Source organism: Dyella sp. SYSU CM1112, assembly GCF_058216415.1.
The window spans coordinates 56,340-112,217 of sequence record NZ_JBZEGI010000003.1; the positions used below are offsets into that span (position 1 = coordinate 56,340).

Below are 55,878 nucleotides of genomic sequence, written 5' to 3' on the forward strand. Positions count from 1 at the left end.
AACCTGCGCCACGCACGGATTCAATGCGCGGCGACTGTGCCGATGCCTCCGCGAGCTTGTGGCGAAGCCGGCTGACATGCACGTCGATGCTGCGATCGAAACGCTCCAGTTCGCGCCCCAGTGCGACGCGTGTCAACGACACTTTATCGAGCACTTCGCCAGCACGCTGCACCAGCATCAGCAGCAAGGCGAATTCGGCTCCGGTGAGATTGAGCTCTTGTTCGCCGGCGTAGGCCTTGCGTTCTCCAGGCAGCAAGCGAAGTACGCCAGTGGTCAACACGCCGGCTCCTTCCACGGTATGCCGGCGCAGCTGCGCACGCACACGGGCAAGCAATTCACGCGGCAGGCAAGGCTTGGAGAGATAGTCGTCCGCGCCAAGTTCCAGGCCGATGACGCGATCCACGGGCTCGCCGCGGCCGGACAACATGATGACTGGCAATCGATGCTGCGCGCGCAATTCACGCAAGGTATCCAGGCCGCTGCGACCCGGCAGCATCACGTCGAGAATCAGCAGGTCCGGCCTGCTGGACGGATCGCGCAAGTAAGTGAGCACCGCGTCGCCATCATGCACGACGTCCACCTGCAGGCCTTCCCTACGCAAGTATTCGGCAAGCAGCGCGCACAATTCACGATCGTCATCACCAATCAGTATCCGAGACATGCGGCGGGAACAGGCAGGCAAAAAAGCTGTATCTACTATCGCACGCTCCACCGTCATGCGCCTTGCGTGAAGCGCCGACGCGCCAGCTTTACCCTTCTTTACATGCCGGCAAAGATCTTAAACGTGCCCTTGCTTTCCAATAGTCACCAACACCCCCTCACCAAGCAGGAGCCTGCTATGCGCAAGACCATGACCCTTTCGATCATCCTGGCCGCGGCCCTCGGCTGCTCTGCCCTGGCGCTGGCTGCCCCGGGCGGACAGGCCGGTGGCCCTGGATTCGGAGGCGGCTGGCAGCACCACGGCCACTTCGACCGCGGAATGTTCGCGCTCCATGGATTGAATCTCACTGACGCCCAGAAGGCATCGATCAAGCAAATCGTTCAGCAGAGCTTTGCCCAGCTGAAGCCGCAGATGCAGGCGGTACGCCAGCAGCGTCAGGCATTCGAAGCGCTCTCGCCGAGCTCGTCCGACTATCAGTCGGCGGCAGCCAGCCTCGCCCAGGCCGAAGCTAACCTGACCAGCGCCCGCATTACCGCCCGCGCCGCGGTGACCGCCCAGATCTATAACACCGTGCTGACCAGCAGCCAGCAGAGCCAGCTGGCCAGCCGCAAGGCTGCCTTCGAGGCACGCAAGGCACAGTGGCAGCAGTTCAAGGCGCAGCACCCCGTGCAACCGGGCACCGCAGGCTCCGCCCAGTAAGCCAAGCCATAAAAAATCGGGTCGGTCGGATCTAAGCGGACGTTCCGACCCGGACAAAGCTGAGCGATCGCTGCTGCATCGGCGATCGCTTTTTTATGGCGCAGGCATGCCCGCTCAGCCGCGAACGAACATCGTCGCCCCTCCAGCGCAACAGCCAGCAAACATCGCATTCGCGATATCGCCACGTCACTGAACGAATGCAGCATCGTGCAAGATTTTCCAACGTTGCTTTCACGCGCTGCCTGTTGCCATGTAGCTGCGGATCGATCGTGATGCGCCTGCCTGTGCGATAGCTGTCGTCGACACGCACGCAGTCAATAGCTCAAGGAGATTGCCATGCGTCGTACCCCCTTTCTACGCAAATCCCTGATCGTCGCCGGTGTCATGGCAGCCTTTGCTGCCGTGCCCTGTTCGTTGATGGCACAGGGTGCGTCTTTGTCCGGCATGCAGCCAGTGCAAAGTTCCATGCCATCGAACAGTGCCTCGGACAACGAAACGGTACCAGGTAAAGTGGATGATTCCTGGATCACCACCAAGGTGAAATCCAAGTTCGCTGCTGCGAAGGGCGTCAAGGCATCTGACATTTCAGTCAGTACGACGGATGGCGCAGTCACGCTGACCGGCACCGCCACGTCCACTGCAGAAAAAAATCGCGCTATTCACATCGCCAAAAGGGTAAAAGGCGTAAAAAGCGTCGATGCATCAGGGCTGACAGTGAATTCGTCAGGCTCCATGCCTTCCTCCAACGGGAAGTAATGATTCAGCAGGCCAGCCGGGTCGGATGATTTATTCAGGGTGTCCGACCCGGCGACAAGGGTTAGTCGGCTTTTTCTTGAGCCGCCAGTAAATCGAGCGCTTCCCGCAGATAGGCGTGCGCCTTCGCGCGTACCGATTCGTCCGCGTAGTCTGGCGTGGTGGCGACTGTCACGCCATCCAGTTCCAGCGTAAGTGCATGCGACATCTCACGCAATTCGGCCGCACTGCCGCCCAGCAATTTCAGCCGCTTTTGCACCATGCCGGCTTCTTTCGGGTCCTTGAACGCTTTGGACAGCAATAGCTCTGCCCCGTCGGATGAAAACAAGCGGAAACGGAAGCTGCCATCGGCATCACGAAAACTGGCAAGACGCGGCGGACGTGCCGCCTTCGTCGACGACTGCATATCGCCGCCCCCCTCAACGAGAGACAACATCGAGCGCAAACCGATTGCATCGCGTACCGCTGCCACCTTGGGTGACGCGATACTGCGCGCCTTGCGTGCGCCGTCCTGCAAAATGTCCTCGATAACGGCAGGGCGTGCGATCAGTTCTTCGTAGCGTTCCCGCATGGGAGCGATGTCGGTTTCGATGCGCTCGAACAACACCTGCTTGGCCTCACCCCAGCTCATGCCCTCTTCCAAGGCACGACGGAAAGCATCGCTTTCGGCTTCGCTGGCAAAAGCACGGAAGGTGGTAAAAAGAGAGGAGCTATCCGCATCCTTCGGTTCCCCGGGCAGGCGCGAGTCGGTGACAATACGCATGATCGTTTCGCGCAGCTGCTTTGCACCACCGGCAAACAGCGGAATGGTGTTGTCGTAGCTCTTGGACATCTTGCGGCCGTCCAGCCCCGGCAAGGTGGCGACTTGCTCCTCGATCGCTGCCTCAGGCAATACAAAAAACTCGTGCCCATACGTGTGATTGAATCGCTGGGCGATATCGCGCGCCATCTCGATGTGCTGGATCTGATCACGCCCGACCGGTACCTGCTGCGCATCGAAAGCAAGAATGTCGGCCGCCATCAACACGGGATACATGTACAAGCCGGCGGTAACTCCCGCATCCGGATCCTCGCCGGCCTCTACATTCTTATCGACCGAAGCCTTGTAGGCGTGCGCGCGATTGAGCAGTCCCTTGGCTGTCATACAGGTCAGGAACCAGGTCAGCTCGGGGATCTCGGGAATATCGGACTGCCGATAGAACGTGACGCGCTCCGGATCCAATCCCGAAGCTAGCCACGTGGCCGCAATTTCCAGACGCGAGCGTGCGATACGCGCCGGATCCTGGCTCTTGATCAGTGCGTGATAGTCCGCCAGGAAAAAGAACGCATCGACATCATGACGCCGGCTGGCTGCGATGGCGGGACGAATCGCACCGACGTAGTTGCCCAGATGCGGCGTACCCGTGGTGGTAATGCCTGTAAGAACGCGAGTTTGCATGCGATGAAATCGAAGTCAGAAAGGTGCAAAAAGAAAAGACGGTGGACCGTCCTGCCCGGAACGGAGATCTTCCATCCGCGACGCAGTCTACGGACTCAATCCGGCTCACGCATCAAGGTCGATTTGCCGAACAGCGACTCCACCAGCTCCACCGCCAGCCTGGCCGTGCGATTACGCTTGTCGTAAGCAGGATTCAATTCAACGATGTCCAACGATGCCATGCGGCCGGTATCGGCGATCATCTCCATGCACAGCTGCGCCTCGCGATAGGTCGGGCCGCCGCGCACCGTCGTGCCGACACCCGGCGCAATCGATGGATCGAGAAAATCCACGTCGAAGCTCACGTGCAGGTGTGTGTTCGCATCGATGCCATCGAGTGCTTCTTCCATCGTGCGCTTCATGCCGACCTCGTCGATATGGCGCATGTCATAGATATCCATCTTCGCTTCGCGCACCAACCGTTTTTCGCCTTCGTCGACCGACCGAATGCCGATCTGGCGGAACACATCCGGCGTAACGGCAGGCGTATGCGAGCCGATATCGATCAGCTCGCGTGGACCGTTGCCGCACAGGCACGCTACCGGCATCCCGTGAATATTGCCCGAGGGCGTCACATGCGAGGTGTTGAAGTCAGCATGCGCGTCGAGCCAAAGCACACGCAGCTTACGTTCCTGCTCCCGGCAATGACGCGCTACCGCGCTGATCGAACCGATGGCGAGGCTATGATCGCCGCCTAGCATGATCGGCACACGACCAGCCTGCAGTTCTTGATGAATCGCCGCGTGCACAGCGACGTTCCAGGCAACCACTTCAGGTAAATGGCGATAACCATTCTCCGGCGGCTGCCAGGGGTTCATTGGACCGTGAAGATTACCGCGATCAATGACATCCACGCCGCGACGCCGCAACTTCTCGGCAAGCTGCGCCACGCGCAGAGCCTCGGGCCCCATCGAGGCGCCACGATGCCCGGCCCCGATATCAGTCGGCACGCCGATCAATGCAACCATCTGCTTTTTCATACCGCTTTTGCTCATGACGATACGTCCTTCATCGCACAAGTGTAGCCGCTTGCTTCTTTCCGGGCGCAATGAGGTCCATCAGGCACGGCAAGGAAAAGCGCGCGCCGATGAATTACACAACAGCGAATAGGCCCTTGGCTTCATCGAGCGCGAAAGAAGGCGGACGTGGTGAATAACGCACGTGCCGACAGCAGGACGTGCGGAACTGCCGATAGCATGATGCAAAGGCCACGCCTTCGCCGACGTCGACCTGGCAGGGCTATCCGCCCTGAGCCGAGGCGATGAAACTGGTGCCGACAGTCTGACTCGAACAGACGACCTACCGCTTACAAGGCGGTTGCTCTACCAACTGAGCTATGCCGGCGAGAAGAGATAGATTCTAGCAGGCCGGCGCGCGGATATGCCCAGTCTCAGAAACAGGCCGTGCTGTGCGAGCCGATGGCCGGGTCGCGGATACGGCTGCGCCAATCGAAGTGGTGACTGTCGATTGGGATCAGGTCCAGCCAGTATTCCGGCACGGTCTCGGTGCGCTCGCTCAGCTGCGCGGGAAAGCCCGCCGCAACGATTTCATCGCGACGCTTATGTGCGTTGGCCGGATCCTTGAACAGGCCCAGGGACACGGTGTTCTGGTTGTCGCCGGCGCTGATGACAAAGAAGTCCTGGATATTGTGCGCACTAAGCTGACGCGCCTGCGCCAGAGCCGCCGCGTGATTCGAGCTGGGCGGCAGATGTACCCACCATCCACGCATCTCCGTGGTCTGCTCCTGCCTTGCGCGCGTACGTTGCACTTGCGAGCTAAGCGCATTGCGCGCGATCCGCAAATCCTCCTGCGTCGCAAAGGGCCCCAGCGCCATGCAGGCATAACTGAGCGCGCTGGCACTGGGTGCCGTAATCGCTGGCGCGTCCGAACTCGCGCGCGCCGGTGCTGGTGCCGGAGAGGACGTTGCGGATGACGGCACAATCGGCGCCGCATGCGCCGTGGTCGTGGCGGGCGGCAATTCCGATAGCAGCCTGAGCTTGGGTATGCCCGGATCGGTGGCGAAGCTGCCATGTGCATCGTTCTGGCCCAAGAGCAGCCAGGCACCTACGGCGATATTCAGGGCAATCAGGAGGACAAAGAGCAAGCGCAGGAACATGGGCATCCAGCGTTGAGGGCACCGATTATTTTAGGAGGAGAAACACTGTGGATACGCGCGTGCCCATACAAGCAGGCCACGCAGCACGCTATCCGGGGCGAGTTCGGCGGAAATACCAAGCAGCTGCAGCATGGCATCGGCATCACCCCCATCCAGCAACAGATTCCATTCGACGTCCTCGGCCTGCTCGCTGACGTTTGCCGCAAAACGCTCGATCAAAGCCGCTGCAGCTTGCCAGCATCCCGAGGTCACGGCATCCGCCGTGTTGTCCGCCATATTGCGTATGGCACCGGATCGATCCGGCCGGATGCGCGCGGTTGCGCCAAACAGCGAGTGCTCCATCAGCAGCGGACCCGGCGCAATCAAGCCGCCAAGGTGTTGCCCATCTTCCGTCAATGCATCGAGAGTCAGCGCCGTACCGATACCTGCAAGCACGCACGGCGTCTGCCCGGCCGCGCGTGCCGCGACCATGGCCAGAAACCGATCTACGCCTAATCGTTGCGGTTCAGCGTACGCATTGCGCACGCCGCATGCCTCGGCCGGCGTGCGCACCCATTCGATCTTTTTCGCGAACACTTCGCCGACCAGATGCTCAAGGTCCCGCTCACGCGTCTCATCCACCACCGAAGCACCCAGCACGCGGCGTGGCGGCTCCAGGTTCTGCCATGCCTGCGCCAGTGCATGACGCACGTCTTCCCCCCACATGACGGCACCCCGTGCAACCCACACGTCGGCCAGTGAAAAGGCCCACTTCAATCGTGTATTGCCGAGATCGAGCAGCAGTGTCATACCCGTCGCACCGTGACGTCAGCACTTTCGATACTTTGCACGCCCGCCTCCGTCTGTAAGCGCAGGGCGCCGCGTGCGTCGATGCCAGCGCCCACCCCATCGCATTCACCCGCCGCGCTACTGATCCGAAGCGACGCTCCCTTCAAGGCGTCGTGCTTGGCGTATTCATCCACAAACGCGCCGAAGCCATCGCGCTCGAATTGGGTCAAGCCTTCGATCAGGCTGGCGATCAAAGCGCCGGCAGCGCGATTGCGATCGGGCGGCATACCATGGGCAAGGGTCGCCAGATCGCAAATAGGCTGGCCAGCTTGCTCACGCAGCGCCTCGGTCAGGCGCAGGTTTAGCCCAATACCGATGACTGCCGCGCAGGGCCCCTGATATTCGCCGCTCAGCTCGACCAGGATGCCCGCCAGCTTGCCCCCTTCTGCCATTACGTCATTGGGCCACTTCAGACGGGCTCCGGCAATATCCAGGGCATGCAGGGCTCGCAGCACGATGACGCCAATCGACAACGATAGTCCGGACAGCGACGCGAACCCGGCGTCGAAACGCTTGAGGCACGACACATAAAGGTTCAACCCCGGCGGGGAAAGCCAGGTCCTGCCCCGCCTTCCTCGCCCGGCCGTCTGCGTTTCGGCCATCACGATGCTCAGATCGGGAGCGGCGTGGCCACGACGCTGGAGTTCGCTGGAGGTGGAATCCAGCTCCCAGTAGACATCCAGGCCGCCAAGACGCCGGGCGATAACAGGCGACAAAGCCGCCCGGATGACTTGCTCGTCCAGCATCTGGATGGGCCAGGGCAGCCGGTAGCCGGCGGCACCGACAGCTTCGATTGGTACGCCGCGATGACGCAGGGCTTCGATCTGTTTCCAGATGGCGGCGCGAGTCACGCCTGTCCCGGTAGCCAGCCGGGCACCGGAAAGCGGCTCCCCCGGGGCCAGGGCGGCCAGAAGCTGCTGTGGCTGCATGATCTCAGCAGTCCGAAAGATGGCCGTGGAAGCGCGGCCAGATAAGGGCGATGGCAGGAGGAAGAAGCATCCCGCAATTCTACCGGTTGCCGGTCGCGGACGAGGGCACTGGTATCTCGGCGGCCTTTCTGGGACTATCCATAAGATAGGCATTATGCCTTGGGGGCTTTATCGCCATGCGTGCAACGCCATTACTGCTCGGATACATGCTGAGTCTCGGGGCCATCGCCAATGCGGCGGCCGCGGGCAGCGTGGCGGGCGGCGGTAGCGCCAACGTGGGCTCCAGCTACAGTTCTACCAGCACCCACCCTGCCGACCACAACAGCAGCCGCGATACGTCTTCCTCGAGCGGAGACGTGCTGAACGTTCCGCATAGCGGCAACGCCTCGTCCTCCTCATCCAGCGACCATAGCGGCAATTCCAGCGGCGGGGACGAGAGCGCCGTCCATTTCGGCGGTGGCAGTGTAGATTCCACACCCGATGGTTCGTCCCACGGCGCTTCCGGGCTCAGCTGGCAATCGCTGCTCCCTGGCTCGATCCAGTAATCCGGGCCTTATCCTTTTCAGGTCGAAGGCAGCGCCACACTGAAGCGCGCGCCGCCGAATTCCGGTGATCGGTCGACGGTGAGCTCACCGTTGTAGGCACGCACGATGTCTTGCACGATGGACAAGCCGATGCCGTGGCCTTTGACGCGCTCATCGCCACGTACTCCGCGCTGGAGGATTTTCTCGACCTTGTCCTCTTCAATGCCGGGACCGTCGTCTTCCACGCTCAACAGCAATCCGGGTCGTTGCCGTCCCGGCTGCGACTTCGTCTGCACCACCAGCAAGACATGGTGGCCTGCCCACTTGAAGGCGTTTTCGAGCAGATTACCCATCAGTTCAAGCAAATCTCCCTGCTCGCCATAGAACGCCGCTCCGTCTTCGATATCAAACTCGCATAGCACGTTTTTCGCCGCGTAGACCTTTTCCAGACTCTGCACAAGATCCTCGGCGTACCCGGCGATGGGCACCGCGCTGGCAAACGTCTGGCGCCCCGTGGTGGCAGCGCGAGCCAGTTGATAGGCCACCAGCTCATCCATGCGCCGCACCTGATCCAGCAAGGGCGTGCGTACATCAGTGGGCACGTCCCTGGATTCCACCTGCGAACGGATCACCGCCAGCGGCGTCTTGAGGCTATGGGCCAGGTCGGCAAGCGTGTTGCGATAACGCGTACGCTGCTCGCGCTCACTGTCGATAAATGCGTTGATGCGTTCCGTCAGGCCGGTGAGCTCGACCGGATACTGGCTATTGAGATGGTCGCTATCGCCACGCTCGACCCGGCTCATATCGCTTGCCACTTTACGTAGCGGTGTCAGGCTCCAGCGCAACAGCACCAATTGCAGCACGATCAGCATGACACCGAGCGTCGCCAGCCAGCCCACCAGGCTGCGGCGGTATACGGTGGTGTTGCTCTCCAGCTCGTCTTCGGTTTGCGCCACGGTGAAGGTCAGATGCACCGGAGCCCGTTCGGGCATGTCCAATGCCACGCCGAAGCTGTAGTAGTAGAGCCGCCCCAGCTCGGTATCCACAGGGCCGATGAATTGCGCTTGTCCCGGCTGCAGCGGGTGCAGGAAACTGAAATCGCGCCCCAGGGCAGATGAGGATTCCCAATGAAACCCGTTATCGCCCAGCACTACCGCATACAAGCCGGAACCCGGGCGCGAGAACATCGGATCGGGCGGTGTGTCCGGCATCAACGGTGTTCCGTCGCGTCGCACGTCCGTACCGGTGATGTAGGAGATCACATTGTCATGCAGACGATCTTGCAGCTTGTTGAGTTCGCTGGCGGCATAGGTGCGCGACAGGGTCCACCCGATGGCGCCGAGGAACGCCGCCAGCACCAGGCCAGTCGTAAGCGCTGCACGCGCCGCCAGTGAAAACGGGCGGCGCTCCGCGGCATCATTCGTCTTCGCTGCGAGGGATGGCAAAGCGGTACCCGCGTCCACGCACCGTCTCGATCGGCTTCAAACTGCTTTCCGGATCCAGCTTCCTGCGCAGGCGACCGATAAACACCTCGAGCACATTCGAATCGCGATCGAAATCCTGCTGATAAATATGCTCCGTAAGATCGGCTTTGGATACGAGCTCGCCAGCATGCAGCATCAGGTATTCCAGCACTTTATATTCATAGCTGGTCAGGTCGACCGGCTTGCTTTCTACCGACACGGTTTGCGCGGTGGTATCCAGCTTGATGGGACCACAGGCCAACACCGGCTTCGACCAGCCGCTGGCACGACGCACCAGTGCATTGATGCGCGCGAGCAGTTCTTCGACATGGAAGGGCTTGACCAGATAATCGTCGGCACCGTGCTTGAGCCCTTCCACCTTGTCCTGCCAGCTGCCGCGGGCAGTGAGGATCAGGATGGGATAACGCTGGCCCGCTTCACGCAAGGCCTTGACCAGATCCATGCCCGACATTTTGGGTAGGCCCAGATCGATGATGGCCAAGTCGAATGGCACTTCACGGCCCAGGTAGATGCCCTCTTCGCCATCCTGAGCGGCGTCTACGGCAAACCCATCGCGTTTGAGTCGAGCCGCCAGCGTTTCCCGCAGCGGCGCTTCGTCTTCGACCAGGAGGATGCGCATCAGTGTTTCTCCTTCTTGCTCCCGCCATTGGGGGATTTCTTGGTGGATTGTGCCGCAGGCGCCATACGCGTGGCATCCGATGGAACAATAATCACGCGCACGTGTCCCTCGGGCGTGAGGACCTTGATCCGGTACTCCACCCTGCGCCCGATATGACGCGGCTCAGCCGACAGGACCTTCCCGCCGACCCGTTGCTGTACTTGCATGACGGCCTGATCCAGGGTCAGGCCGGTCGCTGATGACGACGATTGAGCCATGGCCATGCCGGTCGCCATCAACCCGGCCGCGGCCATCCAGACAAGCGGTTTAGAAACCATAGTTCCATGCTTGAGCGCCGGGGGAGGAACCGGCTGACGCGTCATACTGCGGAATTGGGGCTGAATAATGACCGGACGGCCCGGCTGCCGGGGGACAAGTACTCATGCTGCAGCCTGCACCGGGGCCACCGCCTGCTCGATCAATGACCATCCCGCTCCTGGCAGGTGCGCCCCCTCGCTCAAGATACGCCGGAAACGTCGCGCGCCCGGCTCACCCTGATACAGGCCCAGCATGTGCCGGCAAATGTGCTTGAGCGCGGTGCCACGCGCCAGCTCCGCCTCGACATATGGCCGCATATGCTGCAAAACGCTTTCGCGGGCCGGCAGTGGCGTGCCGTACATGGCTTGTTCGATCTGCGCGAGCACAAAGGGATCGTGATAAGCCGCGCGTCCCAGCATCACCCCATCGACGTGCCTCAGGTGCTCACGCACCGCCTCCACCGTGGTGATGCCGCCATTGATCACTACGACCAGCTGGGAGAACTCGCGCTTGAGGCGATAGACGCGCGCGTAGTCCAAAGGAGGAATTTCGCGATTTTCCTTGGGTGAAAGCCCTTGCAACCATGCCTTGCGCGCATGCACGACCAAAACTTCCACGCCGGCCTCAAGCATAGTCTCGGTGAAATGCTGCAGATCGGCGTATTCGTCTTGATCATCCACGCCGATGCGGCACTTCACCGTTACCGGCACGGATACCGCATCGCGCATCGCCTTGACGCAATCACCTACCAAAAGCGGCTCACGCATCAGGCACGCACCGAAACGACCCGATTGCACGCGATCGGACGGACAACCCACATTGAGGTTGATCTCGTCATAACAGGCCTGTGCGCCATGCCGCGCTGCCTCGGCCAGCTCTTGCGGATCACTGCCTCCCAACTGCAAAGCTACGGGATGCTCTTGCTGGCTATGTTCAAGCAAGCGCACCTGTTTGCCGCGCACCAGCGCCGCACTGGTCACCATTTCGGTATACAGGCGAGCGTGCGGCGATAGCAGCCGGTGGAAATAACGGCAATGCCGGTCCGTCCAGTCCATCATGGGGGCGACGGACAAGCGCCAATCATGCTTGTGAAGGTCAGCGGGCGAAAGTACATGGGAGGTCATGTCCCTATTCTAAAGGCGGATGCCTTGTACGCCACGCCAAGCCCCCATATAAAAGGCGGGCTAACACAGGCAAGCCTAGGATCACGTAATCTATAGGCTTATCGCCCGTGGCAAGCACGGCGCTCGCAAGGCAACGGCACGGCCCCTCCCCGCGAGTAACCCGCTGTCCAGTACAGCGCACTCACCTATTGCACAATTCGAGAAGACGATACCCATGGTGGCTTTGGCGACCGAACAAGTAATTGACGTCCATCACTGGAACGAGAGCCTTTTCAGTTTTCGTACCACACGCGATCCGGGCTTCCGCTTCGACAGCGGCCAGTTCGTGATGATCGGCCTGGAAGTGGAGGGCCGCCCGCTGATGCGGGCCTATTCGATTGCCAGCGCGGCATGGGAAGAGCACCTGGAGTTCTTTTCCATCAAAGTGGAAAACGGCCCTCTGACTTCGCGTTTGCAACACTTGAAGCGTGGCGACACCCTTACGGTGAGCCGCAAGCCGACCGGCACGCTGGTCTTGACCGATCTCAAGCCCGGCAAACATCTGTACCTGCTCGGCACCGGTACCGGGCTCGCGCCTTTTATGAGCATCATCCGCGATCCGGAAACCTACGAGCGCTACGAGAAGATCGTGCTGGCCCATGGCGTACGCAACATCAGCGATCTCGCGTATTCGCACTATCTGCAAGACGAACTGCCGCAGCACGAATATCTCGGCGCGCTGGTGCGCGAGAAGCTGATCTACTACCCCACCGTCACGCGCGAGCCGTTCCGCCATCGAGGCCGCATCACCGACAACATCGTCGATGGTGCGATGAGCCAGGCGACCGGTCTGCCGCCGCTCAATTCAGAAACCGATCGCATCATGTTGTGCGGCAGCCCTGCCATGCTCGACGATCTCTGCGCCCTGCTTGATGCCCGCGGCTTTCAGGCCTCGCCACGCACACGCGAACCCGGCGACTATGTCATCGAACGTGCCTTTGTCGAAAAGTAAGCCAATTTTACTCTCTTCTTGTCTTGGCAATGTTCCGCTCCCTCTGATCCGTCGTCCCGGCAAAAGCCGGGACCCAGCGCCTTTGAGCCGTTGCAAACCCGCTCGGGCGACGATTTATTCAGAACATCTTTGGAAGAGAGCCGGAAAGCTGCGCTAGCGCACGCGCCCTTGACCTTCGTTGTCCCAGTAACCGAACACCCGCCTTGCGATCAGCTTGTAGAGCCGTTTGCCTGTCGCGCGCCACAAACGCGAATGCGGCGCGGGCGTGTTCAACATCACGCGCTGACGCGTACTCAATGCGTGCGCGCAATACGTGCGCTTGTGTTTCAGCAGATGACGCAAGTCTTCGCGCGCCAGCAAGCGAAACAGGCGCCCGCGCTTTCCGCGCGTCCATGCAATCTGAAAATCGACCAGCGCAGGACGGCCGTCCGTACGCACCAGCCAGTTAGGCTCTTTCGCCAGGTCGTTATGCACGATGCCACGTCGATGCAGTTGCACCAATAGACGCAAGGCGTCGCGGTAATAAGCCGGATCGTGCGGTTGCGCCTGCTGCATCGGCCTGCCATCGATATAGCCGCGCAGCAATTCGTCGCCATTCCAGCCATGCAATGCCGGCACGCCATCGATGCCTTCCAGCTTTGCCAGCGCGCGCGCCTCGCGCGCCGCAGCACGGCGCGCAAAAGCCCTTGCCCACCAGTGAGCCGCACGGATATTGCGTCGGATCAGACGCACGCCTCCGCGCTCGATCAGCTCGACATGGCCAAGTTCATCGGCCTTCAGCAGGTTGGGTTCCATCTGTCGTACCGCGCTACCGTGACGTATGCCTGCTGCTTGCCCATCGCAGCATGGCGGCAGACTATTGTCACCGATTCCTCGTGTCACCGCCCAAGGACCATGCATGCTCTTCATGGATATCGTGCTGTATCTACTCGCCATTATCCTGATCGTGGGTGGCCTGATCGGAGCGGTGTTGCCCACCTTGCCCGGCATTCCCATGATTTTCGGCGGCATCTGGCTCGCCGCCGCACTGGATGATTACCAGCATCTGGGCACTACATGGCTGATCATTCTCGGCGTGCTGGCGGCCTTTGGCGTAGCGATGGATTTCATCGCCGCATCGCTCGGCGCCAAGCGTGTAGGGGCAAGTTCACTGGCCATATGGGGCGCGTCCATCGGAACCTTCATGGGCATGTTCTTTGGCATACCCGGCCTGATCCTCGGCCCCTTCGTGGGAGCCCTGAGCGGCGAACTGATCTCCAGCAAAAGCGTGCTGCGCTCCACCCACGTAGGCATCGGCACATGGTTTGGATTGTTGTTCGGCGCGCTGGTGAAACTCGTGCTGTCGCTGATCATGGTGGCACTGGCGGCAGGCGTCTGGCTGTTCAATCTCTGATGCCGATCCATGGCCCTCTGCCGCAGCGCTCGGTGCATGCTGCACAGACCGCTCCATCCATTTCGTGAAGATCGTCATCACACAGTCTCCACGCTTCCCCAAGCTATCGAAGCACAAGATACCTGTCACGGATATCGCCTCCCCGATATCCGTTAATCCTGCAACCCCGCGCAATTCGCGGGGTTTTTTTTGACAAGAAAAAGCTCCCTGCCGCTGCGCGGCAGAGAGCTTGCCAGCAGTCGGCGCCTGCGGCTCAATAAGCTAGCGTGACGCTGCTTGCCGTCGTGGAAACGTTATAGCTGCACTGTGGCGAACTCGATCCAACCGGATAATCGGCACCCCATGGCGGGTTCGATAGCTGACTGAAGCCGGTGTCATAGACCGCGATGCTGGAATAAGTAAGCGGCGAACTGGCGGGCAACTGATTGCAGTTACTCACGCCATAGACCTCCATCACGCCGCCGAACACCCACAGCAGATTGCCGTAGGGATCGGTGCTCAGCGTAGTGCTTTGTCCAGTCGTCACATCCTTGGACGTGATATTCCACGTGCCGCAATTGTTCGCGGCCTGGCATGCCGTCGTGCCCAGGATCGTATCGCCCACGTTGACGTTGATCGGTCCGCTGTAATACGTCGTGCCACTGACGCAGCAGTTCCAGCTGGACAAGGTCCACACGGTGCCGCTGAACGCGTCATAGCCGAGCACCGGCTGCAGAATGGACTGCGGATTGACGTCGTTCTGTTCCAATCCTGGGAAGAAATAATCCGTCTGCCCCGATTGCCTCGTCGGTGTGCTTGGCACCTTCCAGGTCGCCACAATCTTGCCGATATTCACCGAGCTTTCGTAATTCGCATCTTCCACCCAACCATTGATGGCGGGTCTGGCGCGCGCTTGAATAGGCGGCAAGAAAAAACTGCCATCAGGCTCCACGCGCGTACCGTCGAAACGGTAATGCGGCTGCGTGCAGGCTGCCGGCTTGCGCACGCTTCCATCGGGCGCCTCGATACTGCCATCCGCATGCAACTTCTCGCCTTGATGCAACGGCTGCACGCATGCCGGCGGGAAAAAGCCATTGGGCGTGACGACATAATCGGCAGGCACGCCCGCTGGCCGTGCATTAGCTGCAAATTCGCTGATGGTCTTTGGCGTAAACGTCTTGACGACGTTATCCGCTGCCTGGACGCCGCCACATACACCGGCAACGGCCAGGATCACGAGCGCGCATGCGCTCTTCCACATAACTCGCCTTTGCGTCATGGGTTTCATGGTTCGCGTATCCCTCTTCAATGTGAGTGAACGCGCTCCTTCGCTCACGAAGGGTTTTTCACCTCTCGAGGTGAAGCACGAAACAACAATCATCCCCGAAGGGGCAATCCCCGCTCGACATCCTGTCTGGTGCCCCGCTAGCCAGCGGCTCCGGCACTGTTGCGGCGAGAGCGTGCATCGCCGGTGAAAAAGACGCTGTTTTTTCACACGATTTGGACGTCTATTGCACAAACTGGAGCATCGGGCATAGCCTGGAACGGCACAGCCACGATCCCTCCGTGTCCCCACACGGCGTGCCTGCGCTCACAACCCATCACATCGTCGTCAGGAGGTCGCTCATGTCGTCCGCAAGCCTGGCTGTCGTTCGTCGCTCGCACCCGGATGCGGTGCGTATCGCCGCACTCAGTGCGGCCATCACTCTCAACCTCGCCGCACTGGTTTTTGCACTGCATCCGCTGGCGCCGCAGATTGCGCAGGTTTTCCAAGCCGCCGCACCCACCACGATCCGTCTGATCGAGCCACCTCCATTACCGCCTCCACCGCCGGACATCGTGCTCAAACCAATGTCGAAAACCATGCCCGTCGTCATGCCCGTGCAAGCGCCGGTCATGCATGTCGAGCACTCGCCTCCACGGACAACGGCGACACCGCTGGTCACAGAGCCTTCACAAAACAGCCAGCCCGCCACTCCACCCTCTGTCGCGCCACCACTCACCATGGCACCCGGCGTGGTATCACTGGCTTATCGCTCTTCGCCGTTGCGGTTTCCTACGCAAGCCTTGCGCTTGCACATGCAGGGAACGGTGATATTGCGCGTTCTGGTCAATGAAAACGGCGAGCCGGTCGACGTCGTGGTCGAGCGCAGCAGCGGCTACCCACTGCTGGACAAAAGCGCACGCGAACAAGTGCTGGCGAGTTGGCGGTTCCAGCCTGCTGTGATCGACGGTCATGCTGTCAAGGCCTGGGCGCGCGTGCCGGTGCAGTTTGCACTGCAAGAGATGTAGCGGCGCAACAAAAACCCAGTCGCGTCACACGACTGGGTTTTTCTTTGGCACAGCAAAAAAGACAGAATGAATTAGCGCGACACCGGCGTTGATGCCGGCCGGCGTGCAAGATGCACGATTGCCCAGATCACGCCAAACACCAGCAAGGCCGGCAAAACTACCGGCAGCAATGACAGCGCGATCAGCGGCAACACCAGCAGCATCACGATGCCGCCGATAAAAAGTCCCAGCGCACCGGCAAGCAGACTGAACAACCCGCCGACCAAGCCGAAGACCAGCTTGAAGATCAAGCCGATCACCGATCCGATTACCCAAAGCATCCCTACCACCAGAAACAACGCCATCAGCTCGATCATCGCCCGTTCCTCCCATAACAGTCGCCAATGCCCTTCATGGCATTGAGATGCGCGCGGCCCGATAAAGGTTTAAGAAATCGTCCGCGCGGCCTGCACAGCCGAAACCATGACTTGACCAAAGCATAGGCCGGCGCCGAAAAATCGTCATGCTGCGGAAGTCATGCTTGATCGCCGCGGCCTTACGACCATTTAACGGCGGACATGCTCCACTGCCAGCCACCTAACGGTTTGCTTGTCACCGCTATGCGTACATACCGCCACAGTCTCAAAGCACTGCGTGATATTGCGCTTGCACACACCCTCGAAAAAAACCCGGACCTCGCCTCGCTCTCACGCGAACTTGGCGCCGTCATTCACCGCGATGCACAAACGCTGGCCGATGGCTTGCGCGAGTTGCGCAACCGCCGTCGCGGCTTCGATCGCTGGCTGCTGGCACGACGCAGTCGTCCGGGCGTAAGTGTGCTGGTGATGGCATGGCCGCCGGGCTACAGCCTGCCCTCGCATGATCATGGCGGCTTGTGGGGTATCGAAATGAGTTTGTACGGTGCCATCGAAGTGGAGTCGTGGTCGCGTACGTCCACCTCCGAGGCTTGGCATCTGCGTGGGCATGACTGGCTAGGCCCCGGCGACGCGACATGGTTCGACGCCGAGCTGCCCCACATGCATCGCTGCCGCAATCTTTCACGACAAGAGACTGCATTGACCTTGCACGTGTACGGCGGCGACCTCGAGGACTACACCTCGTACGAACGGGTCGAATCCGGATCGTTCTGGCAGAGTCTGCCGCAGCGTGCGCGGATCGTCGGTCCTCTTCGCGTTTAATGCTCGTATCCAGCCGGTTTCAACCCCACTCGATCAGGGAGTGACATGTTTCGACGCGTCGCCATCATCGGCGGCGGCGCCGCGGGAGCCACGCTGCTTAGCGAATTGCTGGAGCGCCCCGTGTCGCAGCCGCTGCATCTGGATTGGTATACCGGCAGCGGCACGCCAGGCCGCGGCATCGCCTATGGCACGCGCTCGGAACGGCATCTGCTGAATGTGCGTGCGGCGTCGATGGGCATGTTCGCCAACCGCCCGAATGGCTTCCTGGAATTCATACAAAAGCGTGACCCCGCCATCACCGGTACGGCCTTTCTGCCGCGATGCTGGTATGGCGATTACCTGGAAGCCGAAACCGCCAGTGCGCTGGCGCGTGCCAAGGACAAAGGGCACGACGTGCGCATCGTGCCTTACGATGTCGATGCCATGGTGCCCGAGAACGACTGCGTCACCTTGTTCCAGGGCGAAACCACGACGCGTGTCGAAGCAGCCGTGCTTGCACTCGGCGCCCTCTCTCCTCGTCCGCTGCCTCAGGTCGACGATGCCGCGCTTGCCAGCGGCCGCTACGTCACCATGCCATGGTCCTTGCTGGCCGATGCCAAAGCGGATGATCAGGCGCACAACGTGCTGGTCGTCGGGCTCGGCCTTACCGCCGTCGACGTGATCGTCGAACTCGCGGCACTGTGGCCAAACGCACGCTTCACAGCGATATCGCGTCATGGCGTGCTGCCGGAAGTACACCAGGCCAACGCCTCGCTACCGTTCGAAGACAGCGACGAGTTGGTCGAAACCATGCGCGACGCGCCAGACATCCGTACCTGGATGCACCTGGTGCGTGAAGCCGTAGGGCACACGAATGACTGGCGCCGCGTGATCGATAGCCTGCGGCCACACACCCCAGGATTGTGGAAGCTGCTGCCGCTTGCCGACCGCGCACGCTTCCTGCGCCATGTCAGATGGGCATGGGAACGCGCGCGTCATCGACTCCCGCCGCAAGTTGCGCAAGCTGTTCGTGCGCTGGAACGAGAGGGGCGCTTGCAACGCCTGCGCGGCCATGTACATGCCGTCACGCAAACCACACGCGGCCTGCAGCTTACGTATTTACCCAAAGGTGCGGCGGACGAACGCACACTGGAAGCCGACCTGGTCGTTCAAAGCGTCGGCCTCGAAACCGACGTGCGACGCACCCAGCACCCTTTGCTGCAGCAGTTGATGACCAACGGGCATATTCGCCCGGATCCCTTCGGCCTTGGCGTCGACGCCACGCCAGGCGGAAGCCTGCTGCACGATGGCCACGCGTGGCCTCGCCTGTTCGCCATCGGCAGTCTGCTGCGCGGCACCTTATGGGAATCCACGGCCATGCCGGAAATCCGCCAGCAAGCCCGCCATCTTGCCGATCAACTGCTGTCGGACTGAAACAAATCCCATGCGGCATGCTGTATGGGACCGACCCGTTTGGCCATAACGAGATGTTCGCCAAAAGATAGCCAGCAAGGGTTATCGGGAAAACAGCGGCGTTCGATTCCCGCGGGGAAATTCTTTGGAAAGCATCCAGGCAAGACGATGCAGGAAAAGTGGCAAGAGCATGCCTGCTTCCCGCACACTCCGCGCAGGACCGGTTCCTTCGCGCAGCCCTGATGAGTCTTTCACAGCTTCTTCCCTTGCTTGCCCTCCTGCTGCATCTGGCGGGCGTCGTGGCCGCCATGCATGCCGTCATGCATACCCGCACACCGCAAGGTGCATTCGCCTGGGCGTTGGGTTTATCACTGCTGCCCTACGTCACGCTCATACCCTATCTCTACCTGGGACGCAGTCATTTCCACGGCTACGTAAGCCTGCATCGCGAACATCGCCGGCGGCTCACCCAAGCATCCCGCCGCGGGCCATCCCATGACATTCCAGACTCATGCACGCGATACGGCGCGCTGACGCATCTCGTCCACGGTGCGTTTCACTCAGGGCAGGAACTCAAGCTGCTGATCGATGGCGAAGCCACCTTCAACGTCATCCTCGATGCCATCGCCCAGGCCAAGCAGTGCATCCTGGTGCAGTTTTTCATTTTTCATGACGACCGGCTCGGCCAGCGCATGCGCGATGCACTGCTGGAACGCGCTGCCGCAGGAGTACGCATATGCGTCCTGTTCGACGGCATCGGCAGCCACGCATTGCCCGGGCAATATGTCGAGAGCCTGCGCAACGGCGGCGTGGCTGTTTACCCGTTTGCTACACAACGCCATAGCAACCGCTTCCAGCTCAACTTTCGCAATCACCGCAAAATCGTCGTGGTGGACGGCTGGCTTGGCTTTCTCGGCGGCCTCAACGTCGGCGATGAATACCTCGGGCTGAAACCGCCGCTCGCACCCTGGCGCGATACGCACCTGCAGCTGGCCGGCCCGGCGGTGTCCGATCTGCAATACAGCTTCGCGGTGGATTGGCACTGGGTCACCGGCGAATTGCCGCCCATGCTGCCGCCTCGCGCCGCGCACGGCCATGCCCACACACTGATCGTTGCCAGCGGTCCGGCCGATCCGCAGGAAACCTGCTCGCTGTTCTTTACCGTGACCATCAATGCTGCGCACAAGCGTCTTTGGCTCGCCACGCCCTACTTCGTACCCGACCAGGCTGTCATGTCGGCGCTTCGCCTGGCGGTCATGCGCGGCGTGGACGTCCGCATCCTGATTCCGTCGCGGCCCGATCACCACACGGTTTTTCTCTCGTCCACGCTGCACGCTTCCGATGCCATCGAAGCAGGCATTCGCATCTATCGCTACCAACCGGGCTTCATGCATCAAAAAGTCATCCTCATCGATGACGACACCGCCAGCGTGGGCAGCATGAACCTCGACAACCGCTCATTCCGGCTCAACTTCGAAATCGGCGCATTGAACGTGGATCAGGCTTTTGCCAGCCAGGTGGAACACATGCTGATGGAAGATTTCAGTCGTGCCGTGCAGATCACCCGGGACGAATACCGCCGCGCACCTTACCGGCGACGCCTCGCGATGCACGTCGCACGGTTATTCGACCCCGTGCTGTAGCGAGAGAACAGCGCCGTCCAAACAGCAGGCCGTCAATCGCCGCGCAGCGCCCGCCGCCAGTCCCCGCCGCGCGCAATCCATCCGATACCCGCACCGACCAGCGCACCGACCAGTTCCCAGAACACACGCAAGCCGATGTTGTCGGGATCATGGATCGCCGCCAGCTTGACTTTCAGTAGCTGGATCGACTGCACGTTGCCGTAATTGAAGTAAAACAGATCCCAGATATCGCCACTGGCCGTCAGCGCCAGGGACAGCAGGAACGCAATCGCGATCTGACGAAGCGGACTCCAGCTATGACGTTTGCCGATCGAATGAATCACCAGATACAGCAACAGAGCCGCGACCGCGCTGATACCGCCCGCTTCGAGCCCGCCTATCAATCCATAGCCCATCCACGACTGGTCGTAATGCATGTACCGTATCCCGAATACCTGGTGCGAATCGCTTGCATTATGCCGGTGATCCGCAGTGGAATCTTGCGAATTCTCTTGCGGCTTGTTGCATGCAAAACCACGCGGCCCTGATCCTCGTCGATGTGCAACCGGATTTCATGCCCGGCGGCGCGCTCGCATGTCACGAAGGCGATGCCATCGTTCCGGGCATCGCCCAGCTCTTGCAGCGCCGCCTTTTCCGACAAACGGTCGCCACGCAAGACTGGCACCCGCGCGGGCACGTCTCCTTCGCCAGCATGCATGCCGGCAAAACGGCGTTTCAACCCATCCCGTTATATGGCCACCCCCAAACCTTATGGCCGGATCACTGCGTGCAGAACACCCCCGGTGCCGCGCTGCATCCGGCCGTCGATTGGTCGCCGGTAGATCTGATTCTGCGCAAGGGCAACCGGCCGGACGTGGATTCCTACAGCGCCTTTCGCGAAAACCATGGCCCGGGCGGCCAGCGTCCCAGCACCGGTTTGGCCGGATGGTTGCGGGAACGCGGCGTCACTGACGTGTACGTAGCCGGATTAGCGCGCGACGTGTGCGTGCTATGGACCGCGCAAGATGCGGTGTCGCTCGGTTTGCGCGCAAACCTTATCTGGGACCTCACCCGGCCAGTGGGGCCGGCAAGCGATGAGGCCACGCGCGCGAAGCTGGAAGAGCTGAGGATCGGCATCGTGGCATCCGGCCAACTGGATTGATCGCGTTGCCGCTCAGCCATTCCCCTTGCCGCTGCGGGGAAGGCCGCCGCTGGCGCCTCATCAGGCCTCGTCCTCACTCCTGACATTCACCTGCACGTCTTCATCGGCATCCAGCCAGACCTCGATGCCAATCGGACGGCAGCACACCTGACAATCCTCGATATAACGCTGCTCACCCGCCGATGCATCGACCTGGATATCGATGCGCTCGCCGCAATAGGGACATTGAATACTATGCAAAGTAAGCATGGCTACCTCACCTTCCGGCGCGTTCCGCCAGTTGCGCAATAGCCGCTGGAATGGCGGCTGGTTCGTCCACCGTGAGCATGTGCGGCGCATCGGCGTCACCCAGCCCATGTTCCAGCTCATGCTCCCACGTCACGTGATAAGGCATGTGCACAGCCCACCCACCCAGGCGAATCACCGGTTCGATATCCGAACGCAGCGAATTGCCCACCATCGCGAATTCCGCGGGTGTCAGATCGAACTCGCCCAGCACGCGCCGATAGGTGGCTGCATCTTTTTCCGAGACGATTTCGATGCGATGGAACAGCTCGGCCATACCCGACTGCGCCACCTTCTTTTCCTGATGAAACAGGTCGCCCTTGGTGATCAGCACGATCGCATGCCGCTCGGCAATTGCCGTCACCGCGTCGCGCATGCCCGGCAACAACTCTACCGGATGTTGCAGCACCGTCTTGCCAACCTCCACGAGCTGATGGATATCCGCCGCTGAAATACGGCCATCGGTAATCGCGATGGCCGTCTCCACCATCGACAAGGTCATGCCTTTCGCACCGTAGCCAAACAACTTCAGGTTGCGGCGTTCAGTCGCCAGCATGCTGGCCTGCACATGGGCATCGCCCACATCCACATAGCGACCCACAATCCCGGTAAACCGCGCGCTGGCTTCACGGTAATAGCCCTCGCTGTGCCATAGCGTGTCGTCACCGTCAAAACCGACGAGTTTGAGCATGAAACAATGCCTCGCGTGGGGTTGGAAAGCTTACCGCGCCGGTCGCCCGGATGTATGACCGGAACGCCTCACGCCGGCGCTACAATTCCATGACTGCATTGAGGACATGGCGTCTTATGGCGAACGGCAAACATGGAACATTCTGGCGGCGCTCGCGTGTCGTGCAGGTCGGCGGGCGCCCGTTCGTTTCCGAAGGGCTGAAAGAACGCCTCTGGGATGACTTCTACCATCGCGCCCTCACCATCAGCTGGCCGGCATTCTTCGGCGTAGCCGTCAGCGTGTTCCTGATGTTCAACGCCGTGTTCGCGATGATCTACCAGGTCGATCCGAACGGTATCGCCAATCAATATCCCAAAGGACTGGCGGGCGCTTTTTTCTTCAGCGTGGAAACGCTTGCCACCGTGGGCTATGGCGACATGCATCCGCAGTCGGTCTATACCCACGTTGTAGCGACGGTGGAAATCATCATCGGCATGGGCAACATCGCCGTATTCACCGGGCTGATCTTTGCCCGCTTCTCCCGCCCCCGCGCCAAGATCTTGTTCGGCAAACATCCGATCGTGCGTACCATCGATGGCCAGCAGACCTTGATGATGCGCGCCGCCAATATGCGCATGAACCTGATCGCGCAGGCGTCCGCACAACTGCATCTGCTGCGCCTGCACACCTCGTCGGAAGGGTTTCAGATCCGGCGCATCGAAGACCTGAAACTGGTCCGCGATGAGCACCCCATCTTCATGCTCAGCTGGAGCCTGATGCACGTCATCGACGAAAGCAGCCCGCTGCATAACGTCACCCCCGAAACGCTGGAAGCCGGCGAGGCTGCCTTGCTGCTGACCATCGAAGGCATCGACGAAACCACGTCGCAATCGATGATGGCGCGCCATCAATGGAACATCAAAGACGTGCGCTGGAACCATCGCTACATGGATCTCGTCCACCGTGACGAAGACGGTGTGAACGTGATCGACTACAGCATCTTTGATGAAGTGCTGCCGCTGGAGGAAGAGGAAAAGCAGCTCGACTGACACGTGCTGCACTCCTTCTCCCTTCAGGGAGAGGAGCCCATCGCCTCATGAATCATCAGCTCGCACGCCCCTCTGCTTAGCAGGTTCTACCGGGCCGCCGAATACGGTCGGGTACGACCCTCAGCCCTCAACACGTCGCCGTTCGGCATCGATGTCCTTCACCGGGCGCACCTCGATGCAACCGGTCGCCGCCCACGGAAAGGATTGTGCGATCCGCACCGCCTCGTCGATATCGGCCGCCTCGATCAGATTGAAGCCGCCCAGGTATTCCCGCGCCTCCGCGAAAGGACCATCGACCACCGTCGTACGCTGGTTGCGAACGCGCACCGTCTTGGTCTCCGTCGGGGGCTCCAGCTGCATGGAATCGAGCAGGTGGCCCTCCGCACGCAGTTCATCGGCGTGCTTGAAGCAGCTGTTCATCATCCGGTCGAACTGCCCGGGGGGCAGCGCATCCAGCAAGGTGTCGTCGTTGTAGATCATGACCAGGAATTTCATGGCGTTCTCGCAAAATCGTGGAGGCGTCAACAACCGGCGCAGCCTAGGCCAAGCCGGCAGGGAGGTCCATAGGCGCATGGCACGGGCCATTCCAGCTGTACCAACGCTCACCGTTCGAGACGCGCCCCGCACGCCTGTCATATAGTTCGCGTATTCAGCCGGGAAATCTTGCGGAATCGTCCGCGCCCCGGATCTTTCGAGTGAGCTGAATGGGAATGTTAAACAACGCCTGGCTGGTGCTGGGCTTGGTCGGCCAGACGGTCTTTTCGGGCCGGTTTCTTCTGCAGTGGATCTACAGCGAGTACAAACGGCGCAGCGTGATGCCCATGGCGTTCTGGTATGCCAGTGTCATCGGCGCGGTGCTACTGCTGTGCTATGCCTGCTACAAAAAGGATCCGGTCTTCATTGTGGGCCAGGCTGGCGGCCTGCTCATCTACGTGCGCAATCTGCAAATGCGCTGGCGTGGCAAAAAAAATGCCGCGACCGATTCTTCCGGCCTCACCTCATGACGTTCCCCATGCCGATAACAAGCCTGCCGCGTAACGCCTGGAGAACCCTATGTCGCTGAACCATCAAATCCTGTGGATAGGCGCAGGCATGATCGGACAAGTCATTTTCGGTGCACGTTTCCTGGTGCAATGGCTGTATAGCGAAGCGCGCGGGCAGAGCCTTATCCCCCCGGCATTCTGGTATCTCAGCGTAGCCGGCGGCGTGATCCTGCTCAGCTACGCCATCCACCAGCGCGAGGCCGTTTTCATCATCGGCGAATCGGTCACCTTGCTCATTTTCTTGCGCAATCTGGTGATGCTGCGGAAAGAACCCGATCCGGATTGAAGCATGGCCTGCGACAGGGCGGCACCATCGGGAGCGAATAATGCCAGGCATCCGTGCGCAGGACCGACATACCTTTACCTTCGCCGCCTGACGCGGTTCGCTCCGCCTTGTCACGCGCTCCAAGCCCTGCAGCCAGGTGTCTCTGCGATGTTCAAACGCTTTCTTTTGCTCTGTTTCGTGATCGCGTTGCCCGCCACAGCACCCGATGCCCGCGCCAGCCGGGCGCCTGCTTTCGATACGCATCCCGAACAAGCTGTTATCGGGCGCCTGCTGCCGCTTCAAGCGCACCAGTTTGAATTGGCCACCCTGCCCCCTGAGCAAGGGCGCGAACGCTTTCGCATTTCGAGCGCCCATGGTCATATCAAGGTCGAGGGCAGTACACCTAGCGCATTGCTGTTCGGCGTGAACTGGTATCTGAAATACGTCGCACACGTGCAGATTTCGCCCAACGGCGATCGCGTCGGCAGCGCACCGTTCCCGCTGCCCACAAGCGTCATCGAAAAAGACACGCCCTACGCCTACCGCTACGCACTCAACGAAAACGTCGACGGCTACACCGCACCCTATTGGGATTGGCCGCGCTGGCAGCGCGAGATCGACGTGCTGGCCCTTTCCGGCATCAATGCCATGCTGATCGAACGCGGCATGGATACGGTGCTCTATCAAACCTTCCGCGACGTGGGTTATTCCGACAGCGAGATGCGCGCCTGGATTACCCAGCCGGCCCATCAAAACTGGCAGCTGATGGGCAACCTCTGCTGCTTCAATGGACCGATCAGCACGGCGCTGATGCAAAAACGCGTGGCCTCCGCGCAAAAGATCGTCGCCCGCTTGCGCGCGTTGGGTATCACGCCGGTATTGCCCGGTTTCTACGGCATCGTGCCCGCCGATTTCCAACGCCGCTTTCCGAAAGCACATGTGATCCCGCAAGGCGAGTGGGCAGGCTTCACGCGGCCGGGCTGGCTCGACCCGCGCGATCCGATGTTCGCCAAGCTGGCCGCTTTGTTCTATCGCCATCAGCGCGAGCTGTTTGGCGACAGCAGCATCTACGATATGGAAGTGTTCCAGGAAGGCGGCGATGCGGGCGACGTACCTGTCCCGGCAGCCGCCCGCGACGTGCAAAACGCACTGCTTTCCGCGCATCCCGGCGCGCGCTGGATGATGCTCGCCTGGCAAGGCAATCCACGCCAGGATCTGCTCGCCGGCGTCGACCGCCGGCATTTGCTGATCATCGACATCGATCACGACCGTGTTCCGCGTGACAACCGCCAGAAAGATTTCCAGGACGCTCCGTTCCTGTTCGGCGGCATCTGGGAGTTCGGCGGCCGCACCACGCTTGGCGCGAATACCTACAACATCACTACGCGCCTGCAACGCCTCGCCCACATCAATAACAACATGGCCGGCACGGCGATTTTCACCGAAGGCATGGACACCAATCCCTTCGCTTTCGACCTGTTTTCCGAAATGGCCTGGCGCAGCAAGCCGGTCGATTTGGCGCAATGGACAGCCGATTATGTACAGCGCCGCTATGGCGCCGCCGACACTCACGCCCTGGCCGCCTGGAACGTGCTGTTGCATACCGCCTACGACATCCGCATTGACCAGGTGGTCTTCAACAGCGAGCGCGATGCCGCGCAGGAATCGTTGTTCGACGCCCAGCCGAGCCTCACCGTCAATCGCGCCTCGAACTGGTCCCCGGAAGCCATGCGTTACAGCGCGACAGCGTTTGAGCAGGCCCTGCCGCAGATGTTGCAGGTTGCGCCGGCGCTACGTCACAGCGAAACCTATCAATACGACCTGGTCGATATTGCACGCCAGACACTGGCCAACGAAAGCCGCCTGCTATTACCGCAGATCAAGACTGCTTACGACAGCAAAGACCGCGCACGCTTCGACGCGCTTACGCAATACTGGCTGCACCTGATGGACCTGCAAGACCAACTGCTGGCAACCAACCGTTTCTTTCTCGTCGGCAGCTGGCTCGCGCATGTTCAACCCTGGGCCTCCACACCTGAGGAACGCGCCCGGCTCGACTACGACGCCCGTTCCATCCTCACCACCTGGGGTGACCGCCACGCCAGTGAAGACGCACACCTGCACGACTACGGCAACAAGGACTGGGCGGGACTCACCCGCGACTATTACCGCCTGCGCTGGCAGACCTATTTCCACAGCTTGGACGAGGCGCTGCGTACCGGCACATCGCCCAAGCCCATCGACTGGTTCGCGATGGGCGATGCCTGGAATCACGGTACCCAGCACTACGCCGACCAGCCGTCCGGCGATGCATATAGCGTAGCCGTACGCGTAGCACGCACCCTGCAGCAAGTGCCGCATTGAAGAAACATTCAACACGCCAGGGCTGGTTCGACAAGCATTGCAGCGCGGCCTAAGTGATCGGATATTTTTATTTGCACTCACGGCCGTTGGCACGCGATGCCATACGCCGCCGTGAAAGGGCCGTGGCGTGCATGCTCAACTCAGCGCCCATTCCGCTGCGGCACGCGCATGAATGGCAGTGGTGTCGAACAACGGCACAGATGCATCCGCCGGTCCCACCAGCATGCTGATTTCCGTGCAGCCGAGAATGATGGCTTCGGCGCCTCGCGCAACGAGCTCCGCCATGATGCGGCGGTACGCCTCATGCGAGCTGTCGATGATCTTGCCCAGGCAGAGTTCTTCGTAGACCACGCGATGCACAAGGTCACGGTCGTCCTTCTCCGGGATCAGCGTCTGCAAACCGTGGCGGGCCAGATGCTCCGCATAGAACGGCTGCTCCATCGTGAAGCGCGTACCGAGCAAACCGACCCGCTGAAAGCCTGCCGCGCGAATGTCCTTGGCGACGGCATCCACTACATGCAGCAGCGGCAAGCGCACCGCTGCCTGGATCGCGGGCGCCACCTTGTGCATGGTGTTGGCGCAGATCACCAGCGCCTGTGCGCCGGCGCTCTCCAACCGTCGGGCGGCATCGGCCAGCATCTGGCCGGCGGCTTCCCAGTCGCCGGCATGCTGGAGCTGGGCGATCTCTTCAAAATCGACGCTATACAGCACGATCTTCGCCGAATGCAGACCGCCCAGCCGCTGCTTGATCGTTTCATTGATGAGCCGGTAATACGGAAGGGTGGATTCCCAGCTCATTCCCCCGATAAGACCGATGATTTTCATACGTCACCCGTGGTTGCCCTGATCCCATCAGCATCGCCATAGCATGCCCTGCGCATCGGCTCGGATGCGAGCGGTCGTCGGTCCAAGCCGGCCCGTTGCCGGCGCGTCGGCTGATTGATACAGATCAAGGCCGCTGCTCATCCCGATGCCTAGCCTGTCACGCAGGTGGAACGTATCAGCGCGCAAAAGGCCACGGCTATGTATGCAACCCTGATGGTGAGCCTGGAACTGGGCCGCGACAATGGGCGCCTGCTAGGCATAGCCGGCGATCTTGCCGAGCGATTCGGCGCGGAGGTAATGGGCGTCGGCGCCTGCGAGCCGCTGAAGGTCGTCTACAGCTCAGGCAATCTTCCTGGCGGCATCGTGGACATGGACGATGCGGAAATCAAGCAGCACGCCGATGAAGCCGAGCGCCAACTACGTACATTGCTCGGGCGGCGTGCACGCACGGTCACATGGCGGGCCAGCATGACCGACTGGCCTTCTCAATTCGCTGTCCGGCAAGCACGTTGCGCCGATTTGGTTATCGTCAATCAAGGATTGAACGGCGACGCACTCGACCGGCTTCGTTACGTCAACACCAGCGACCTGGTAATGGAGGCCGGGCGCCCCGTCCTCATTGTGCCGCCGTTTGCGGATGACATCGCTGCCCGTCGCATCATGGTGGGCTGGAAAGACACGCGCGAAGCACGTCGCGCCGTTGTCGATGCGCTGCCCTTCCTGCGACGCGCGGCCCAGGTCACGGTGGTCGAAATCGCCAGCCACGATGCGCTGCAAGAGGCTCAATTCGACGTGGACGACGTGGCTTACTGGCTCCGGCGTCACGGCGTCCCGGCACGTGGGCAGGCAGTGCCGGCCATCGGCAAGGAGCCCGGACAGCTGCGCGAGGTGGCCCGGCAAGAATTAGCCGATCTCATCGTCGCAGGCGGCTACGGTCACAGCCGTTTCCGCGAATGGGCGTTAGGCGGCGTCACCAGGGATCTGTTGCTGCACGCAACGATTCCCGTCCTGGTCTCCCATTAGGACCTGTTTACACGACTGGCCCTGGCACCCAGGCGAGGCGACTGAAGTTTTCCCGCACAGCGCCGATACACGCCTACAGGCACCTGCAAAACGCTTGGCGCTCAGCGAAGGCCTGGCCACTGCACGCCCAGGGAGACCGCATGATCAGCACTCGACCTAATCTTGCTTACCTCAAAGCCGCGTGGGCCGCTCACGCCAGCATCAGCGCCGAGAATTGCCGGCAAAGCTATGTCGACGCAGGCATATCGTTCGAGCGCATCAATCATTCATGGGTCGTGCGCAAGAACGACACACAGGTTTCCACCATGCCATTGCGCTACACGCGCCATGAGCTGCGCTTGGGATTCCTAGGCCGGATCGAAATGGAAGCGCGCAAGGCGGCCATGGAAATTGAAAACGTGCTGCTACGCGATCTGCATCTGCCCGAAGAGCACACCTTGCTCATCGAGCTGGAAGAGTCGATGCGTCACCTGCGGCGCAAAGGCAGCCGCGTGCTATCCATCTTTGTCGTGCCCACGCCGGCAGCCGATGCCTCCCACCGCATTTGCGTGGAAATCCAGGCATTTCTCGATGCACCAAGGGCCTGTCTGTTTGCTCACCGGATCACCCCGCAAGGTTATGTGGGCACCGACCTGCTGACTGGCTTCACCAAGCGCCAACGCCATCCGCGCGCGGCCACTTATACCGAGCTCGCCGAATGCATGGTGACGACGGTGAACCAGACGCTCGACGCCCTCGAACCGACGCCTTTCACCCACATGCAATAGTGTCCGTAAAGATGCCTATCGCACGGTTGTAAAGTAGCCCGCCGGAGTTCACAGTCCCTTCACGAGGACCAGAGGCATCGTCGCGCCGCTACGATCAGCAAACGTTCGAATAAGGGCACCGTGTGTTGAAAGAACAGTCACCCGACCCGGCCATCATCGCCGCGTTGTCCGGACAGAGCTTGCTGAAAAATCTACCCGTGCCCGTCTATACGACGGATGCACAAGGCCGCATCACGTTCTTCAACGATGCGGCCGTTGCTTTCGCCGGGCGCGTGCCCTCGCTAGGCGAACTTTGGTGCATCACCTGGCGTCAATTTCTTCCGGACGGTACGCCCTTGCAACACGACGAATGCCCCATGGCGATTGCCCTGCGCGAACGCCGGCCCATTCGCGGATTCGAAGCAATCGCCGAGCGTCCGGACGGTACGCGCATTCCGTTCATGCCCTACCCGACGCCGTTGTTTGACGACAACGGGGAACTGATCGGTGGCATCAATGTGCTGATGGATCTGTCCGATCAAAAGCGTGCCCAACTGATGCTGGAACGCTCCCACGCAGAGTCGGAGGCGGTCCAGCCATCCGCGCCTCACCCACCCCATGCGTCGACCGCATCCAGCCGTCGCTCCAAGCACGATTTCGAACTACTGGTAAGCAGCGTTACCGATTACGCGATCTTCATGCTGGATACCTCCGGCCACGTCACCAGCTGGAATAGCGGCGCGGAGAAGATCAAAGGCTATAGTGCTAACGAGATCATGCATCGGCACTTCTCCTGCTTCTACACACCGGAGGACCAGGCCGCGGGCATTCCGCAACTTGCCTTGGCTACCGCCATCCGTGACGGGCGCTACGAATCGGAAGGCTGGCGCGTACGCAAGGACGGCACGCGCTTCTGGGCCAATGTTGTCATGGACCCCGTGCGGGATAACGGCCACCTCGTTGGCTTCGCCAAAGTCACGCGCGACGCCACCACGCGACGCGCTGCCGAATTGGCGCTGTTCGAAAGCGAGCGTCGTTTCCGCGGCATCGTCAACACCGCGCTCGACGCCTTCGCCCAGATCGACGAAAACGGCCGCATCACGGAATGGAATCCGCAAGCGCATGAATTGTTCGGCTGGTCGCGCGAACAAGTCATCGGCAAGCCGCTGGCGAGCCTGTGTTTCCCGATGGACGACACCACCGCGCCGGCATGGCTCTCTTCCGTGTGGCGCGACAAGTCGGCGCCACGCACCCATCTGTTTCAGGCCATCAACCGCTCGGGGCGCCGTTTCACCGCTGAAATCAGCGTTAGCGTGCTGAGGCTGGCTTCGGGTCCGCTGATGAATATCTTCATCCGCGACCTGACCGAAAAAATGCAAATGGATATCCAGCTGCGGCAATCGCAGAAGATGGAAGCGCTGGGTCAATTGACCGGCGGCATCGCACACGACTTCAACAATATCCTCCAGGCCATTTCGAGTTCGCTCGAAGTGATCGAGATCATCGGCCGCAAAGAACGGTTCTCCAAGGCGGACAAACACATCCAGAACGCGCTGGGCAGCGTGCGTCGCGCCGCCGCGCTCACCCATCGGCTGCTTGCTTTTGCGCGCCGCCAGGCGCTCGATCCGCAAGCCGTGAACGTAAGCGCCTTGGTCGCCGCCATGAGCGAATTGCTGCGGCACTCGATCGGCGAACACATTGCGCTGGAGCTGGTACTGCCTGACGACCTATGGTCCGCGCACTGCGACGCGAACCAGCTCGAAAACGCCATTCTCAATCTCGCCATCAATGCGCGCGATGCCATGACTGACGGTGGCCGCTTGCGTATCGAGGCATCCAACGTCGACGGCAACGATCCCGCCGCCTTCAACGTGCTCGATCCAGAAGGCCATTACGTCAAGATCACCGTCGCCGATAGCGGCACCGGCATGCCGCCCGACGTCAAGGAGCGCGCCTTTGATCCCTTCTACACCACCAAGCCGGTAGGTCAGGGAACAGGCCTGGGACTCTCCATGGTCTACGGCTTTACGCGGCAATCCGGCGGTCACTGCGTGATCGACAGCGAGCTGGGCGAAGGCACGCGCATCAGCCTGCTCTTGCCGCGTTACCTGGGTCCGGCGCCGCGTCCCATGGCAGCGACGACCAGCAACGAGCGGCCAGCCGCGCAAGGCGAGCACATCCTGCTGATCGAGGATCAGGTGGTCATCCGCGACGCAATCACCGAGGTGCTCACCAAATTGGGTTACGAAGTCATGCAAGCCTCGGATGGCCTGGAAGGATTATCCATTGCAATGGCAGGCAAATCGTTCGATCTCATCATTACCGACGTCGGACTCCCCGGCGTCAATGGCCGCAGCCTCGCCGACACCGTGCGCATCAGCCAGCCGAATCTGCCGGTGCTGCTGATGACGGGCTACGATGCAAACGCCGTCCATGCCATGACCGGCCTGCCTCCCGGCATGGCACTGCTGTCCAAACCCTTCACCGTCGACTCGCTCAGCGAGCAAGTGCACCGCCTCATGGAATGGCGGCATGCGCAGATAAGGGCCCACCCAGCGTAAACCCGGCTCACCGTGCACTTGATCAGCAACACCTGTCACTCGGGCTGGCGACGCAAGGTCCGAAAAGAGTGGAGCAAGCTTGTGACGCGATCTGCCTGTGTGCTGCTGTTCATCCTGAGCACCGCGTTACCATTCGTAGCCTCGGCTCAAATCGGCCTCAACGATCTTGCCCGTAACGTCAAAGCCTTGGACAAGAATTTCGACATTGCCGAAAAAATCACGACGGACTGCTAGCCATGCAGCGCAGGCCCGACCGATCCCCTTTATTGCACGCCATATCGATGCCATCGATGTGCATCACTGCGACGTCGCGTCCAAACAAGACGTGCACCGTTATATCGCCAAGGCACTCAAGCCTGCTTCGCCACCGGCCGCCGTATCATCCGCACATCATCCTTGAGAGCTTGCCTGGATGTTTCGCGCCGCGCCGATGATGAACAGCCGGCGCAGGGCGTCAACGTTCCTGCTTGCGACTGCGCAGTGTCTCCACCGCTTCCAGCAATCGGTTGACGTTGTAGGGCTTGTGCAGAAAAAGATCGTAGCGCGCCTGGTGCGGCGGAAAATGTGATTCCGGTACGGCGCTGCACAGGATGATAGGCCCCGAATAACCGGCCTCCCGGACCTTTTCGATCAGCTCCAGCCCCGACATGATGGGCATCATGAAGTCGGTGATGATCAGCTCGGGTTGCTCCTGCAAGGCAAGCTCCAGCCCGTAACGGCCATTTGTGGCAACCGTTACGTGATAGCCGCTGTATTCGAGCAAGTCGCTCGTTACCGTGGCAATATCCGGGTCGTCCTCCACCAACAGAATTCGTAGCATCGGCTCAATCCGTTTGATCGAAACCAGTAGTTCTGGGATCGGTGCCAAGCGCCAGCCCATGCCTCCCTATGCAAAACGGCTGGCTGCGCGGATCAAAATGCCGATCGCGCATCTTCACAATCGATATGTACCGTTGCGAAGCGTGATGACGGCGCGAAATGTTGAACACCAGCACATTATCGACCATCGCGGAGAGCTCATCGTTCGGCATGGCGGTGTCGATCTCCAGCTCGATGCTTTCCTGCGTATACACCACCGTGGCGCCTGACTCGCGAAGTTGCAAGCTCAAGGCATTGATCACGTAGGGTAAGCGATTGCGGTGAACCAGATTGTCGCGCAAGGCCACAATGCCATCGATAAAAACCCGCTTCGCGCCAATGGCGCGGGCATGCCGGACGATATCGTGCGCAACCTCATCGACAATCAATTCCGACGGCGACAACCACAACATGCGCAGGGCTCCGCACTCGAACAACGGTGCCAGGTCGATCCCGATCTGGCGGCCGCGCGCGGCCAGGCGTGCCGGACTTTCGTAGAAACTCAGCAATAGCGCTGGCGACTCCACCGTGGCCTGCGCGACAAAGTGCACACCCAATGTGGTTTTGCCCGAACCCGTCGGCCCTAGCACCAATGTGGCCGATTCCGAGGGAACGCCGCCACCCAGCAACTTGTCGATATCCGGCACGCCCGTGCTGACCTCGGTCGTCACATGCGAAGGCGGCGGCACATCGCTGATGCAGCTTTCGATACGCGGGAATACTTCCACGCCTCTCGCACTGATGCGCAACTGATGCTTGCCGCCCAGCACGCGCGCGCCGCGATGTTTTCGCACCTGTATGGTTTGCACGGCGCGATAGTCCACCGTGTCGTTATCCATTTCGATCCATCCATCGACCATGGTGTGCTCAGGGCTGCTCGCTTCGCGTGCCTGATGCGTGAGCATGACCAATACCGCATTCGCCAATCCGGCCACGCCTTGCAGCGTATGGATAAACGAGCGGAACTCCTGCTCCGACGCCACGGACTGCGCGACAAAGGTACCGTCCAGCACCATGGCGGTGGCTCGATGCCGCTTGAGTTCATGCTGGATCAGCTTGAACAAACCAGGCAATCCTTCCCGTTCCAGCACGCCGTAGCCACTGATGTATTCCATGCTCCCGGGCACGGCAGTCTCGTCGAAGAATTCCATCTGCCGCACATAATTGAGCATGCGCGTGCTGGATTCCGCCAACAGCGACATATAGAGGGCCCGACCGCCCGAACGGACATGCGCGTAGCAGAACTGATTGGCAAGAATGGTTTTACCTGCCCCGGGTGGCCCTTGAATGATGTACGCCGAACCTCGCAGGAAGCCGCCGCCGGTCAAACGGTCCAGCCCCTCCACACCTGTCGAGATTTTCTCGATCACAAATCATTCTCCCAATGATTCTTTTTGTCGCCACATGATACGGGGGGTCTGGCCGACCCGACAGTGGCAGGTCCGTCGACAAGCGAACGTGGAGGTACATCTAAGAGACTGCGCGAACCCGCGATCGTTCCAATGGCTGCATCCCCGCTTACGCAACGATCATAGCTGCTTGGTCAAGGATCGTTGAACTTGCGGCGCTCGATGAGCGAAGCCACTCTGCCCGCCACGTCGCGTCCGAACACGAACCCGCTCCGTTCACCATCGCTGCCCATGCACACGTCTTTCGCCACCGACTCAGACACGTCAGGGCTCCCGCCAGGGTTCGTCACATCGCGCAAGCTTCCCATGAGCGACGCTCACGATGCAGGCACGGCCCGGCGCGTAACGATGTAACGATACTTATTCGTGCAATCGCCATGTCGAAGATCGGCAACCATCCATCGTGGAAGCGCACCGTGGTGAGGGTGACATCTGCGTAACCAGCAAGCTTCCGTGGACTCGCTTGCCTCACGAAAGTAAGCGAGCATTGGTCGCGCATCACGGATGACTGGCCAAAACATTTCTCGCCCGTGTTGCTCAACCTGCAAGGCCACTGTGTGGTGTTGCTGGACGTGCGCCTTGCGCAACAGGATGCTTCCGAATAGGCCCTGCGACAGCAGATGCAGTGAAGCAATCGCATCCGGCTCGTGCGACATGTGACCGAATCTCCCAATGAGCACGGCATCATCGGCCAGCCTGCACTCCCTTACCGGCTCGTCACCGACTGGTATAGCGTCGGCCCACGCTTGGACGATGCGTAGCAATTCGCCCCGCATAGAGGAGCGATCATCCACCCGGGCGACCTATCACAGCCGCACCTTTCTCCAGTCTCATCGCATGTGCAGGGCGACTGTTTCGCCCGCGAGATTGAGGCAAAATGATCCGGCTGCTACGCACCGAGGCATCCCGTGATCGTTCGTCCCCGCCCCAACTGGTTCCGCATGCTGCTCGTCATCCGCGGATCGGTGTTGCCGGCAATTCTTCCACAACTGCTGGTGACGTTGGCATTTGCCCTCGTGGTAACCGTCCTGCATGGCCGCCTGTTCGTCTGGAAAATCTCCCTGACCTTCGTCCCCTTTTCGCTTATCGGCCTGACGCTGGCCATCTTTCTCGGCTTTCGCAACAACACCAGTTATGCCCGCTACTGGGAAGCCCGCGTACTGTGGGGCATGGTGCTCAACGACACCCGCTCGCTGGCGCGCCAGGCCTTGACGCTGACCGATGGCACCGCGCAAAGCACGCTTTTCGTGCATCGCCTGATTGCCTTTGTGCATGCACTGCGGCATCAACTGCGCGGCACCTCGCCAGAGAACGATCTCGCACGCTGGCTTTCAGACGACGATCGCGCCCGCCTGGCCGGTGCGCGATTCAAGCCATCGCTCATCCTGCTGCTGTTAGGCGAGTGGTTGCGCGAGAGGCGGCAGGAAGGCGTGCTTTCGGCACCGCTGGCGCAGGCCATGGAAGTGCACATGGGTCGTCTCAGCGATGCCCTGGGTGGCTGTGAGCGCATTGCCAGCACACCGATTCCTTTTACTTACGCGGTGATCATCCACCGCACGGTGTACTTCTACTGCTTGCTGCTCCCGTTCGGCCTGGTGGACTCCATCGGCGCGATGACACCCGTGGTCGTCACCTTTATTGCTTACACCTTCTTCGCACTGGAAGCGCTCAGTTCCGAGATCGAAGAGCCGTTCGGCACCGAACCGAACGATCTGGCCCTGACGGCCATGTCGGAAAGCATTGAAGCATCGCTATTGGAATTGCTCGGCGAGCGCGAGCTACCGGCACCACCGGCAGCCACCCATTATCTGCTGACGTAATCCAGCCCATCGATCACTGTTTAATCGCTGCCCGTTTAATCACGCGTCACGACGGCACGCGCCACACCTGCAAGCCAATGCAAGAAAAGTAAGCCGGTACCAAACGGATGACTTTATTTCGCAACAGAGCGTCCTAGCCGGGCAAATTCCGACCGTTGCGAACCTGTCGGAAAACGCCGCGTGTCGCTGGTGCGTCATCCATTCGACGCCGATCTTTCGGCGCATTGCCCATCTTCGTCTCGAGCAATGACCGTCATGGTCAATTTGTGACGCAGTTCCATAGATTCATTCATTTTTGTGAAATTTATCCTCCGTGATCGCTTGCTTTGTCATCAAATATTTGGTTGGCACAACGATTGCTAGCTCCCTGGGGGAGTGCCGCACCCATTACAAGCATGTAGGCACCATGTGCGCTGTTGTCTGCACAAAATCTTTCTCAGGGGACTTATGAATAGAAATACCTTGGGCCTTGTTTTCAACAAGGCCAGGAGCATGTCGGTCGTCGCACCGGAAATCGCCAAGGGCGCGCATAAGTCTTCCCAAAGCAAGCATCCTTCTCCCACACACAGACAGGCGCTTGTACTGCAGTTCGTATCCGCCACAGGAGCGCAGGCGGGCATGATCAGCTGCGCGCATGCACAAGCCGCCGTCGCCAATGCCGGCTTCGAAACCGGCCATCCCGGCGGCTTGACCGATGAGCTCGGCGCACGGCATTCGGCTTGCGGCGTTATCGCCGGCGCGCGCGCGTCCTTCTAAGGTGCGGCAGGAGGGGGCCTCACACGGCGCCACTCCCGCATTCCCCCACCCCATTCCCCACAGCTTGGCGTCTGGTAATGCATTCATTTGATAAACGGAGACACTTGCACAGGCACCCCGCTCACACACACGGAAAGTTATCGAGGATTTTTTTGAGTCAACGCAAGGACGCACTGACAGGCCTGCTCCATCGCGACGGCTTCGCGGCCGGCGTGGAACGACATCTGGCTGCAGCCGGTGACGAACCGTTGCGCGCCATGCTCGTTATCGACGTCAAGGGACTGGCACGCATCAACGACATGCTCGGCCACGCCCGTGGCGATGAAGCATTGCAGGCCATCGCCCAGCGCTTGCGGCAGCGCCTGCCTGCCGATGCCCTGGCAGGACGGCTTGAGGATCATCGCTTCGCCTTATGGGTGCACGACCACGATGCGCAAACCATCGATCGCATGATCCTCTCTCTCCAACTGGCGGTTTCCGAACCGTTGCTGATTGCCGGCATGGAGTTCCAATTGCGTTCCGCGGTCGGCATCGCGCATCACCCCGAACATGGCCCGTCAGCCGGCGACCTGTTGCGGAAAGCAGGCATGGCCGCGACGCTTGCGCCAGCGAAATACAGCTCGTCCTATCAGTACTTCGATCCGTCGATGGACGACTCGCTTTCCAAGCACGATGCGATCGAACGAGCCCTTCGCCGCGCGATGGAGCAGGGCCAGATCGTGCCCCATTACCAGCCGATCGTGAACCTGCACACAAGCCATATTCGCGGTTGCGAAGCGCTCGCGCGTTGCACCGATGCCGATTCGCTGTTGCAACGGGCGGATGAATTCATTCCTGTCGCAGAAGAGTCAGGCTTGATATATGCGCTCAGCGATTATCTTTTGCAGCAGGCATGCCAGGATGCCTGTGAATGGCCCGATGACATAACGCTCTCCTTCAATGTATCGCCGGTGCTGCTGCACGACAAAGACTTCGCCGACCGATTTTTGCGCATCGTCACGCAGACGGGCTTCCAGGCAAGCCGGATCGAAGTGGAGATCACCGAGAGCGCACTGGTTCACGATGTCTCTCAGGCAAACACCGCGTTGAATCAGCTCAAACAGGCAGGCGTAAGGCTGGCGCTTGATGATTTCGGAACCGGCTGTTCCAGTCTGCAGCACCTGCAGTGCTTCAAGGTCAATCGACTGAAAATCGAACGCGCCTTCATCGATCGCGTCTTCCACGACACGGAAAGCGCTGCCATCGTGAAATCGCTAGTCGCGCTCGGCCGCGAATTAAATGTATCGCTGACCGCGGAAGGTGTGGAAGACGCACGCCAGCGCCGTTTTCTCGAAGAAGTGGGCTGTGACGAGATACAGGGTTTTCTCATCAGCGCAGCCGTTTCTGCCGAAGACATAAAGACCGTTCTATCGCAAAGCCGTCGCCCAGGATTTCCTGATGCGAAAGGACTTGCTTAGCCGTTGTATCGATAAGGAGTGGTGCTGCCAGTCCGGCGTAATCAGGAACTGATCCGTGTTTCGAGGCTTTATCCATGCCGTCCCAAGAAAACATCGAGTCTGCACTTAAAGGTGGATCGTACAAAAGTTATCTAGTACACCGGCAACGCACCATGACGCGTGGCTTGCTCGTGGCCGGCGTCGTCGCCATGCTCATCGTGAAGACCATCCATGGACTGACGTCCGATTTTGGGTTCGGCTTTCGTTCGGCCGCGCTCTTCGCGCTCATGCTGCTGCTCACATGGCTTGGCTGGTCGGCGCAGAAACCTAACACGATACGCTTAAGCGTTTCCGCATACTTGACGGTACTGCTGATCACCCTGCTGAGCGATGCCTGGCACCATCCCTACTGGCTCGCCGCAACGGGCCCCGTACTGATGATCGTGCCGATCGCCTCTGCCTTTGTCTGGTTCGACATCGTCGATTTCGTTTACGCCATGCTGGTCATCGTCTGCAGCATGGTGATCGTGATCATGCATAGCAAGAGTCCGCCGCAGATCACCGTATACATAGCTTCCTACATGGCGATGTCGATCGGCATCTCCGTGATGCTACACGTCATCATCGGCCTGCAACGCAGGCAATATTACGATATGGAACGGCGACTGAGCCATGGCGCTTTCGTCGATGAGCTGACGGGATTATGGAATCGGCGTTACGTCCTGAAAATGGCGAGAAAACTGTGCGAACACGCCAATACCGCCATCAGCCCCATGTGCATCCTTTACATCGATGCCGATCACTTCAAGCAAATCAATGATGAGCATGGACACGAAGCGGGCGATGACATTCTGCGCATGCTGGCCGAGCGCATCAGCAGCTGCCTGAGGAAAGACGACGTATTGGGCCGCATCGGCGGAGAGGAATTTGTAGCCGTACTCCCCTATACACATCGCGAAGACGCGTTACGCATCGCACGCCGCATTTGCGACGAGGTACGCACGCTCTCCGTCAACGAAGTGGCCACCACCGTCAGCATCGGCATTGCCCATCACGTCACTGGCGCTGATCTCCGGTCCACCCTCAACCAGGCCGATGCCGCCGTATTGATGGCCAAGCGCCGCGGAAGGAATCAGATCTTTCTTTCCACCGATGACTCCGATGATGAAAACCCGCGTTCTGTCGATGGGGACTAGCCTTACGCAAACGACATCTTCTGCGTGAACGGCGTGCGAAACCCGTCGACGACACACTCCTTTTAAGCTTATATGCGGAGACGGATGAGATAGGCATGAAATGCTAACCATATTCACTGGTTAAAGCCGATCATAGCGATGCTCGCCATCACGCGATGGATCCGCATAGACCAGAACCTGCCGGTATAGCGACACTCCGTGAAACATGGCGGCGTGAAAAATTCGTGACAAGGATTTTCTCGCGTGAGGTGCAACGGCGAATGCATGAGCGACAGGCTTTTGCGACAGCATGTGGCGCCGTCTTGCCAATCCCTTCGCGCTACCCCATGCTTTGCCCGGAGAGCCGCCAAGCGGACATGGCAGGAGGGGGCAGTGCTTAAAGCACTCTTGTTTTTGCTCATGACGACCGCGGTGATAGCGCCTGCCGCAGCGCAACCTCACGTGCTGCGTGTCGTCAGCGACGACAATTATCCTCCGTATCTGTTTCTCGGCCCCGATCACAAACCCCGCGGCTACATCGCCGACGAATGGGGATTGTGGGAAAAAAAGACCGGCATTCATGTCGACCTGATCGCAACCGACTGGGCGACGGCGCAGAAGATGCTGCTGTCCGGCCAGGCGGACGTGATCGAAATGATCTTCAAGACGCCGGAGCGGGAGGCTCTTTACGACTTCACCGCGCCCTATGCCAAAGTCACCGTCGGCATCTATGTCGATGCGTCGATAACCGGTATCGACGATATCGAATCCCTGCGCGGTTTTGAGGTAGGCGTGGAACGCGGCGATGCCTGCGCCGAACACCTGCAACATGACGGCATCACGCATTTGCGTCTTTTCCGCGGTTACACAGAAATGATCGATGCGCAGGCGAACCAGGACATCCGCATCCTCTGCATGGATGAATACCCGGCCAATTACTACCTCTACAAGTTGCAGCGGCATACCCACTTGATCAAGGCCTTCGATTATTACTCCGGCGAATTCCGGCGCGGCGTTCGCAAAGGCGACCTTAAGACAGCCGCGCTAGTCGATCGGGGCATGAACCTGATCACGCCGGAAGAACGGGCCGCGCTGACACGCAAATGGATGGGGCAGCCGATCAACTTCACCCCTTATGCGCAGTTTTTCGGATATGCCTTGCTGGCAGTCATGCTTGCTGGTGTCGCCCTGATGATCTGGGTGCTCACGCTGCGCCGCGCCGTGAAACGCCGGACCAGGGATCTCGGCTTTCTGGCTTACCACGATGCCCTCACCGGCTTGCCCAATCGTCATCTGTTGATCGACCGGCTCGATCACAGCATCCAGCATGCCGGCAACACCAGCCTGGCGGTGCTGCTTATCGATCTCGACAACTTCAAGCGCGTCAACGAGAGTTTCGGACACGCCGTGGGCGATCTTTTGCTCAAGGAGATGGCAGCCAGGTTCATGAGCAACATCACCAAGATCGATACGGTGGCGCGGATAGGCGGCGACGAATTCGTAGTCACCATACAAGGCTTGCTCGATACCGCGATCGTTTCTGCCGCCGCGGAGGCGATTCTGCGTGTCGCGGCAAAACCGCTGTCGCTGCATGGTTCGAGCATTTTTGTCAGCGCGAGTGTCGGTATCAGCATGTATCCCGGCGATGGCGAGGATGGCGCTTCCCTGCTCAAGCATGCCGATGCGGCGGTGGATTGGGCCAAGCGCGACGGACGCAATCGCTTCCGCTTTTATCGCTCCGACCTGACGGCGCAGGCGCAGGAACTGCTTCATCTCGGCGCCGGCCTGCGCCAGGCACTCGATCGCAATGAGTTCCAGCTGCTTTACCAACCGCAGGTCGCGCTTGCCACCAACACGATTATCGGCGTGGAAGCCCTCCTTCGCTGGCAGACCGAACACGGCCAGGTCAGCCCCGATCGCTTCATTCCCTACGCGGAAGAAACCGGGCTGATCGACGCTATCGGTTACTGGGTTTTGCAGCAGGCGTGCCACCAGCTTTCGCAATGGATCGACGAAGGCCTGCCACCCTTGCGCATGGCCATAAATCTGTCGCCGCATCAATTCGCCAACCCTGACCTGGTCGAGCACGTTACCGATGCGCTCGGCGCCTCTGCCATACCGCCGGAACTGCTGGAGCTGGAGATTACCGAGAGCACCCTGATGGCGCGGGGCGATGCGGTCACCACGCTCTTGATGCAGCTGCGCGAACTGGGCATAAGCATCGCGATCGACGACTTCGGTACCGGCTACTCGTCCCTGGCTTACCTTCGACGCTTTCCCATCAAACTGTTGAAGATCGATCAAAGCTTCATGCAAGAGCTGCCTCACGAGCAAGGCGCCGTGGAGATCACGTCCACTATCGTGGCGATGGGACGCAACTTGCGCATGGACGTCCTGGCCGAGGGTGTCGAGAACGCCTTGCAATGGTCGTTCCTGAAAGACGTGGGCTGCGATTACGCGCAAGGCTGGTACATCAGCAAGCCCATGGCCGCCGCTGATTTCAAAATCTGGATGGCCGCGCACCGCGACGGCTTCATACCACCGGAAACACCCCTTCCCTAGGCGTTACGATCGCTGCCGCTCACGCTTCGGCCTGCAGCTTCGATGTGCTTCCGACCCATCGATCGTCAAGGTATTTCCAAAGGATGTACGGGCAGACCCAGCTCCATCAGGTCCCGGCGAAGCTGGGCAGCATGGCTGAAGCGCACTGCCTTCATGCCTGCGGTTGCGGCAGCCGCCACGTTTCGCTGCGAGTCATCGATGAAGACAGCCCGCGACGGCGTGATGTCGAAACGTGAAAACAAGCGTTGAAATATCGCCGGATCCGGTTTGATCAGCCGTTCCTCGCCGGACACCAGGATGCCATCGAACCAGTGCAGGAACGGATAACGATCCAGCGCGATCGGAAACGTTTCATGCGACCAGTTGGTCAGCGCATACAGGCGCAATCCGTGTTCACGCAGTTCCCGCAGTACCTCTACCGTGCCGGGAATGTCGCCGGCAAGCATGTCGGGCCAGCGCTCGTAATAAGCCGCAATCAAGCCGGCATGTTCGGGATGGCTCGCCGAAAGCTCGGCAATCGCCTCGCTCCACAAGCGACCCGCATCCTGCCGCTCGTTCCATTGCGGACTACAGACATGGGCGAGGAAATGCTCCATGGCCCCTGCATCGTCAAACAACTGGCGATAGAGATAGCGGGGATTCCAATCGATCAGCACACCGCCCAGATCAAATACGACGGTATCCACGTTGTGATCCAACAATCTGTGATCGGACATGAGCAACTCAGGCAATGAAATCACCAGGGCGATGGGCCGGTGACAAGCAGCGATGGCACGGCATGAAGCAAGCCACCGCTTCGATTCTGTCGCACGCAGCCATTATTGAATTGAACGGCGCGGCAAGCAAAACCCTTGTTGCTTGAACCAGCAGCGGTAGGCAGAGACCGGCGAGACATGATCGGGTCCAGGCGGTATCCCGACAATTTTCACGGCGAACGGAACCTGGGGCGCGATGGAAGGGTCCCACTCCGAACGGACTGAAAAGGCTTTTTGCGTGCCTGCTGCTGTCATGGGGTTGCCGTCGCATCATGTCTGCCGATGGCGGGGATTTGCAGTACGAAGCGCCATCATGGCGCTGGTCATGCTATGCCATCTGGTGTTGCTGCTCTTTCTGTTGCGTCCGGCAGTTCCGTGGCCCTGGCGCCGCTCCTTTCCTGCTGCCACCGACCACCCCTTGCTGATCGATCTGCTGCCCGTTACACCGCACGCTGCAACCCTTGCTCGCAAGCCTCCGCCCAATCTCTACCGCCGTGCCCTGCCCTCGCGCCTACACACGGAAGCGCAGGCCACGTTACGCCTCACCACAACCGCTTCCGCTGTTGTCCCATCGCAGGTAAGCGGACACCCGTCTGGGCCGCTATCTATTTCCACACCCTTTATCCCGTATGGGAACCACCGCTTCGCGCATGCACTCGACGGCGCACAGTCCTCGGGATTGCCTCGCCTGCCCGGCAGCAACGCCGGGCCGATCTCCTCGCTTATTCATGTGAGGGTGCCACCGAGTCTAAAGAGCCGTCTCTCCAAAGCCGGCAAATGGCTCAATTGCAAGAACGCTATTTTCAAAGGGCGCATGACGGACGAAGAACTGCTCAAGCGCGGCTTGACGCACCGGCAAATGAATCAGGCTTATACGGAACTCGGCTGCCCTCCTTAGATAGCATCACTCATGCCGTCGGCCCACGTTTTCTGCATGCGGCACAAGCCCTGCGACCCGATAGCCGTCGATGCAAATACACCCCGCTTTCAACATGGCTATCGGCTGGCGCGACGTTGCCATAGGTAGATCGGCAGGCCGGCCAACAGCAGTACCGCGCCCCATGACAAGGTCTGCCATCCGGTACCCACCAGTGCCCACAGGCTGAAAGCAAGCGCACCGCATGCAATCAGCCGACGCCAGCCGTTGCCGGCCTTATCGATGCGCCACCACGCCAGTACCGTTACCAGATAAGGCACCAGCGTCGCAGCGGTGGAGAGCAGAATGGTGAAGGTGAAAAGCGCTACCAGGGTGCGGCTGTAGTTGGAAACGATCAGTGCGCTGGCAAGCACGCTGCTGAGCAACAGACCGAACCATGGTGTGCCGCGTTGGTCACGACGCGCGAATGCTTTCGGAAACAAACCGTCCAAGGCAGGCGCGAGCGTTGTCTGCGCTTGCAGCAAGACCCATCCGTTAAGGGCGCCGAAGCACGAAATGCTCGCGATGACACCGATGCCGATTCCTGCCGCATGGCCCCACACGCGCCGCGCCGCTTCGGCCATGGGCGCCGCCGATGCATGCAGCACGTCTGCCGGAAGCATGCCGACGACGACCGTACACGCCAGCATGGTCGCGACTCCGGCGATAGTCATGCCGATCACCGTGGCGCGTGGAACCGTGCGTTGCGGATCGCGCACGACGCCGGTCGGCACCGTCGCCGTTTCCAAGCCGAGGAACGCCCATAGCGTCAACGCTGCGACCGACGACGCCACACTCACCAGCGGCAAACCGCTGGCGTTGAACGGATGAAAAGCGCTCGCATGCACCCATCCCAATCCCAGCACGCCAAACACCAGCAATGGCACCAGTTTCAGCGACGTCGTCACGATGGCGGTCCGTCCTGCTTCACGCACGCCGGCCAGGCTGATGGATGTGCAGATCCACAACACAGCCAACGCACACGAGGCACCGCGCCATGGCGTCGAGGTGGCTGCCGGCCACACGGAACCGAGGCTGCCGGCAAACGCGACCGCAATCGCTGCATTCGCCGACCACACACATACCCAATAACTCCAGGCAACCAGAAAGCCGACACGGTCACCGAAAGCACGGCGTGCATAGGCATACGCGCCGCCATGATTGGGAACGATCTGTGCCAGCCACGCGTACACCAGCGCCAGCATCAAGGCACCGCCCAAGCTGATGCCCCAGCCGAGCAGGCTTGCAGCGCCATAAGGTGCCAAGGCTGCCGGCAGCACGAACACGCCCGAGCCGATGATGTTGCCGATGACCAGCGCGATGAGCATCCATAGCCCGAGCGATCGCTGGCCGGTGCTCATGCGCGGGCAAGCGAATCGCGATAAGCGCGACGCACCATTTCGTGAAAGTGGTGCACGGCGTTTTCGCGCAGCGGATTCAGCCGTCCGGCTTCGTACGAACCGGAGGCAAGCCCGCGCTGCACGTCTTCGCACATCGTGACGTCTTCCTCCTGCACCTCATCGCTGAACGCGATGTCCTTGGCACGTCGCGCCTGCGCTTCGGGGCTACTGTCTGGCGTGTAATAGAAATCGAATTCCACGCGGCAACGATCCACGCCTGCCGGCAAGACGCGATTGGTCTGCAGCCGTCCGGGCAGGATGTTGAGCATGGCGTTCGGATACAGGAAGTAATACAACGCTTCGCCACTGCCGTAGAGATCGTCACCGCTTTCGAGCGGACTGTACTGGAACGAATACCACTCGGCCGTCTCGGTGATATAGCTGCGGTAATCGAGCAGGCTGTTCAAGCCGGGATGGATGCACGGTACGTGGTAGCCCTCAAGATAGTTATCGACATAAACCTTCCAGTTGCAAGCGACCTCGTAGCTCACGCGATGATGAAACTCGTAGCCATCCAGCGCACGCTGCGGACCAAGCCGCGCATCGATGCCGGCGACGAAAGCATCGAAGGGGGGCGCCTCGCCGATAGCCACGAACACCAGGCCTTGCCACACATGCACGCGCACCTCGGGAAGACGGATATCCGAAGGGTTGAAATCCGGCGTGCGCCCCATTTCCGGCGCACCGCGCAGCACGCCATCCAGCCCATAGGTCCAACCGTGATAGCGACAACGCAAGTTTTGCGCGCCGCGTCCGTCACAGCTGGCAATTGGTCCCGCACGATGCCGGCACACATTGTGAAAAGCACGGATGGTCGAGGCATCGCTGCGCACGATCAGCAACGGCAAGCCCGCCATCTCCGTCACCACATGATCGCCCACGCCCGCCAGTTGCGATTGATGACATACCAGTTGCCAGCTGCGCGCAAAAATGACCGCCGCATCCAAGGCCGGCATGCGCGCGTCGGTGTAGAAACGGGCCGGCAAGCTCAGCGCGTGATCGAGCGGCTGCGAAACAAGCGTTTCAGGGGAAAGCAACGCGGTCATGACGACACCCGGCGATAGCAATAGCCGAGTATTTATCGAACCGCGCTGCAGCATCAATGTGCTGCAACGCGGCCTCGCCAGGCGTCGCCCGACTGCATCGCGATCAGATCACCATGCCGCCGGAAACCTCGATACGCTGTGCGTTCACCCAGCGGTTGTCCTCGGATAGCAGCGACGCAATCATGGGGCCGATATCGTCAGGCACACCGGCGCGCCCCAGCGCCGTCATCTCCGCGACGCGCTTGTTGATCTCGGGATTGTCGCGCACCATGCCGCCGCTGAAATCAGTGGCAACCGCACCCGGCGCCACCGTGTTTGCGGTAATGCGTCGCGGACCCAGTTCTTTTGCAAGATAGCGCGTGAGCACTTCGACCGCGCCTTTCATGGACGCGTACGAGGCGCTGCCCGGCATCGCGAGGCGAGTCAGGCCACTGGAGATATTCACGATCCGACCACCGTCGTTGATCAGCGGCAACAACTTTTGGGTCAGGAAGAACACGCCTTTGAAGTGGACGTTATACAGACTATCCAGTTCTTGTTCGGTGGTTGCCTCGATCGGGGTATGGTTCGACGTACCGGCATTGTTGACCAGATAGTCGAAACGCTCGGCGCCCAGCTTCGCGAGCGCCTGACGCACCTGATCCACGAAGGCATCGAAGGCACCCGTATTGCCGGTATCCAGCGGCAAGGCGATTGCCTTGCGGCCCAGTTCGGATGCCGACTTCACTACATCCTCGGCGGCCGTCCGGTTGGCGTGATAGGTAAAGATGGCATCGACACCGCGTCGTGCAAGACTGAGCACGGTGTTGCGGCCCAGGCCACGGCTTCCGCCCGTCACAAGGGCAATCTTTTTCACAGCGTTTTCGTTGGCGATGGTGGTCATGCGGGCTCCGGCTTGAGTAAGGCATGCGCCAAGCTTAGGCAGGCCGGTCAAGGCATCGAATGCCGGAACTGACCCTGTTCTTGCCCGATCCTGCTCCACGGTCATTCGCCGGCACGAAAAGGGCGATAGCATGCAGGCATGCACGCTTTAAGGGTCTTGCCATGCCGAGTGACCTGATCGACATCGTCAAACGCTTTACCGACGCACGCGGCGGCACGAATCCGTGCGAAACGCCGGTCAAGGGGCTTACCTTCCTGCGTTCGGATCATCGCAAGCATCCCGCGCACATTGTTTTCAAACCCGCGCTGTGCGTGGTCGTGCAAGGCGCAAAATGGAGCACGTTCGGCGACAAACGCTTTGACTATCGCGCGGGCCAGGCGCTGGTAACCAGCGTCGAGCTACCGGCGTTGAGCCAGGTGGTGAAGGCCAGCCCAAGCGAGCCTTATCTGGGCGTCATTGTCGAATTCGACCTTGCCGTCATGCGCGACGTATGGGAAGCGCTCGATCGACCGCCACACTTATCCGGTAACGTCACCCATGGCATTTTCGTCACCGACTTCGACGGCCCGGTGGCGGAATGCGTCTATCGGCTTGCGCGCCTGATCGACACGCCGCATGCCATCCCCATGCTGGCGCCAATGATCATGCGCGAACTCTGCTATTGGTTGCTCACCGGACCACACGGTGGCGACATCGCCAGCCTGGTATTGACTAACGGTCACGCGCAACGGGTAATCAAAGCCGTCCACGCTCTGCGCGACCAATTTGCGACATCGATCCGGATCGAAGATCTGGCGGCGATTGCACAGTTGAGCCCTTCCGCGTTCCATCGCCAATTCAAGGCGCTGACTTCCATGACGCCGTTGCAATACCAGAAACAACTTCGGCTGCTGGAAGCGCGTCACCTGATGATGACCGGCGCCGCCAATGCGGAATCCGCCGCCTATCGGGTGGGCTATGAAAGCCCGTCCCAATTCAGCCGCGAATACTCGCGCATGTTCGGGGCGCCACCGCGCCGCGATGTGTTGACGATGAATTCCGCCGCGGCATAGTGCCTCGCCGCTCGCCATCTGCAGAGCGAAAAACCGGGCGTAAATTCGCGCGAATTTTGCTCAGCCCGCCAACTGTGGTTTGATCGCAGGTACGCTGCCAGACAGCGAATCCTCACCGCATCCATCGTACCCAGGGGCTTGCGCATGTCGCGTCGCATTAATTTCTACGCCATTCTTGTGCTCGTTTTGTTAGCGCTACCATCGCAAGCCGCACTAGCACTGGGAGAAGCCAAATATGTAAGCACCTCGCCCGCCCCAGACAGCTTCGTGCTAGTGCAGCATGGCGTGGCGACGACGCTGCTGGTAAGTGATAAGGATTGGGCCGGCGTGGTGCGCGCGGTGGGCGATCTGAGCCAGGACATCGGACGCGTCACCGGGCATGACGCGCCCGTTATGAAAAATGGGAATACCCCGCACGGCGAGGTCGTGCTGATCGGAACGATCGGCAAAAGTCCGCTGATCGATGCGCTGGTACGCGAGCACAAACTGGACGTACACGGTATTGCCGGCGAATGGGAATCGGCCGTCACTACCGTTGTCGATAACCCGATGCCGGGTGTGCCGCGTGCCCTGGTGATTGCCGGTGCGGACAAGCGGGGCACCATCTACGGCATCTACGACCTGTCCGAACAGATCGGCGTATCACCCTGGTATTGGTGGGCCGACGTGCGCGTGCCGCATCACGATGCGCTGTATGTGCTGCGCGGCCGGTACATCCAGCCCGTGCCGGCGGTGAAATACCGCGGCATTTTCTTCAACGATGAAGCACCGGCACTCTCCGGCTGGACCAAAGAAAAATTCGGCGGCATGAATCACCTGTTCTATACCAAGGTGTTCGAGCTGCTATTGCGCCTGAAAGCGAATTTCCTGTGGCCCGCGATGTGGAACAACGCGTTCGCAACCGATGATCCGCTGAATCCCAAGCTCGCCGACGAATACGGCATCGTGATGGGCACCTCGCACGAAGAGCCGATGATGCGTGCGGAAAAAGAATGGACGTCCGGACACTACGGCCCTTGGGACTACACCACCAACGCCAAAGCGATCGACGCATTCTGGCGCAAGGGCATGGAGCGCGACAAAAACTATGAGGAAGTGGTGACGCTAGGCATGCGCGGCGAAGGTGACACGCCCATGTCCACCACTGCCAATACCCAACTGCTGGAACACATCATCGCGGACCAGCGATCGATCCTGACACAAACGGTCAATCCGGATATCACCAAGATTCCCCAGGTATGGGCGCTGTACAAAGAGGTACAGACGTACTACGAAAAAGGCATGCGCGTACCGGATGACGTCACCCTGCTGTGGTCGGACGACAACTGGGGCAACCTGCGCCGGCTGCCGACGCCCGAGGAACGGAAACGCTCGGGTGGCGCGGGCATCTATTACCACTTCGATTACGTCGGCGCCCCGCGTTCGTACAAATGGCTGAACACCAATCCGATCACCAAGGTGCAGGAACAGATGCATCTTGCCGTGGCTTACGGGGCGACCCGGTTGTGGGTCGTGAATGCCGGCGATGGCAAGCCGATGGAATTCCCCATGGAATTCTTCCTGGACTATGCGCGCACGCCACAGCGCTGGAACAAAGACCATCTGGATGAATTCACCAAGCTATGGGCCACGCGCGAGTTCGGCCCCGAGCACGCCGATGAGATTGCCGCAGCCATGGAGGCTTACACGAAATACAACGGCCGGCGCAAACCCGAGCTGATCGATCCAAGCACCTTCAGCCTGACTAACTACCACGAAGCAGATCGCGTGGAAGCGGAATGGCGCACCCTTGCGCAACGCGTCGACAAACTGGCTACGCAACTGCCCGCGAACGAACGGGCCTCCTATTTCGAGCTGATCCAGTATCCGGTCGATGCCTGCGCGAATCTGACGGAGATGTACATCACCGCGGCGCGAAACGCAGCCGATGCACACGCCGGCAATCCACGCGCGAACCAGGAAGCCGACGAGGTCCGCGCGATGTTCGCAAAAGATGCGGCGCTGAGCGCCGAGTACAACACACTGTTGGACGGCAAGTGGGATCACATGATGGACCAGACCCACATCGGCTACACCTCGTGGCGCGATCCACCGGCCAACGTCATGCCGGCAGTAAGCTGGATCCAGATACCGCGAGACAGTTCGCTCGGCGTCACGGCGGAAGATGCAACACCGATGGAGAAATCCAGGGTCTCGTTGGGAACGATCGATTCGGTTTCCGATCAGACACGCACCCTGACCTTGTTCGACCGCGGCCCGGCTCCCGTGCCGTACACGGTCGCGGTGAATACGCCATGGCTGGTGCCCTCGAAAACCGAAGGAACCGTGGGTGCCACCGAGCAACCGATCGTCTTGCATGTGGACTGGAGCAAGCTGCCGCATGGCGCGGACAACGCCGATGGCATGCTGACGATCCAATCGGGTGACGCAAGGCCGATGCACTTTGCGGTACACGCGTTGCGACTGCCGATCACACGACACCATGCCAAGGGTTTTGTGGAAAGCGATGGCTATGTCGCCATGGAAGCCGCCGACACCACGGCGCGCACGACGGATGGCGCCGGCCAGGACGCCATGCATTGGGTGGAATTACCCGACTACGGCGAGACCAAGTCGGCGATGACCGTATTCCCCGTCACCGCAGCGAGCAAGCTCGATTCGCAGGCGTCCTTGCAGTACCGGATGTACTTGTACGACTCGGGTGCCTTGCAGCTTCGACTCACGCTCGCACCTACCTTGAACTTCGTGCCCGGACGCGGTCTTCGTTTCGCAGTGTCCGTGGACAATGGTCCACGCACGGTGGTGGATGCGCTGGAACACGACAGCAAGGATGACTGGGCGAAAGCCGTCACCGACGGCGTGCGGCAAGTGACCGTGCCGCTGTCCATTGCCGCACCCGGCTACCACACGCTGAACATCTGGGCAGTCGACCCGGCCCTGGTGGTGGAGCGCCTGGTGGTAAGCCATGGCGCGCTGCGACCCAGCTACCTGGGCCCGCCGGAAAGCTTTCATCCGCAGAGCGCCTCAACCGGCTCGACGCTCTCATTCAAATAGCCGTCCAGATGGCCAAAGAGGGGCGTATACATTGTCACCTTGCACGCCGCATCGCCACCAGTATCCTGCAGCCGGTAGCAATGCGATGCGATGCGACATCGAGGGGGCTCACCGCCCCCTCTCTTGCTGCGATAGCCTTTACTTGCGCGGCGCGATGATTTGGCTCAAATAATCGGGCGTGCCATCGATGCGTACCAGGTGCGGGTACTGCAGGCCGCCGTGGTAATCCACCGATATCGTGCGATAACCGCCCTGGTACTTCAGCAGCAAGGTGATCGGTGTCGTGCTGTTCTTGGCTGCGGTGATCGCGTTCTTCAACGCATCGGTGGAGTAGTTCTTGCCATCCACGGCCACCAGCGTGGCACCGGTGCTGACCCCCCCCTTGAACGCCGGGCCGTTCCAGCGCACGTCGTTGATCTGTCCCCGGTCGTTCATGGTCAGGCCGATCGACCAGGCAAAGTTATACAGATGGCGGGATGACTGCGGCCGGCTGTTGTATTCCTTTTCGTACTCGCTTTCCTGATCGGTATAGACCAGCTTCCAGCCGGTCGCCGCAAGGCCGTTGTCCAGCGGCGGATTGAGCACATCGACGTGCGCGTGCAAGAAGCTGGCCCAATCGTAGGGAGCCACTGCATTCAAGGTACGCACCACGTCGTCGAAGGTGTAGGTCTTGGTGACATAGCTGCCGTTGTCGACACCGAAGAAGGCGCGAGCGAAATCGTCCAGCGATTTGTGGTCGTGGGTCAGGGCGCGTAGCTTGGCGTCCACTTCCAGCCACATCATCTGTCCGGCGCTGTAATACTCCTCGCTCATCTGCCAGCTGCGATACGGCAGGCTGGAGCGGCGGGCGGCAGTGGGATCGCTGGTGGTGTCTTCCATCGTGCGCCACTCGAAACCTTCGCGGTTGCGATCGTAATTGGCCGCCACCATCGCCAGCGCGTCGCGGAATTGCTGTGGCGTCCAGATGCCGGAACGCGCGGTCAACACGAAGCCCCAGTATTGGGTTTGCCCTTCGTACACCCACAACAGCGAATCGCCCATCGGCACGTTGAAATTGGGTGTCCACAAATCGGCCGGGCGGCGGAATTTGCCATTCCAGGAATGCACGTATTCGTGCGCCAACAGATCGCGATCCGGCGCCGCCTCGTTCCAGGCAGTGAAATAATCGGCGCCGAGGCCATCCTCGCTGGACTGGTGGTGCTCGGTGCCATTGCCGCTCAACTGATCCGACAGCGAGAACAAGAAGTCGTAGTGGTCATAATGATGCGAACCGAACAGCTTCACGGCTTGCGTCACCAGTGCGCGATGCACTTTCAGCTGTTCGGGTGTCATCTCCAGGTATTTCGGTGCATCGGCCACGATGTCCAGATGGACCGGCGCCTCGCTACCCGGATTCAAGTCGACACGCTTGAAGTACTCGCCGGCATACACCGGGGAATCCACCAGGTTGTTGTAGGTCACCGGCTTGAAAGTCGTTGTACCGCCCGACTGCGAGGCCGTCTCCAACGCCGTGCCGAGCTGCCAGCCTTGCGGCAAGGTCACGCTGGGAACGAAGGTGATATCGCGCGAAAAATAACCGGCGGGATAAAGCGACACCTTGCTCCATTCCATATCCATCATGCGATCGGTCATCTCGAATCCTTCGCTATCCGTGCGCCCGGACAGATACTGGAAAGATGCATCGATGCTGGAGACACCGGCCGGCACGTCGACGTGAAACGCATACACGTTGTATTCGTCGCGCTTCCACATCAGCGGTTTGCCATCGGCGCTCAGCTTGAGACCTGCGAGCATGGCGATCGGCCCGGTCGGCGAGTGATCGCCGGGAATCCACTGCGGATACAGCAAGGTCAACTCGCCCGCCTTCACCGGAATCGTTTCATGGACGCGGAAAATGCCCTGTGCTTTGTCGCTGGCATCGACATGAAGCGTCACCGTGCCGATGTAGGGCGTGTCCTGTGGCGGCGGCACATGGTCGGTGCGCGCTTGCTGCGCGGCGGCGGCACTGGTTGCCAGCGCTGCCGCCACCGCCAAGGCAAGGCGCGAACATAGACGAAACGGGGCAACGGCCGAAGCGGCGGGTGAAACGTGAGACATGAGGGGGAACTCCGACAAGCGAGTGAATGATCGGCAAACTTAACACTAAGCACGGCCGAAGGGGTCGGCAGGCGCCGCTCCTCAGCGACGCACCGCCAGTACGCCATCCAAGGCCAACTGCGTCTTGAATCCCGCTTTTTCCAGACGCTTCGTCACTTCGCGTGGAACGTCGCGGTCGCTGGTAAGTTTGTTGGGGCTGCCTGTGTAGTGAAACAGGCGTCCGCCACGGCGCAACACGCGCGCAAGCTGATCGTAAAACGCCTGCGAATAAAGTTCGCCGGCAATGCCAAAGCGTGGCGGGTCGTGCAGCAGCGCATCCACCGATGCATCGGCGATTCGCGTGATCGCATGCGATACATCGGCGTGCGTCAACTCGAAGCAGCCAGCATAGGCCGGATCATCCGGATCCGGCGACCACGGATTGAGCGTACGCAACCACAACACATCGGCATTTTTCTCGAACGACATGATGTGCGCCACGCCGGCCGCCAAACAACAGGCAGCGAAATAACCCAAGCCGCCGCAGGTATCGAGCACCACCTTGCCGCGCGGCTCGATCAAGGCCACCTTGCTGCGTGCATCCTCAAACGGCGACGCCTTGGCCGTCGGCAACATCTTGATGCCATCGATCTCGAATGTCGGCGCACCCCACTCCGTCGGCACCAGCTTGATCAGTGAGCCGGAGAAATGCGACACCGGTGCAAACTCATCGCCATCCCAGAAGTAGATGGTGCGGTCTTTCAGTTTTTGCGGATACGGATAACGCTGGCCGCTCCATTGCCAGGCGTCCTGCTGCAGCAGCGCGATGCCGCTTGAACGCCCCAGGTCCAGCGAGCCCATCCATTCGCCTGCCCCGCTGTCGCGTGCTGCGAGCATGGCCTCTGCAATGGGGCGCGTGAGCAAGGGGCCGGAATAGTGCGGCACGTTGGGACGTCTCCTAAGTAAGCAAACAGATTTTCAACCATTGGAAGGTGCGCCGATAGATGCGGTCTCCCGAATTACGGGCGCATGTGCCCACTCTGAAGCCAAGACATTACTGCCCACCTCCCTCCAAGCATACGAGGAAGGCGTAGCGATCACGAGCAGCAACGAAAGCCTCGGCTCAATCGCTAATTTGCCCTGTCAAACTGGTATGCAGGATTCGTTGGAATGGGCACGGTTCCCGCTGGATTGCTCCGGTTGGGAGACAGATTTTCGAGTGGGATGACGGGTGAAGTCAGCCGATAGGGTTGAACCGAAAAATCCTCGATCTTTTCCTGATCCATCGCATCATAAAGTTGCTTTTTCACGATCGCCAATATCGAAGGATCGGTCCTGGCCAGATCATTGGTAACAACATCGATTTTCGACCAATCCACGGAGGTAGCGCCCAGCACCTGGATCAGATAGTCAACGGATCCGGTTCCACCAGCCGGCACAGCATTTCCGCTTAATTGCGTAACACGATAATATTTTGGATCAATCGATTGCCCATCGTCCGCAAGAATAAGCATCGCTGTCGGCTGATCGAGAAAAACTCGCTGGGCGCCGATGTTTTTCTGAAGACAACTGACTCTTACGACAGTCGCCGCCTCCTGATTGGCGACGCATCGAAGATCCACGTTGGGGCGAAGATCATTAAGAAATTTGGCGGTGTCGATAATCGATTTTGTCTGATCAATCTGCAAGTGCGCGGCATCCACGCTCTGCTGGACCCTCGTCACCATGAAATATCCGCCGACTGCAGCAGCTAGCGTTATAAGCATGTTTACGATCGACACGTAGAGCGCAGCTCTGTCAGTGCTTTCACCTGGCATAGGTAACATCCATTTATTGGCAAGCTTGTTGACGTCTCCAGGCATCAGCCTGGGCACTCAAAAACATCATCGCCCTACATCGCCCGCGCTGAGTGCTTGATTGCGATGCATTACGCCCGATCGCCAAGATCCCCATGGCAAGCAGCAACGCGCTCATAGTCATTCCGCATGGCTTGCCATTGGCGAGTCGCGGCGCGGTATTGCCACTCATTGGTTTGCCGATAGACAAGCTTATGGGCTGCGACAAACACACAGGCCGATGCGATGACGGTCTGGCCGTTTTCCGGAGGGGCCGGAAAGGCTATAGGCGTACGGTAGAACGGGACGGGTACGGCCGAGCCGTCGGCGGCGGATTTCATTTCGACCTGGAAGGCGATCAACCGGTTTTTGGTGACGGCATCCAGCGCTCTTTGCGCAGCCCGGCTCAGGGCATCGCTGCCTTTGCTGTCTTCTTTCAGCTGCTTGATGTATGCCGGAAAGAAGGCTTTCGCGCGGTCGCCGCTATACATCAC

55 protein-coding genes and 1 tRNA gene (2 of these 56 running past the window's edge) are annotated in these 55,878 nt (G+C 60.3%); 26 read left to right on the forward strand and 30 right to left on the reverse strand.

Annotated elements, in window-relative coordinates; genetic code table 11:
• Positions 1–661 carry the 5' portion of a response regulator gene (locus tag AC4HNJ_RS05980; RefSeq protein WP_490478634.1) on the reverse strand. 35 nt of this gene lie to the left of the window's left edge, so the window shows 661 of its 696 coding nt (coding positions 1–661); the start codon lies at positions 659–661; its stop codon lies beyond the left edge, outside the window.
• 177 nt (positions 662–838) lie between these two features.
• Between AC4HNJ_RS05980 and AC4HNJ_RS05985 the strand changes: the two genes are divergently transcribed.
• Both AC4HNJ_RS05985 and AC4HNJ_RS05990 read left to right on the forward strand, forming a co-directional pair.
• Positions 839–1,360: a Spy/CpxP family protein refolding chaperone gene (locus AC4HNJ_RS05985; protein ID WP_490478635.1), complete on the forward strand. Its 522-nt coding sequence runs from the start codon at positions 839–841 to the stop codon at positions 1,358–1,360.
• A gap of 336 nt (positions 1,361–1,696) precedes the next feature.
• Positions 1,697–2,116, forward strand: a complete 420-nt coding sequence (locus tag AC4HNJ_RS05990; RefSeq protein ID WP_490478636.1) for a BON domain-containing protein — start codon at positions 1,697–1,699, stop codon at positions 2,114–2,116.
• A gap of 61 nt (positions 2,117–2,177) precedes the next feature.
• Here the strand turns inward: AC4HNJ_RS05990 and AC4HNJ_RS05995 are convergent, their stop codons facing one another.
• The 6 genes from AC4HNJ_RS05995 to AC4HNJ_RS06020 form a co-directional block, all read right to left on the reverse strand.
• Positions 2,178–3,551, reverse strand: coding sequence for a tryptophan--tRNA ligase (locus AC4HNJ_RS05995; RefSeq protein ID WP_490478637.1), 1,374 nt, complete (start codon positions 3,549–3,551; stop codon positions 2,178–2,180).
• A 95-nt stretch (positions 3,552–3,646) separates the two neighbouring features.
• Positions 3,647–4,570 (reverse strand): arginase, encoded by a 924-nt coding sequence (rocF, locus tag AC4HNJ_RS06000; RefSeq protein ID WP_490478638.1) that lies wholly within the window; start codon positions 4,568–4,570, stop codon positions 3,647–3,649.
• A gap of 288 nt (positions 4,571–4,858) precedes the next feature.
• A tRNA-Thr gene (locus tag AC4HNJ_RS06005) sits at positions 4,859–4,934 on the reverse strand.
• Positions 4,935–4,980: 46 nt separating this feature from the next.
• On the reverse strand, positions 4,981–5,706 hold the full coding sequence (locus tag AC4HNJ_RS06010) for an SPOR domain-containing protein (RefSeq protein ID WP_490478639.1): 726 nt from the start codon (positions 5,704–5,706) through the stop codon (positions 4,981–4,983).
• Positions 5,707–5,736: 30 nt separating this feature from the next.
• A complete protein-coding gene (locus tag AC4HNJ_RS06015; RefSeq protein ID WP_490478640.1) occupies positions 5,737–6,495 on the reverse strand; it encodes a type III pantothenate kinase in 759 nt (252 codons plus the stop codon).
• The gene (locus AC4HNJ_RS06020) at positions 6,492–7,463 is read right to left on the reverse strand and encodes a biotin--[acetyl-CoA-carboxylase] ligase (protein WP_490478641.1); all 972 of its coding nucleotides are present in this window, start codon (positions 7,461–7,463) and stop codon (positions 6,492–6,494) included. Before AC4HNJ_RS06020 ends, AC4HNJ_RS06015 begins: the two co-directional genes overlap by 4 nt.
• Positions 7,464–7,639: 176 nt before the next feature.
• Here AC4HNJ_RS06020 and AC4HNJ_RS06025 point away from each other — a divergent pair, with 176 nt between their 5' ends.
• Positions 7,640–8,008, forward strand: coding sequence for a hypothetical protein (locus AC4HNJ_RS06025; RefSeq protein WP_490478642.1), 369 nt, complete (start codon positions 7,640–7,642; stop codon positions 8,006–8,008).
• 17 nt (positions 8,009–8,025) lie between these two features.
• On the opposite strand, the gene AC4HNJ_RS06030 is transcribed toward AC4HNJ_RS06025, so the two are convergent.
• From AC4HNJ_RS06030 to dusA, 4 genes are all read right to left on the reverse strand, one after another.
• Positions 8,026–9,450, reverse strand: a complete 1,425-nt coding sequence (locus AC4HNJ_RS06030) for an ATP-binding protein (RefSeq protein WP_490478643.1) — start codon at positions 9,448–9,450, stop codon at positions 8,026–8,028.
• On the reverse strand, positions 9,404–10,090 hold the full coding sequence (locus tag AC4HNJ_RS06035) for a response regulator transcription factor (protein ID WP_490478644.1): 687 nt from the start codon (positions 10,088–10,090) through the stop codon (positions 9,404–9,406). Before AC4HNJ_RS06035 ends, AC4HNJ_RS06030 begins: the two co-directional genes overlap by 47 nt.
• Positions 10,090–10,407, reverse strand: coding sequence for a PepSY domain-containing protein (locus tag AC4HNJ_RS06040; protein ID WP_490478645.1), 318 nt, complete (start codon positions 10,405–10,407; stop codon positions 10,090–10,092). Before AC4HNJ_RS06040 ends, AC4HNJ_RS06035 begins: the two co-directional genes overlap by 1 nt.
• A gap of 102 nt (positions 10,408–10,509) precedes the next feature.
• The gene (gene dusA / locus AC4HNJ_RS06045; protein WP_490478646.1) at positions 10,510–11,511 is read right to left on the reverse strand and encodes a tRNA dihydrouridine(20/20a) synthase DusA; all 1,002 of its coding nucleotides are present in this window, start codon (positions 11,509–11,511) and stop codon (positions 10,510–10,512) included.
• A 214-nt stretch (positions 11,512–11,725) separates the two neighbouring features.
• Between dusA and AC4HNJ_RS06050 the strand changes: the two genes are divergently transcribed.
• Positions 11,726–12,502, forward strand: coding sequence for a ferredoxin--NADP reductase (locus AC4HNJ_RS06050; protein ID WP_490478647.1), 777 nt, complete (start codon positions 11,726–11,728; stop codon positions 12,500–12,502).
• A gap of 153 nt (positions 12,503–12,655) precedes the next feature.
• Here the strand turns inward: AC4HNJ_RS06050 and AC4HNJ_RS06055 are convergent, their stop codons facing one another.
• Entirely contained in the window at positions 12,656–13,297 is a 642-nt protein-coding gene (locus AC4HNJ_RS06055) for an RIO1 family regulatory kinase/ATPase domain-containing protein (RefSeq protein ID WP_490478648.1), read from the reverse strand.
• Positions 13,298–13,409: 112 nt separating this feature from the next.
• Here AC4HNJ_RS06055 and AC4HNJ_RS06060 point away from each other — a divergent pair, with 112 nt between their 5' ends.
• The gene (locus AC4HNJ_RS06060; protein ID WP_490478649.1) at positions 13,410–13,895 is read left to right on the forward strand and encodes a DUF456 domain-containing protein; all 486 of its coding nucleotides are present in this window, start codon (positions 13,410–13,412) and stop codon (positions 13,893–13,895) included.
• Between the two features lie 253 nt (positions 13,896–14,148).
• Here the strand turns inward: AC4HNJ_RS06060 and AC4HNJ_RS06065 are convergent, their stop codons facing one another.
• Positions 14,149–15,162, reverse strand: coding sequence for a hypothetical protein (locus AC4HNJ_RS06065; protein ID WP_490478650.1), 1,014 nt, complete (start codon positions 15,160–15,162; stop codon positions 14,149–14,151).
• Between the two features lie 338 nt (positions 15,163–15,500).
• Here AC4HNJ_RS06065 and AC4HNJ_RS06070 point away from each other — a divergent pair, with 338 nt between their 5' ends.
• Positions 15,501–16,166 (forward strand): energy transducer TonB, encoded by a 666-nt coding sequence (locus tag AC4HNJ_RS06070; protein WP_490478651.1) that lies wholly within the window; start codon positions 15,501–15,503, stop codon positions 16,164–16,166.
• A 71-nt stretch (positions 16,167–16,237) separates the two neighbouring features.
• On the opposite strand, the gene AC4HNJ_RS06075 is transcribed toward AC4HNJ_RS06070, so the two are convergent.
• On the reverse strand, positions 16,238–16,522 hold the full coding sequence (locus tag AC4HNJ_RS06075; protein WP_490478652.1) for a hypothetical protein: 285 nt from the start codon (positions 16,520–16,522) through the stop codon (positions 16,238–16,240).
• 243 nt (positions 16,523–16,765) lie between these two features.
• Here AC4HNJ_RS06075 and AC4HNJ_RS06080 point away from each other — a divergent pair, with 243 nt between their 5' ends.
• The 3 genes from AC4HNJ_RS06080 (at position 16,766) to cls (ending at position 20,379) form a co-directional block, all read left to right on the forward strand.
• Positions 16,766–17,344, forward strand: a complete 579-nt coding sequence (locus AC4HNJ_RS06080; protein ID WP_490478653.1) for a cysteine dioxygenase — start codon at positions 16,766–16,768, stop codon at positions 17,342–17,344.
• 45 nt (positions 17,345–17,389) lie between these two features.
• Entirely contained in the window at positions 17,390–18,757 is a 1,368-nt protein-coding gene (locus AC4HNJ_RS06085; RefSeq protein WP_490478654.1) for an FAD/NAD(P)-binding protein, read from the forward strand.
• A gap of 221 nt (positions 18,758–18,978) precedes the next feature.
• A complete protein-coding gene (gene cls, locus AC4HNJ_RS06090; protein WP_490478655.1) occupies positions 18,979–20,379 on the forward strand; it encodes a cardiolipin synthase in 1,401 nt (466 codons plus the stop codon).
• Between the two features lie 32 nt (positions 20,380–20,411).
• Here cls and AC4HNJ_RS06095 read toward each other — a convergent pair whose 3' ends face one another.
• Positions 20,412–20,795, reverse strand: a complete 384-nt coding sequence (locus AC4HNJ_RS06095; RefSeq protein WP_490478656.1) for a hypothetical protein — start codon at positions 20,793–20,795, stop codon at positions 20,412–20,414.
• An 89-nt stretch (positions 20,796–20,884) separates the two neighbouring features.
• On the opposite strand from AC4HNJ_RS06095, the gene pncA reads away from it, so the two are divergent.
• Entirely contained in the window at positions 20,885–21,520 is a 636-nt protein-coding gene (gene pncA, locus AC4HNJ_RS06100; RefSeq protein WP_490478657.1) for a bifunctional nicotinamidase/pyrazinamidase, read from the forward strand.
• Positions 21,521–21,580: 60 nt separating this feature from the next.
• Here pncA and AC4HNJ_RS06105 read toward each other — a convergent pair whose 3' ends face one another.
• Positions 21,581–21,769, reverse strand: a complete 189-nt coding sequence (locus tag AC4HNJ_RS06105) for a CPXCG motif-containing cysteine-rich protein (protein ID WP_490478658.1) — start codon at positions 21,767–21,769, stop codon at positions 21,581–21,583.
• A gap of 7 nt (positions 21,770–21,776) precedes the next feature.
• Complete coding sequence (locus AC4HNJ_RS06110; RefSeq protein ID WP_490478659.1) at positions 21,777–22,496, reverse strand: HAD family hydrolase; 720 nt, start codon at positions 22,494–22,496, stop codon at positions 21,777–21,779.
• Between the two features lie 116 nt (positions 22,497–22,612).
• Here AC4HNJ_RS06110 and AC4HNJ_RS06115 point away from each other — a divergent pair, with 116 nt between their 5' ends.
• Positions 22,613–23,524: an ion channel gene (locus tag AC4HNJ_RS06115; protein ID WP_490478660.1), complete on the forward strand. Its 912-nt coding sequence runs from the start codon at positions 22,613–22,615 to the stop codon at positions 23,522–23,524.
• Between the two features lie 120 nt (positions 23,525–23,644).
• Here the strand turns inward: AC4HNJ_RS06115 and AC4HNJ_RS06120 are convergent, their stop codons facing one another.
• Positions 23,645–24,019 (reverse strand): YciI family protein, encoded by a 375-nt coding sequence (locus tag AC4HNJ_RS06120; protein ID WP_490478661.1) that lies wholly within the window; start codon positions 24,017–24,019, stop codon positions 23,645–23,647.
• Between the two features lie 215 nt (positions 24,020–24,234).
• Between AC4HNJ_RS06120 and AC4HNJ_RS06125 the strand changes: the two genes are divergently transcribed.
• The 3 genes from AC4HNJ_RS06125 to AC4HNJ_RS06135 all read left to right on the forward strand — a co-directional run bounded on the left by AC4HNJ_RS06125 (position 24,235) and on the right by AC4HNJ_RS06135 (position 27,196).
• Entirely contained in the window at positions 24,235–24,528 is a 294-nt protein-coding gene (locus AC4HNJ_RS06125; protein WP_490478662.1) for a lipid-A-disaccharide synthase N-terminal domain-containing protein, read from the forward strand.
• Between the two features lie 49 nt (positions 24,529–24,577).
• Entirely contained in the window at positions 24,578–24,853 is a 276-nt protein-coding gene (locus AC4HNJ_RS06130) for a lipid-A-disaccharide synthase N-terminal domain-containing protein (RefSeq protein ID WP_490478663.1), read from the forward strand.
• Positions 24,854–25,000: 147 nt separating this feature from the next.
• A complete protein-coding gene (locus tag AC4HNJ_RS06135) occupies positions 25,001–27,196 on the forward strand; it encodes an alpha-N-acetylglucosaminidase (protein WP_490478664.1) in 2,196 nt (731 codons plus the stop codon).
• 135 nt (positions 27,197–27,331) lie between these two features.
• Here the strand turns inward: AC4HNJ_RS06135 and AC4HNJ_RS06140 are convergent, their stop codons facing one another.
• Positions 27,332–28,021: an aspartate/glutamate racemase family protein gene (locus tag AC4HNJ_RS06140; protein ID WP_490478665.1), complete on the reverse strand. Its 690-nt coding sequence runs from the start codon at positions 28,019–28,021 to the stop codon at positions 27,332–27,334.
• A 198-nt stretch (positions 28,022–28,219) separates the two neighbouring features.
• Between AC4HNJ_RS06140 and AC4HNJ_RS06145 the strand changes: the two genes are divergently transcribed.
• The 4 genes from AC4HNJ_RS06145 (at position 28,220) to AC4HNJ_RS06160 (ending at position 32,585) form a co-directional block, all read left to right on the forward strand.
• Complete coding sequence (locus AC4HNJ_RS06145; protein ID WP_490478666.1) at positions 28,220–29,044, forward strand: universal stress protein; 825 nt, start codon at positions 28,220–28,222, stop codon at positions 29,042–29,044.
• Positions 29,045–29,184: 140 nt separating this feature from the next.
• Positions 29,185–29,811, forward strand: coding sequence for a hypothetical protein (locus AC4HNJ_RS06150; protein ID WP_490478667.1), 627 nt, complete (start codon positions 29,185–29,187; stop codon positions 29,809–29,811).
• A gap of 125 nt (positions 29,812–29,936) precedes the next feature.
• Positions 29,937–32,351: a hybrid sensor histidine kinase/response regulator gene (locus tag AC4HNJ_RS06155; RefSeq protein WP_490478668.1), complete on the forward strand. Its 2,415-nt coding sequence runs from the start codon at positions 29,937–29,939 to the stop codon at positions 32,349–32,351.
• 81 nt (positions 32,352–32,432) lie between these two features.
• Positions 32,433–32,585, forward strand: a complete 153-nt coding sequence (locus AC4HNJ_RS06160; RefSeq protein ID WP_490478669.1) for a hypothetical protein — start codon at positions 32,433–32,435, stop codon at positions 32,583–32,585.
• A gap of 220 nt (positions 32,586–32,805) precedes the next feature.
• Here AC4HNJ_RS06160 and AC4HNJ_RS06165 read toward each other — a convergent pair whose 3' ends face one another.
• The 3 genes from AC4HNJ_RS06165 to AC4HNJ_RS06175 all read right to left on the reverse strand — a co-directional run bounded on the left by AC4HNJ_RS06165 (position 32,806) and on the right by AC4HNJ_RS06175 (position 34,881).
• Positions 32,806–33,171, reverse strand: a complete 366-nt coding sequence (locus tag AC4HNJ_RS06165) for a response regulator (RefSeq protein WP_490478670.1) — start codon at positions 33,169–33,171, stop codon at positions 32,806–32,808.
• Positions 33,172–33,175: 4 nt separating this feature from the next.
• Positions 33,176–34,579, reverse strand: a complete 1,404-nt coding sequence (locus AC4HNJ_RS06170) for an RAD55 family ATPase (protein WP_490478671.1) — start codon at positions 34,577–34,579, stop codon at positions 33,176–33,178.
• A gap of 173 nt (positions 34,580–34,752) precedes the next feature.
• Positions 34,753–34,881, reverse strand: coding sequence for a hypothetical protein (locus AC4HNJ_RS06175; protein WP_490478672.1), 129 nt, complete (start codon positions 34,879–34,881; stop codon positions 34,753–34,755).
• A 645-nt stretch (positions 34,882–35,526) separates the two neighbouring features.
• On the opposite strand from AC4HNJ_RS06175, the gene AC4HNJ_RS06180 reads away from it, so the two are divergent.
• The 5 genes from AC4HNJ_RS06180 to AC4HNJ_RS06200 all read left to right on the forward strand — a co-directional run bounded on the left by AC4HNJ_RS06180 (position 35,527) and on the right by AC4HNJ_RS06200 (position 42,367).
• Positions 35,527–36,438, forward strand: coding sequence for a bestrophin family protein (locus AC4HNJ_RS06180; protein ID WP_490478673.1), 912 nt, complete (start codon positions 35,527–35,529; stop codon positions 36,436–36,438).
• Positions 36,439–36,885: 447 nt separating this feature from the next.
• On the forward strand, positions 36,886–37,194 hold the full coding sequence (locus AC4HNJ_RS06185; RefSeq protein WP_490478674.1) for an ESPR-type extended signal peptide-containing protein: 309 nt from the start codon (positions 36,886–36,888) through the stop codon (positions 37,192–37,194).
• Positions 37,195–37,346: 152 nt separating this feature from the next.
• Positions 37,347–38,651 carry a putative bifunctional diguanylate cyclase/phosphodiesterase gene (locus tag AC4HNJ_RS06190; protein WP_490478675.1) on the forward strand — a complete coding sequence of 435 codons (1,305 nt, stop codon included), beginning with the start codon at positions 37,347–37,349 and terminating at the stop codon, positions 38,649–38,651.
• A 152-nt stretch (positions 38,652–38,803) separates the two neighbouring features.
• Positions 38,804–39,826 carry a GGDEF domain-containing protein gene (locus tag AC4HNJ_RS06195; protein WP_490478676.1) on the forward strand — a complete coding sequence of 341 codons (1,023 nt, stop codon included), beginning with the start codon at positions 38,804–38,806 and terminating at the stop codon, positions 39,824–39,826.
• Between the two features lie 372 nt (positions 39,827–40,198).
• Positions 40,199–42,367: an EAL domain-containing protein gene (locus AC4HNJ_RS06200; protein ID WP_490478677.1), complete on the forward strand. Its 2,169-nt coding sequence runs from the start codon at positions 40,199–40,201 to the stop codon at positions 42,365–42,367.
• Positions 42,368–42,432: 65 nt separating this feature from the next.
• On the opposite strand, the gene AC4HNJ_RS06205 is transcribed toward AC4HNJ_RS06200, so the two are convergent.
• Positions 42,433–43,083, reverse strand: coding sequence for an HAD family hydrolase (locus AC4HNJ_RS06205; RefSeq protein ID WP_490478678.1), 651 nt, complete (start codon positions 43,081–43,083; stop codon positions 42,433–42,435).
• A 352-nt stretch (positions 43,084–43,435) separates the two neighbouring features.
• On the opposite strand from AC4HNJ_RS06205, the gene AC4HNJ_RS06210 reads away from it, so the two are divergent.
• Positions 43,436–44,020, forward strand: coding sequence for a hypothetical protein (locus AC4HNJ_RS06210; protein ID WP_490478679.1), 585 nt, complete (start codon positions 43,436–43,438; stop codon positions 44,018–44,020).
• 98 nt (positions 44,021–44,118) lie between these two features.
• Here AC4HNJ_RS06210 and AC4HNJ_RS06215 read toward each other — a convergent pair whose 3' ends face one another.
• The 3 genes from AC4HNJ_RS06215 to AC4HNJ_RS06225 form a co-directional block, all read right to left on the reverse strand.
• Complete coding sequence (locus tag AC4HNJ_RS06215) at positions 44,119–45,399, reverse strand: amino acid permease (protein WP_490478680.1); 1,281 nt, start codon at positions 45,397–45,399, stop codon at positions 44,119–44,121.
• Positions 45,396–46,484, reverse strand: a complete 1,089-nt coding sequence (locus AC4HNJ_RS06220; RefSeq protein WP_490478681.1) for an aromatic ring-hydroxylating oxygenase subunit alpha — start codon at positions 46,482–46,484, stop codon at positions 45,396–45,398. Before AC4HNJ_RS06220 ends, AC4HNJ_RS06215 begins: the two co-directional genes overlap by 4 nt.
• A 103-nt stretch (positions 46,485–46,587) precedes the next feature.
• The gene (locus tag AC4HNJ_RS06225; protein ID WP_490478682.1) at positions 46,588–47,367 is read right to left on the reverse strand and encodes an SDR family NAD(P)-dependent oxidoreductase; all 780 of its coding nucleotides are present in this window, start codon (positions 47,365–47,367) and stop codon (positions 46,588–46,590) included.
• Positions 47,368–47,528: 161 nt separating this feature from the next.
• On the opposite strand from AC4HNJ_RS06225, the gene AC4HNJ_RS06230 reads away from it, so the two are divergent.
• Positions 47,529–48,419, forward strand: a complete 891-nt coding sequence (locus AC4HNJ_RS06230; protein WP_490478683.1) for an AraC family transcriptional regulator — start codon at positions 47,529–47,531, stop codon at positions 48,417–48,419.
• Between the two features lie 144 nt (positions 48,420–48,563).
• Positions 48,564–51,473 carry a glycosyl hydrolase 115 family protein gene (locus tag AC4HNJ_RS06235; protein ID WP_490478684.1) on the forward strand — a complete coding sequence of 970 codons (2,910 nt, stop codon included), beginning with the start codon at positions 48,564–48,566 and terminating at the stop codon, positions 51,471–51,473.
• Positions 51,474–51,611: 138 nt separating this feature from the next.
• Here AC4HNJ_RS06235 and AC4HNJ_RS06240 read toward each other — a convergent pair whose 3' ends face one another.
• The 4 genes from AC4HNJ_RS06240 to AC4HNJ_RS06255 all read right to left on the reverse strand — a co-directional run.
• Positions 51,612–53,570 (reverse strand): M61 family metallopeptidase, encoded by a 1,959-nt coding sequence (locus AC4HNJ_RS06240; RefSeq protein WP_490478685.1) that lies wholly within the window; start codon positions 53,568–53,570, stop codon positions 51,612–51,614.
• Between the two features lie 81 nt (positions 53,571–53,651).
• A complete protein-coding gene (locus AC4HNJ_RS06245; RefSeq protein ID WP_490478686.1) occupies positions 53,652–54,494 on the reverse strand; it encodes a class I SAM-dependent methyltransferase in 843 nt (280 codons plus the stop codon).
• A gap of 185 nt (positions 54,495–54,679) precedes the next feature.
• A complete protein-coding gene (locus tag AC4HNJ_RS06250; RefSeq protein ID WP_490478687.1) occupies positions 54,680–55,423 on the reverse strand; it encodes a hypothetical protein in 744 nt (247 codons plus the stop codon).
• Positions 55,424–55,476: 53 nt separating this feature from the next.
• A protein-coding gene (locus tag AC4HNJ_RS06255; RefSeq protein ID WP_490478688.1) for a hypothetical protein crosses the window boundary here: on the reverse strand, positions 55,477–55,878 show its 3' portion. 111 nt of this gene lie beyond the right edge of the window; 402 of the gene's 513 nt are visible here — the last part of the coding sequence; its start codon lies beyond the right edge, outside the window; it ends in the stop codon at positions 55,477–55,479.

What these genes read in the sequence shown, in the direction of transcription:
- AC4HNJ_RS05985 (WP_490478635.1), top strand. Translation starts at nt 839, where the DNA reads ATGCGCAAGACCATGACCCTTTCGATCATCCTGGCCGCGGCCCTCGGC.
- AC4HNJ_RS05990 (WP_490478636.1), top strand. Translation starts at nt 1,697, where the DNA reads ATGCGTCGTACCCCCTTTCTACGCAAATCCCTGATCGTCGCCGGTGTC.
- AC4HNJ_RS05995 (WP_490478637.1), bottom strand. Translation starts at nt 3,551, where the DNA reads ATGCAAACTCGCGTTCTTACAGGCATTACCACCACGGGTACGCCGCAT.
- rocF (WP_490478638.1), bottom strand. Translation starts at nt 4,570, where the DNA reads ATGAAAAAGCAGATGGTTGCATTGATCGGCGTGCCGACTGATATCGGG.
- AC4HNJ_RS06010 (WP_490478639.1), bottom strand. Translation starts at nt 5,706, where the DNA reads ATGTTCCTGCGCTTGCTCTTTGTCCTCCTGATTGCCCTGAATATCGCC.
- AC4HNJ_RS06015 (WP_490478640.1), bottom strand. Translation starts at nt 6,495, where the DNA reads ATGACACTGCTGCTCGATCTCGGCAATACACGATTGAAGTGGGCCTTT.
- AC4HNJ_RS06020 (WP_490478641.1), bottom strand. Translation starts at nt 7,463, where the DNA reads ATGCAGCCACAGCAGCTTCTGGCCGCCCTGGCCCCGGGGGAGCCGCTT.
- AC4HNJ_RS06025 (WP_490478642.1), top strand. Translation starts at nt 7,640, where the DNA reads ATGCGTGCAACGCCATTACTGCTCGGATACATGCTGAGTCTCGGGGCC.
- AC4HNJ_RS06035 (WP_490478644.1), bottom strand. Translation starts at nt 10,090, where the DNA reads ATGCGCATCCTCCTGGTCGAAGACGAAGCGCCGCTGCGGGAAACGCTG.
- AC4HNJ_RS06040 (WP_490478645.1), bottom strand. Translation starts at nt 10,407, where the DNA reads ATGGTTTCTAAACCGCTTGTCTGGATGGCCGCGGCCGGGTTGATGGCG.
- dusA (WP_490478646.1), bottom strand. Translation starts at nt 11,511, where the DNA reads ATGACCTCCCATGTACTTTCGCCCGCTGACCTTCACAAGCATGATTGG.
- AC4HNJ_RS06050 (WP_490478647.1), top strand. Translation starts at nt 11,726, where the DNA reads ATGGTGGCTTTGGCGACCGAACAAGTAATTGACGTCCATCACTGGAAC.
- AC4HNJ_RS06055 (WP_490478648.1), bottom strand. Translation starts at nt 13,297, where the DNA reads ATGGAACCCAACCTGCTGAAGGCCGATGAACTTGGCCATGTCGAGCTG.
- AC4HNJ_RS06060 (WP_490478649.1), top strand. Translation starts at nt 13,410, where the DNA reads ATGGATATCGTGCTGTATCTACTCGCCATTATCCTGATCGTGGGTGGC.
- AC4HNJ_RS06065 (WP_490478650.1), bottom strand. Translation starts at nt 15,162, where the DNA reads ATGAAACCCATGACGCAAAGGCGAGTTATGTGGAAGAGCGCATGCGCG.
- AC4HNJ_RS06070 (WP_490478651.1), top strand. Translation starts at nt 15,501, where the DNA reads ATGTCGTCCGCAAGCCTGGCTGTCGTTCGTCGCTCGCACCCGGATGCG.
- AC4HNJ_RS06075 (WP_490478652.1), bottom strand. Translation starts at nt 16,522, where the DNA reads ATGATCGAGCTGATGGCGTTGTTTCTGGTGGTAGGGATGCTTTGGGTA.
- AC4HNJ_RS06080 (WP_490478653.1), top strand. Translation starts at nt 16,766, where the DNA reads ATGCGTACATACCGCCACAGTCTCAAAGCACTGCGTGATATTGCGCTT.
- AC4HNJ_RS06085 (WP_490478654.1), top strand. Translation starts at nt 17,390, where the DNA reads ATGTTTCGACGCGTCGCCATCATCGGCGGCGGCGCCGCGGGAGCCACG.
- cls (WP_490478655.1), top strand. Translation starts at nt 18,979, where the DNA reads ATGAGTCTTTCACAGCTTCTTCCCTTGCTTGCCCTCCTGCTGCATCTG.
- AC4HNJ_RS06095 (WP_490478656.1), bottom strand. Translation starts at nt 20,795, where the DNA reads ATGCATTACGACCAGTCGTGGATGGGCTATGGATTGATAGGCGGGCTC.
- pncA (WP_490478657.1), top strand. Translation starts at nt 20,885, where the DNA reads ATGCAAAACCACGCGGCCCTGATCCTCGTCGATGTGCAACCGGATTTC.
- AC4HNJ_RS06105 (WP_490478658.1), bottom strand. Translation starts at nt 21,769, where the DNA reads ATGCTTACTTTGCATAGTATTCAATGTCCCTATTGCGGCGAGCGCATC.
- AC4HNJ_RS06110 (WP_490478659.1), bottom strand. Translation starts at nt 22,496, where the DNA reads ATGCTCAAACTCGTCGGTTTTGACGGTGACGACACGCTATGGCACAGC.
- AC4HNJ_RS06115 (WP_490478660.1), top strand. Translation starts at nt 22,613, where the DNA reads ATGGCGAACGGCAAACATGGAACATTCTGGCGGCGCTCGCGTGTCGTG.
- AC4HNJ_RS06120 (WP_490478661.1), bottom strand. Translation starts at nt 24,019, where the DNA reads ATGAAATTCCTGGTCATGATCTACAACGACGACACCTTGCTGGATGCG.
- AC4HNJ_RS06125 (WP_490478662.1), top strand. Translation starts at nt 24,235, where the DNA reads ATGTTAAACAACGCCTGGCTGGTGCTGGGCTTGGTCGGCCAGACGGTC.
- AC4HNJ_RS06130 (WP_490478663.1), top strand. Translation starts at nt 24,578, where the DNA reads ATGTCGCTGAACCATCAAATCCTGTGGATAGGCGCAGGCATGATCGGA.
- AC4HNJ_RS06135 (WP_490478664.1), top strand. Translation starts at nt 25,001, where the DNA reads ATGTTCAAACGCTTTCTTTTGCTCTGTTTCGTGATCGCGTTGCCCGCC.
- AC4HNJ_RS06140 (WP_490478665.1), bottom strand. Translation starts at nt 28,021, where the DNA reads ATGAAAATCATCGGTCTTATCGGGGGAATGAGCTGGGAATCCACCCTT.
- AC4HNJ_RS06145 (WP_490478666.1), top strand. Translation starts at nt 28,220, where the DNA reads ATGTATGCAACCCTGATGGTGAGCCTGGAACTGGGCCGCGACAATGGG.
- AC4HNJ_RS06150 (WP_490478667.1), top strand. Translation starts at nt 29,185, where the DNA reads ATGATCAGCACTCGACCTAATCTTGCTTACCTCAAAGCCGCGTGGGCC.
- AC4HNJ_RS06165 (WP_490478670.1), bottom strand. Translation starts at nt 33,171, where the DNA reads ATGCTACGAATTCTGTTGGTGGAGGACGACCCGGATATTGCCACGGTA.
- AC4HNJ_RS06185 (WP_490478674.1), top strand. Translation starts at nt 36,886, where the DNA reads ATGAATAGAAATACCTTGGGCCTTGTTTTCAACAAGGCCAGGAGCATG.
- AC4HNJ_RS06195 (WP_490478676.1), top strand. Translation starts at nt 38,804, where the DNA reads ATGACGCGTGGCTTGCTCGTGGCCGGCGTCGTCGCCATGCTCATCGTG.
- AC4HNJ_RS06205 (WP_490478678.1), bottom strand. Translation starts at nt 43,083, where the DNA reads ATGTCCGATCACAGATTGTTGGATCACAACGTGGATACCGTCGTATTT.
- AC4HNJ_RS06210 (WP_490478679.1), top strand. Translation starts at nt 43,436, where the DNA reads ATGGCGCTGGTCATGCTATGCCATCTGGTGTTGCTGCTCTTTCTGTTG.
- AC4HNJ_RS06215 (WP_490478680.1), bottom strand. Translation starts at nt 45,399, where the DNA reads ATGAGCACCGGCCAGCGATCGCTCGGGCTATGGATGCTCATCGCGCTG.
- AC4HNJ_RS06220 (WP_490478681.1), bottom strand. Translation starts at nt 46,484, where the DNA reads ATGACCGCGTTGCTTTCCCCTGAAACGCTTGTTTCGCAGCCGCTCGAT.
- AC4HNJ_RS06225 (WP_490478682.1), bottom strand. Translation starts at nt 47,367, where the DNA reads ATGACCACCATCGCCAACGAAAACGCTGTGAAAAAGATTGCCCTTGTG.
- AC4HNJ_RS06230 (WP_490478683.1), top strand. Translation starts at nt 47,529, where the DNA reads ATGCCGAGTGACCTGATCGACATCGTCAAACGCTTTACCGACGCACGC.
- AC4HNJ_RS06235 (WP_490478684.1), top strand. Translation starts at nt 48,564, where the DNA reads ATGTCGCGTCGCATTAATTTCTACGCCATTCTTGTGCTCGTTTTGTTA.
- AC4HNJ_RS06240 (WP_490478685.1), bottom strand. Translation starts at nt 53,570, where the DNA reads ATGTCTCACGTTTCACCCGCCGCTTCGGCCGTTGCCCCGTTTCGTCTA.